The sequence below is a fragment of the uncultured Anaerofustis sp. genome (genome assembly GCF_938029165.1).
Classification (GTDB): domain Bacteria; phylum Bacillota; class Clostridia; order Eubacteriales; family Anaerofustaceae; genus Anaerofustis.
Genome location: NZ_CALHFB010000045.1, coordinates 1 through 55,854 on the forward strand (window position 1 = coordinate 1; position 55,854 = coordinate 55,854).

Genomic DNA, 55,854 nt, shown 5'->3' on the forward strand with positions numbered 1-55,854 from the left:
CCCCAATGTCTCTTTTTCTTCGCTTGGGCTAAATTTTACAAGGCGGCATCCATCTTTACGCACATAAAATTTCTGCCCGAATCACTGCCGGTTTTCGTATTCACAGGTCGCACTTTACCACCACCCAAAAATTGATAAATTTTCCAGCCGTGAAATAGCATATAATCCAGAATCTTTTCACGGTCATTTTCAAAAACACAGATGTCAATATCGCTGTGCCTTCTGATTTCTTTGTTTAAGAATAAATCAAGGGCATATCCACCGCAAAATGTCCACGGTATCTTTATATTTTGAAGCAGTCTATTTGCTTGCTCAAGTAATTGATCCATAGTTTTCCCCTTTGAAAAATTCAAGCAAAGATAAATAAATTTATTTAAAGTTAATAATTAGTTAAATTATAATGTTAATTTAAATTTTTAGAGGGTTTCATGAAAATAAGTCTTATAAAGCTTGTTTTTTTCAAAAGAACACCCAATTTTTATTGACATATCCCGCTTATTTTTTTATAATAATTTATGCTACTTACAAACGTGATAACCCACGGTTAGAGGGGAGGGTTGAAGAATGTCAGAAGTAAGATTAAGAGAAGGCGAATCACTAGAGAGCGCTTTAAAAAGATTTAAGAAAAAAACAGCTATGGCTGGTGTAATGTCTGAAATCAGAAAAAGAGAGCACTATGAAAAGCCAAGCGTTAAAAGAAAGAAAAAAGCTGAAGCAGCCAGAAAGAAAAAAAATAAAAGATAATTAGGAAGTGTTTTGTATGTCACTTAAAGAAACTTTACTTGGCGATTTGAAAAAAGCCATGAAAGAAAAAGACAATATAGCAAAATCTACTGTTACAATGGTCAGAGCTGCGATACTACAAATTGAAAAAGATACCAAGAAAGAATTAGATGATTCACAAATTCTTGATGTCGTAGCAAAACAAGTTAAACAAAGAAGAGACTCTTTAAATGAATTTGTTAAAGCAGGAAGAGATGACCTAGTTGAAGAGACTAAAGCTGAGCTTGATGTTTTGATGAAGTACTTACCTAAACAACTTTCAAAAGAGGAAGTTAAAGAAATAGTCAAAGAAGCTATCGATAAAGTAGGTGCAAAAACAGCCAAAGATATGGGCAAGATTATGAGCGAAGTTATGCCGAAAGTGAAAGGAAAGACAGACGGCAAAGTCGTTAATGAAGTAGCAAGAGAATTATTAAATTAATTATATAAGATAAGGAGTGGTGACACTTCTTATTTTTAATTTAGAGGTAATTATGAATAAAGAAAATATTTTAGTTTCGGCTTGTCTAATTGGAGAAAACTGCAAATACAGCGGAGGGAATAACAAAATCGATGATACGATAATTGATAAGCTAAGAGAAAAATATAATTTGATTTTAGTATGTCCCGAACAGCTTGGAGGACTTATGACTCCGAGAGAACCATGTGAGATAAAAAACGATAAAGTAATTACAAAGAGCGGAAAAGATGTAACTGCAAATTTTAAAGACGGAGCTTTAGAAACTTTAAAAACAGCAAAAGAAAATAACGTTAGATTTGCGATACTTAAAGCAAATTCTCCGTCATGCGGGAATAATGAAATTTATGACGGGAATTTTAACGGTACGTTGGTAAAAGGAAAAGGAATGACCGCAAGTATTTTGATTGAGAATAACATCAAAGTTTTAAATGAAAATGAGCTATAAAAAAACGCCTATTAATGGCGTTTTTTATTTCTTAATCAGTTTTCCTATCAATACATATCTTCCCTCTTCCATTTCGTATGAACACGTTGAAAGGGTTATTATTTTATCATTATCACTTATTGTTTTTCCGCTGTTGAATGTAGTATTTGACTTGGCATGTAAAAGCAAATCATCTTTATTTTCATCCAATACAAATTTATTATCGTCCCATTTATATGCATCTATTACAAATCCGTAAACAACTTCTATCTCATAATTTTGATTTGAAGTGTAAAGGTCTAATGTTTTATGAGAATTATAATACTCGGGATCCTTATATCCCATAAGACTCGCAAACATACTTCCGTTTTTCATGTTATGAGCATAAAGAATAGTATTTTTACTTTTAAAGTTCTTTTTCTTTGTATAATCCATAAATACCGAACCGCTGGAATTTTGAGTGTTGTCAAATAAATGTGATAAATAATAATCATTATCGCTTCCCTGAACTACAGGATAATCTATCGTAGTATCTTTGGAATACAGCCAGCCTATCACATCGGGATTAATACTCTTTAATTTATCAAAATCTATTTCTCTTTCCGATTTCTTTGCCTCGTTTTTTATGCTTTGATATGTATTGGTCCCTTGATTGTATGCAGATGTTATAGTATAAATTTTATACACCGAAAATAAAAGTGTAATGCTGAACACACCGAGAAGTACATATAATAAAATATTCTTTTTTAAACTGTTTTTATCTTTCTTATGCTTTTTGATTACTTTTACTTTATTCTTTTTCATAGTCTACATTATATAACTTAATATAATAATTATCAAGATAACTTAAACAATAAAAAAGAAGAAAGATTATTCTTCCTTCTTATTTATCTACCGCAAACATTATTTCTCCTTTAACGGCAACTTCATCTCCAACGAGAGCCGTAGCATTGGCAAAACCTATGCCCGCTTTCATCTTCGTAAGTTCTACTTTTAAAGTCAAAGTATCTCCGGGAATAACTTGTCTTTTAAAACGTATTTTATTAACTCCGGCAAGAACTGCAATCTTGCCTTTGTTTTCCTCTTTAGATAGCAGTAAGACTGCACCAGTTTGAGCGAGCGCTTCGATCATCAAAACTCCCGGCATTACATGCTTTTCCGGGAAATGCCCCATAAACTGCATTTCATTAGCACTGACGCACTTCTTTCCTATAATGGTAGTGTCATCGATTATTTCTTCGATAGTATCTACAAGTAAAAAAGGATATCTATGGGGTATGATTTTTTGAATATCATTGGAATTATAAATCATTTTATTTACCCGCCTTTTTAAATATTAATGAAGCATTATGTCCGCCGAACCCTAAAGAATTGCTCATAGCATAATTTACTTCTTCGTTCAGTCCCTTGTTTGGAACGATATTTAAATCGCAGTCTTCATCTTCGTTTTTATAATTTATCGTAGGAGGAATAAAACTGTCTTCTATAGCTTTTATTGAAATAATAGCTTCGATTGCCCCGGAAGCACCGAGAAGGTGACCTGTGTTGGACTTTGTAGAAGATATCTTAAGTTCTTTAGCATGATTTCCAAACGCTGATTTGACCGCCATGGTTTCGGTTTTATCGTTTAACGGTGTGCTGGTTCCGTGTGCATTTATGTAATCTATATCGTTTGCTTTGATATCCGCATCTTTTATCGCATTTACCATTGCACCTGCTCCGCCGCTTCCGTCGTCAATAGGAGCCGTTACATGATGTGCATCGCATGTGGCACCGTAGCCTATGATTTCCGCATAGATTTTAGCTCCTCTTTTCTTCGCATGTTCATATTCTTCCAAAAGCAGAACTCCGGCACCTTCTCCCATTACAAAACCGCTTCTGTCCTTATCGAAAGGTATGCTCGCTCTGTTTTTATCATCACCTTCATGAAGTGCTCTCATTGACATAAATCCTGCCATTGCAAGAGGAGTTATGGAAGCTTCACTTCCTCCGGCAAGCATTAAATCTTCATATCCGTCTCTAATTTTATGAAAAGCTTCGCCTATTGCATTACTTGCTGCGGCACAAGCTGTTACGGTGGAAGAACAATGCCCTTTAAGACCAAAATCTATTGCAACATTTCCCGCCGCAAGATTAATAAGACACATAGGAATAAAGTAAGGAGAAACCTTACTGGGACCTCTCTTTTCCATATTCATCTGTGCATTTTCTATAGTTTCGATACCGCCGATACCGCTGGCTATTATTACTCCAAAACGATTTTTATCTACATTTTCAAGGTCTATACTGCTGTCATCCATTGCCTGCATTGCAGCAATACGAGCAAATGTTGTAAACCTGTCGTTGAATTTGATTTCTCTTTTCTTAAGATATTTTTCCATATCCAAGTCTTTGACTTGTGCAGCAAGTTTAACTCTGTATTCACTCGTATCAAAATGAGTGATTTCATCGATACCGCATTTCCCCTCTTTTATAGAGTTCCACATCGTATCAACATCATTACCGATTGGAGAAACAGCTCCAAGTCCACTGATTACTACTCTTCTTTTCATTACGCCTCCTACATCACCATTCCGCCGTCTACATTTATGACCTGACCGGTTATATATCTGCTTTTTTCTCCGGCTAAGAACACCGCCAAATTAGCAACATCTTCGCCTTTTCCTATAGACTTGAGCGGAATACCCTTTAATATTTCATCTTTTGCTTTATCATTTAATTCATTTGTCATATCGCTTTCGATAAATCCGGGAGCTATAGCATTCACTCTTATCCCTCTTGAAGCAAGTTCTCTTGCAACAGACTTTGTAAGTCCGACTACACCGGCTTTACTTGCAGAGTAATTGGCTTGTCCGGCATTTCCCGATATACCTACAACGCTTGACATATTGATTATAGAACCGCTTTTTTGTTTCATCATTTGTCTGGTTGCATGTTTTATGGTATTAAATGTTCCCTTTAAATTCACATCTATTACACTGTCAAAATCTTCTTCTTTCATCCTAAGAAGCAAATTATCCCTAGTGATTCCCGAATTGTTGACAAGTACATCTATACTCCCGAACACTTCGATAGCCTTCTTTATAAGCTCTTCGCTTTCGCTAAAGTCAGATACATTTGCTTTTACGGTAATGGCAGCCACATCATGCTCTCTGCATTCCAAAGCAACTTTTTCTGCTTTTTCTCTGCTTCCGTTATAGTTTATTACTACATTATATCCGTCTTTGGCAAGAGCCACGGCAACAGCTCGTCCGATACCTCTGCCTGCTCCCGTTACAACCGCAGTTTTTCTATCCATTATTATTTCAACGCTCCTAACATTTCTTCAAGTGATTTATTATCCTCTACACTGTATACAGGGATATTTTTGTTTATCTTTCTTACAAATCCTTTAAGTACTTTACCGGGACCTATTTCAACAAAAGCTTCGACACCTTTGTCAATCATGTATTCTACCATCTGCATAAAGTACACACTTGATTTGATTTGTTTAGTCAATATTTCTTTTATATCTCCGTCGTATTCTTTTCCTGTCACATTATATAAAACAGGTATCTTAGGTTTCCTTATATCATATTCGCTTAATACTTTGTTAAGTTCTGCTGACGCATCTTCCAAAAGAGAGGAATGAAAAGCTCCGCTCACATTTAAAGGGATAAGTCTTCGGGCTCCTTTTTCCTTAAGCAGTTCACAAGCTCTATCAACAGCTTTAACTTCACCTGTTATAACTATCTGTGCGGGAGAATTATAATTTGCTATTTCGCAAATACCTTCCGACTTTACTTCCTCACAAGTCTCTTTAATTATATCTTTATCGAAGTTCATTACCGCGACCATTTTAGAAGTTCCTTTAGGAAGAGCATTCGCCATTATCTGTCCACGTTTCCTAACGATATTAGCCGCTTCATTTACACTAAAAGCTCCCGCATAACAAAGAGCAGAATATTCACCTAATGAAAGTCCGCATACAAAATCGGGATTTATTCCCTTGGACTTAACTACGTTTGCTATAGCCATAGACGTGGTAAGTATCGCACTTTGAGAATATGCCGTATCGTCAAGCTTTTCTTTGGGTCCGTTAAAACAAAGTTCTTTAACGTCATAATCAAGCTCAACACTCTCAAATACATCTCTTGCTTCAGCATATGTATCATATAATTCTTTTCCCATGCCGATACTTTGGGTTCCCTGTCCGGCAAATAAAAATCCTAGTTTCATCTATTCATTCTCCTTCAATTCTTCATTTGCACCGTCTACCAATTCTTTGATGAGTTCATGTACCGTAGTCATCTTATCAACTCTTGAAGCATTACTTCCTACGAATATAAGTCCGTTATCCACATTCCCTTTTACGGACTGAATTAGTGCCTGAGAAATGCAGTATGGAGTATCGCTTGGATTACAAAGAGATAAACAGTTATAGCAAGAAGACATACTTATATTGCCTCTGTTTTCTACCTTTTGCATAAATGGGTTCATAATTCCTCTTCCCGGAAATCCGGTAGGACTTTTAACTATAGATATATCTTCTTTTTTTGCATTTATTACCATATCTTTAAATTCCTGTGAAGCATCACATTCTTTGGTAGCAATAAACCTTGTACCCATTTGTACTCCGTCAGCCCCCTTTTTTATAAAGTATGCTATATCGCTTCCGGTATAAATACCCCCGGCAACAAAAACAGGAACAGTTTTTTTATACTCTTCTTCAAAAGGTGCGAGTTCGTTTTTAACATCACCAAAAATTTTATCCAGACTTTCACAAGTCCCATTTTCCAAATCTTCCTTTTTAAATCCGAGATGTCCGCCGGCTTCGCTTCCTTCTATAACAACAAAATCAGGAATTGTACTATGTCTTTTACTCCACCTTTTAAGTATCAGTCTAATAGCTCTGCCGCTTGATACTATAGGTGCAAGCAAAATACTTTTATCTTCCACAAGCTTCGGTAAATCAAGCGGAAGTCCCGCACCTGAGATAATAGCGTCCACCTTAGCTTTTACAGCAGCTTTAACATATTCTGCATAATCTTTGCTTGCTACCATTATGTTAACGCCTAAAAGCCCGTTCCCTGTGCTTATTTCTCTTGCTTTTTTTGCTTCTTCAATTATTGCTTCCATATTGCATTTTAGAGAATTTTTGTTAAAGTCAGGTTTTCTGTATCCGGGATGAGCGGCACTTATCACCCCCATCGCTCCTTCTTTCATAACACTTCCTGCAAGTGAAGATAAAGATACCCCAACTCCCATTCCGCCTTGTATTATCGGAACGCTGAGCACTTTATCTTTAATTCTTACTTCTCTTAACATTCTAACTCCTTATGTTTTTCAATTAATATTTCTAGTTCTCTCTTTGAAGAGTCCATTATATTTTTAAGTATTTCCTTCATAGGTAAAATTTCTTTGCACATTCCCGCAATTTGTCCCATCATTACGGAACCGGTAACCATATCACCTTCAAAGACAGCCTTTCTAAGCCCCCCAAGGGTAAGTTTTTCAAGTTCTTCCCTGTTTGCAAGAGTAGATTCAAGCTTTACATACTCCTTGCTCATTTTGTTTTTAAGGACTCTCACAGGTGCATTCAAACTTTTACCCGTAACTATCGTATCGGTATCCTTCGCTTTTATAACTGCTGATTTATAATTTTCATGTATAGGACATTCCTCCGATACTAACAGACAAGTCCCCACTTGAACACCTATGGCACCGAGGGATAATGCAGCATTAAAACCTCTTCCGTCGGCAATACCTCCCGCAGCTATAACGGGAACGTCGACCGCATCTACGATCTGGGGAACAAGAGCCATTGTCGTTTGTTCGCCTACATGACCGCCCGACTCGCCGCCTTCGACGATTATCCCATCGACACCTGCTCTTGCGAGCCTTTTTGCCAGTGCTACGCTTGGAGAAATGGGAAATACTTTCGCTCCTGATTTTTTCAGAGCTTCGACATATTTACCCGGATTTCCGGCTCCGGTAGTTACAACAGCAACCTTTTCTTCACAGAGCATATTCATTATATCTTCGGTTTCGGGATTCATCATCATTACATTTACCCCAAAAGGTTTATCCGTTAGACTTTTACATTTATTTATTTCTTCTCTTGCCTGAACACACGTCATAGCACCTGTCCCGATAATTCCAAGCCCTCCGGCATTACTCACGCATGCGGCAAATTCCGCAGTCGCTATATTCGCCATAGCACCTTGGATAATCGGATATTTTATACCTAACATTTCATTTAACATTACCATAACTTTTCTACTATATTTCAATATAACCCGAAGCATAAGTAAATCCTGCTCCAAATCCTATTAAAACAATTTTTGCTCCTTCTTTTATTAGTCCTTTTTCCTTTGCTTCAGCCAAGGCTATAGCAACGCTTGCGGCTGAAGTATTTCCGTAATTATTTAGATTTATATATAATTTTCTTTCGTCTATTTTAAGTTTTCTGATAACATGTTTTATAATCCTGTAATTAGCCTGATGAGGAATAAATAAGTCAATATCGTCTATTGTCTTATCAGCCTTCTCAAGAACTTTGATCAAAGCTTCACTCATTGCCCTTACGGCAAAACGAAAAACATCATTCCCCGCCATTTTGATATGACCTATTTCTCTTAGTTCATTCTTTAAAGGCTCTTTTAAGCTTGGTCCTTTTATCCTAAGTTTACCTTCATTATCCCCTTCGCTGTTTGCATAGAAAAACATTTCCTTATTTGTTTCTTTTCTTTTCATTATCACAGCACCTGCACCGTCTCCAAAAAGCACACAAGTATTCCTGTCACTCCAGTCGATTACTTTGCTAAGCGTTTCCGCACCGATTATCAGAGCACATTTATATTCTATGAGCATCATACTCGCAACCTGCATTGCATACAGAAATCCGCTGCATGCGGCGCTTATATCAAAAGCCATCACATGTTTATCATTAAGCCCAAGTTTTTCTTGTATCAGACAAGCCGTAGACGGGGTTAGATTGTCGGGAGTGCAGGTGGCACATATTATTAGGTCGATATCTTCATTTTTGATACCTGCGTCATCTATTGCTTTTAACGCCGCATTATATGAAATAGCACTTGTATTTTCTTCACTGCTTATGTATCTCGTTTCTATTCCCGACCTGCTTTTTATCCACTCATCGCTTGTATCGACTATTTTCTCCAAATCATGGTTGGTAATCATATTTTTAGGAATATAATAACCATATCCCAGAATTTTTCTATTATTCATATTAAATCATTCCTATTTTTCGATATTTTAAAAATCTCTCTCTGGTAAGCAGCCTATCCTTTTTCTGCATAAGCTCTTTAAGTTCCGTTTCAATGTAAACAGAAATTTGTGCCGCTACATATTCAAGTCCGTTTTGAGCACCGCCGGCAGGCTCCTTTACTATATGATCGATAATCCCCTTTTCATATAGATCATAAGATGTAAGTCTCATATACTTACTGGCCTCTTCGGCTCTGCTCTCATCTTTCCATAAGATACTTGCAAAGCCTTCGGGAGAAAGGACAGAATATATTGCATTTTCAAGCATTACTATCCTATCGGCAACGCTCAGTGCAAGTGCACCGCCGCTGCCGCCTTCCGAAATAACTACGCTTATTACCGGAGTTTTAAGATTAGAAAATTCATACAGACATTTTGCAATAGCTTCCGCCTGTCCTCTTTCTTCGGCACCCTTACCCGGATAAGCACCCGCAGTATCTACTATATTTATTATCGGTCTATGAAATTTTTCTGCTTCCTTTGCAAGCCTTAGAGCTTTTCTGTACCCTTCGGGGTTCATCATCCCAAAGTTTCTCGTAAGATTTTCTTCCAAAGTCTTACCTTTCGCCTGAGCAAGTACAGTAACGGGAATACCTTTGAAAGTTCCTATCCCGCCGATCAAAGCATTGTCATCACCGTAACATCTGTCTCCGTGAAGTTCGTAAAAGTTATCGATTATTAAAGATATGTAATCCGAAGCCTTGGGTCTGTCCTGATGTCTTGCAAGATATACTCTGTCCCACGGTTCTAAATTTGAATAAGCTTCTTTCTTAAGCTCTATGATTTCCTTGTTTATCTCATCATATCTTTGACCTTCATCTATGTTTAAAGCAGCTTTTTCTGCTTCCAAAGCTCTGATTTTTATTTCACAATCTTTTATTTTCATAAACTTACTCCTTTATGAAGTATTATAAGTTCATATATTGTCTTTTTCATTTCGGTTCTGTCTACCACCATATCAATAAATCCTTTTTCAAGAAGAAACTCCGCTCTTTGGAATTCCTTCGGAAGAGTTTCATTAATGGTATTTTCTATAACTCTTTTTCCGGCGAAACCGACAAGTGCATTGGGCTCGGAAATTATAATGTCCCCGAGCATTGCGAATGACGCACTTACTCCTCCCGTCGTCGGATGAGTAAGAAGAGAAATATAAAATCCGCCTTCATCACTGAACTTTTTCAGTGCCGCACTGGTCTTAGCCATTTGCATTAATGACATGATGCCTTCCTGCATTCTCGCTCCTCCACTGGTACAACTAATGAGAAGAGGAAGTTTCCTTCTCATGGCATACTCGGTTATCCTAGTAATCTTTTCACCCACAATTTGCCCCATACTTCCCATCATGAAGTTACTGTCCATGACCGCAAGAGCTATTTTTTCTGTGTTTATCCTTCCGACCCCGGTAACTACAGCTTCGTGAAGTCCCGTAGATTTTTTGCTTTTATCCAGCTTATTCGTATATCCTGGGAATTCATCTTCATTACTGCTTTCCAAGTTTCTATCAAGCTCTCTGAATGTAGATTTATCGGTAAGCTGTCTTATCCTTTCCCTTGCACTTATCTTTAAATGATGAGAGCAGTTAGGACAAACGTAAAGATTATTCATCATATCTTCGTACGGAACGTTTTTATGACACACTTCACAGTTTTTTATTAAATTTTCAGGAACTTCTTTTTTATTTAAATCTTTATTGGTTCTTATCCTTCTTGATTTAAAAAGTTCAAGTCTTTCCTGTCTTTTCTTAAATAAGTTCTCCACTTTGTTCTTCCAACTCCTTTATAAACCTATCAAAAAATCCGGTATCATAATTACCTTCAATAAAAGTTTTATTATGAAGCGTCAAATAATGAAATTCTATATTAGTTTTTACTCCGTCTATTATAAGCTCTTCAAGGGCTACTCTCATTTTCTTGATACACTCTAACCTGGTTGGTGCGAATGTAATAAGCTTGAGTATCATCGAATCGTAATAAGGCGGTATTTCATATCCGGTGTACACCGCACTGTCTATCCTTATACCTCTGCCTCCCGGAAGATGTAAAAACTTAATCTTTCCGGGAGAAGGAGCAAAATCTCTTTCCATATCTTCCGCATTTATCCTGCATTCCATTGCATAACCGTTACATTTTATATATTCTTGTCTAAGAGATAATTTTTGTCCGCCTGCAACTTTGATTTGATGTTTAACTATATCCACACCGCTTATCATCTCGGATATTGGATGTTCGACTTGAATTCTTGTATTCATTTCCATGAAGTAATACTTACCGCTTTTATCAAGCAGAAATTCAATAGTACCCACACTGTCATATCCAACATGCCTACAGGCTTTTATAGCATCAGCTATCATTGATTTTCTTATCTTATCATCAAGAACGTGACAAGGAGCTTCTTCTATAAGCTTTTGGTTTCTTCTTTGAAAAGAACAGTCTCTTTCAAACAAATGAATTACATTTCCGTGTTTATCACCTAAGAGCTGAATTTCAATATGTTTAGGATTTTCAATATACTTTTCCAAATACACATCGCTGTCTCCAAAACAAGCCTTAGCCTCGCTGACAGCATTATTGAAGTTATCTTCAAACTCATCTTCGCTTTGAACGATCCTCATTCCTCGTCCCCCTCCGCCATTACTGGCTTTTATGATTACGGGATAAGAAATCTCCTTGGCAAGTTTTATTCCTTCTTCGGCACTCTTTATTATTTCTTTGGAACCGGGTACGACAGGCACTCCGGCTTCAATCATCATTTTCCTTGCTTCGCTTTTATTTCCAAGCTTTTCTATAACATCCGGATTTGGTCCGATAAAGATAAGTCCGCACCCGATAACAAGTCTTGCGAATTTCGGATTTTCACTTAAAAACCCAAAACCGGGATGTACTGCGTCAGCACCAACCGAACACGCAGCTTCTATTATATTACTCATATTCAAATAACTGTCATTAGCTTTAGCCGGTCCTATACAAACCGCTTCATCCGCTATTTGGACATGAAGAGAATCCTTATCTGCAGTCGAATAAACCGCGACGGTTTTAATACCCATTTCTTTACAGGTTCTAATAATCCTTACCGCAATTTCTCCTCTGTTAGCAATCAAAACTTTCTTAATCATTTATTCACCTATCAAAACAAGATCATCGTCAAATTGAACCATTTCTCCATCTGTTTTATTTACTTTTAAAACTGTTCCCGACGAGGGTGCCTTTATTTCATTCATAACTTTCATAGCTTCGATAATACATAGAGTATCGCCTTTTTTAACGCTGTCACCTACGCTTACGTATTCATTTGAATTTTCGTTAGGCTTGGAATAAAAAGTACCGACCAACGGAGATTTGATCCAATTTCCTTTATCCTCTTCTTTTTCTTCTGCATTTACGTTTTCTACTATATCCATACTATTGTTTTGAGCAGCGAATGTACTTTCTTGAACGGCAGCAGAAGGGATTGATGTAACGATATTATGATTTTCTTTTTCAAGCTTAATCTTGATATCTTTATCTTCAACTTCCAATTTATGAACATCGGAATGTTCAAATATATCTATAACTTGTTTAATTATTTTAGTATCCAAAATATCCTCCTTTAATTAAAGCTTATATCTTCAATTAATTATATATAAAGTACTGATTTATTATTTAATAAATCTATACCTGAAATCATCTATAAAACTGATAACCAAATTACTTTGATTATCAAACTATTACATTGTATAAATTCGTATAAAAAATATAAAAGGGCTTAATATAAGCCCGCTTAAAGTTTAAAAATATGTAATCTATGCTTGTTTTTCTTTAATTATATCAATAATATCTTGTACTGTTACTAATTTTTCCAATTCTTCGTCTTCGATTTGAACGTCGAATTCAGTTTCAAGTTCTAATGATAATTCCACTGCTGCAAGTGAGTCGATATCTAAATCTTCTTTTAATCTCGCATCAGGAGTAATAAGATTTTCATCAATATCCAATGCATCTACCAACACTTTTTTAATATCTTCTAACATAAATATAGTCCTCCTAAATTCTTTGATATTCAAAGTATTTACGTATTATATACTTAATTTAATTTAAAGTAAATACTTTTTTATCCAAATCAGTTAAAAAATATTAATAAATCATTAAAAATCACACCTTAATAATACTCAGTATCATTAAGAAAATTCTACAAATTTTATAATAAAAAAATACTGCCATACGACAGCATTTAAATTTTATATTAGAAAAATAAAACTGTTTGAGCCAACATAAGCCCGCAAAGTATTACCGATTGAACCAATGCATTAAATCTGGTCGGAGAGTTAACTGCCTTTAACAGTTTACCTACCGCAAGAACAAATATAATATCAAATCCAAGCCCCACAAAATCAAGTGCCAAAACAAATTGTCCCATAATCAAAAGTACTATGGCAACGATCAAAATAACCAAAAAGTTAAATGATGACATAATAAACCTCTGAAGCTGAGAAGCGATCATTACTTCTTTCTCTCTCTCTTCTATATAAAATATAAAATAAGCAAGTATACTAAATACTATGAGCCAAAGCGTTTTCATTGAAAATACATTAAAGACTATATTATTTCCCGACACGGAAAGTAAGTATAACATTACAAGAACCAATCCCGTAACAGCTAATCCGCCTTTTATATTATCTTTAGGATCCTTATAAAATATTTGACTGCCTATATCATTTGCGATATTAGTCCTATAGTATAAATAAAATATTACTATTCCATAACATGATATCAATGATATTTTAACGAGAACAAAATATGGAACGGCAATGATTGGACTCGCCAAGAAGTATATAGCTACAGGAAGCAGGAACACTAAAATGCATGCAGGTAAAACAGCAATCAATTTAGATATTACAAACTCCTTATTAAAAGGAATGCTTCCTTTTTCCTTATAATAATCTTTGCCTCTAATCTTATAAGCAAGGATTATAATCGCAAGTGCCAATAGGCTCAAAAATACACTCATAAAACTTTTTACTGTTAAAAAAACATTTGGAGTATATTGATATCGGTCTCTTGATGCTATATAACTAACGGTCTCATCGATAACGCTTTTATTTTCAATTTCATTTATTGGAAGAACATTCTTCACAACAGAAAGAGTAACTTCATTCTCGTTGACAGCACCGGTCGAACCTTGTTCAAGCCTTTGTTTAAGAGCTTCATTTTCTGCTACACTGGATTTATTGTTCAAGTTGGAAGTAATCAAATGTATATTTTCTCCCGGATTTGACGCACTTAAATCCTTCATAAACTTGACATTTTCTTCTTTAACAAAGTTGATTACGTCTAAATCAAGCTTATCTAAAATATTTGTTTCAGTAGAAATAAGTGTTAAATCTTTTGGATTAAAAAATCCTTTTGTTGCGGTTTGAAGAGCAGTTCTCGCAGAAACACCGCTCGCTATGATATGTATATTTTCTTCATTTAATTTTGCAAGCTGAGAGAATGCAACAACTCCGGTATAATATTGTTCTGCAAGATATTCACTTTGTTTATATCCAAACTCAACGCTGCCTTTTGTATGTCCCTGACTCGGCAAATCAAAGACGTATACATGATATCCGAGTTTTGCGAATTCTTCTACCATGAACCATGTATCTTTTCCATTTTGATTTAAATCATTTACAATAAATACACCCATGTCTTTGGTTCCGCGGTGATATTTTGCAGATATTTTTAGCTCATCAATATTATAGTAGTTGACTTTATCCATCTTATAAAAGGTATTAGTTGAATATACCTGAGCAAGACAGCCCACTACAAATATTCCTATCAATACTATTAGCAATATATTAAGTTTCGACTTTAATTTCGATTTCATATGTAAACCTCGTACTAGGGATTTTTTCTATTTTCAGCTAATAATTATACCATAAACTATAAATTTTAACAAATAAGAAAGAAAAAAGACTTTTCTTTTAAGCTATCTTTAATTTGATGTTTTAATTTATATATGTATTTTAGTTTTTATTACTAAATAATCCGGATATCTTAAGTTATATTTAGAGGTTCGAGTAACTTAGTAATATAAATAAGGGCGCGGAATCTGCAAAGGCAGGCGCAGTGCCCGCGATATATATTAAATAAATAAAAAAGACAAAATCAAAATTTTGCCTTTTAATATTTATAATATTAATTTTGCTACATTATAGACTATGAATGCCATTACATATGCTATTCCCGTTTGATACATTGCGGTAAATACAGCACCTTTAAAAGAACCTATTTCTCTTTTTGCTGCCGCAAATGCAGCCGCACAAGGCATATATAATAAGGTAAATGTTAAAAACGATATTGCCGCAGGTAAAGTAAGCATTGATGACAATACCGCAGGAAGAGTATTTAGTGTACTTCCCGTTAAAATTGCCAAAGTACTTACGACTACCTCTTTTGCACTGAACCCTGCAATAAGAGCTGTTACGAATTTCCACTCTCCAAAGCCGAGAGGCTTGAATATTACTGCAAGATGTGTTCCTATTGACGCAAGCATACTTGACGCAGGATTTGCGACCATATTGAATCTAAAATCAAAGTTTTCCAAGAACCAAATAAGTACGCTTGCTACAAAAATAATCGTAAATGCTTTAGTAATAAAATCTTTAGCCTTTTCATAACTAAGTCTTGTCAGTGACTTGATTGAAGGCAGCCTGTATGGAGGAAGTTCCATTACAAAAGGCATAGCTTCTCCTTTAAAAATACTATTCTTAAGTAAAAATCCTGACAATATTGCAGTACATATACCAAGCATATAAAAACATATCATAACCAAAGGCAGATTATCATTAAAGAAAGCTGCCGCAAAAACAGTATATATAGGAAGCTTCGCACTGCATGACATAAACGGAGTAAGAAGTACCGTCATCTTTCTGTCCCTGGAGCTGTTGAGGGTCCTCGTTGCCATTATTCCGGGAACGGAACACCCAAAGCCGATAAGCATAGGCACAAAACTCTTTCCGCTAAGTCCTATCCTTCTGAGAGGCTTGTCCATTATAAATGCAATTCTTGCCATATATCCGCTGTCTTCGAGAAGAGATAAAAAGAAGAACAGTGTTACGATTATCGGAAGGAAGGATAAAACTATGGATACCCCGCTGTAAATCCCGTCAGTAACTAAAGAATGAAGTGTCGGGTTTATTTTAAGAGCGGTAAGCCCCATATCCAGTGCTATTTTAAACTGTTCCAATAATAATTCAAAAGCGTCACTTAAAAATGCACCTATAACACCAAATGTCAAATAGAAAATTGCACCCATAATAAGTATAAAAATAGGCAGTGCAAAATATTTATTAGTAAGAACAGTATCTATCTTGACGCTTTGAATATGCTCTTTGGTATGTGCTACTTTATGTACGCTGTCTTTGCATAATGTTTCGATATATTCATATCTCATTTCCGCAATCGCTGCTTCTCTGTCAAGCCCCACGGAATCTTCCATTTCCTCAACTATATGTCCTATTATATCTTTATCAGCCTCACTAAGTTCAAGCTGTTCTTCAAGCAGAGTATCACCCTCTACTATTTTAGAAACACAAAACCTAACGGGAAGATGCTTTTCTTCCGCATTGGCTTCTATTATATGAGATATGGAATGTATCGCCTTATGTATATATCCGCTGCAAAAATCGATCTTACCTCTAAAAGAATTCTCTGTAATCAAATCTTCAGCTACGGCAACCAGTTCTTCCGTACCCTGATTTTTTGCCGCTTGGATGGGTATACAGTCTACATTTAAAGTTTCTGCTATTTTATCAATATCAATACTGTTTCCGCAGGCAATGACCTCGTCCATCATACTGAGTGCGATTACAATGGGAATATTAAGTTCAAGTAATTGTAAAGTTAAATATAGATTTCTTTCTATATTAGTTGCATCGATTATATTTATGATAAGGTCCGGCTTGTCCTTCATTAAAAAGTCTCTGGTTACGACTTCTTCACTTGTATACGGAGAAAGTGAATATATACCCGGAAGGTCTACCAAGTTTATATTTTCATGACCCTTTATAGGTCCTTCTTTCTTATCAACAGTTACTCCGGGGAAATTGCCTACATGTGCATTGCTCCCGGTCAAAGCATTGAATAAAGTTGTCTTACCGCAGTTTTGATTACCTACCAAAGCAAAGGTTTTTTCCATTTTAAATTACCTCAACTTCTATTTTATTTGCATCATCTTTTCTAAGAGTAAGTTCAAAACCTCTTAAATTTATTTCGATCGGATCACCTAGAGGTGCAACCTTTCTTATAAAAACCGTAGTCTTCGGAATTAATCCTATATCCAAAAGTCTTCTTCTTATTGCAGGTTCTCCGCCGGTACTTTTAATAATCGCTTTTTGACCGATTTTCAGTTCATCTAAAGTCATATTATCCCTCACCAATTTCAGTTAGCTTATGCTACCTTTAAATTATACAACTGTACTTATTATTAAGTCAACTAAAATATAGAATATTAATCATTACTGCCCATAGTTGATTTTATATAATAAATAAATTATTATACTATCCGCACAACATTAATGAACATATGTTTGATTTTTGCTATATTTTATGTTATATTTTTTATTATACGAAAGGAATGTTAAAAAAAATGGGGAGAATTATATTTCATATTGATGTTAATTCAGCTTTTTTATCATGGCAGGCTGCTTATAATAAAAAAATGGGAAATAATGAAGTTGACCTAAGAAATATACCAAGTGCGGTAGGAGGAGACGAAGCCAAAAGAAAAGGTGTAGTTCTGACCAAATCTCAAAAAGCTAAAAAATATGGTGTAAAAACCGGAGAAAGTTTATTTGAAGCAAGAAAAAAATGTCCCAATCTTTTAATAGTAAAGCCTAACTTTAAAATATATAGAATGTATTCAAATAAATTATTTGATTTACTCAGTGAATACTCCGATACGATAGAAAGATACTCCATTGACGAGTGCTTTCTTGATTATACTTTCAGCCAAAAATTGTTTGGAGAGCCGATCAAAGCAGCATATAAAATAAAAGAAAGAATAAAAAGAGAGCTTGGTTTTACCGTTAATATAGGAATTTCAAACAATAAACTTCTTGCAAAAATGGCAGGAGATCTAAAGAAACCTGACAAAGTAATCACTCTCTTTCCGGAGGAAATAGAAGAAAAAATGTTTCCCCTTAATATAAATGAACTATTTATGGTAGGCAGAAAAACAAAAGAAAAGTTAAATAGTTTGGGGATTAAAACTATCGGTGATCTAAATAAATGCTCAATGGAATTTTTAATAAACAATTTTAAACAAGCTCAAGGGACGATGTTATATAATTATTCTCATGGAATAGACGAAAGCGAAGTAGAAATTTCAAGACAGACAAAATCAATAGGAAACAGCACCACACTTAAAAACGATACAACAGATATAGCTGAGATAAAAAAAGTATTCCTTGCTTTGAGCGATAGCATAGGAACAAGGCTAAGAAGAAAAAACTTAAAAGGCAATACAATAACAGTAACTATAAAAAATAATCTATTTCATTCTTATTCACATCAACGGACTCTACCTTACTTTACAAACTCCACTAACACGATATATGAACAGTCATTTAAACTATTCAATGAATTTTGGAATAATGATGCAATAAGACTGCTCGGAGTAAGTGTTGGCGGACTTGATAAAGAAAAAATAAATCAGCTTTCTTTAATTGAAGAAAAAATCGAAAATGAAAAAATGAAAAAAGTTGAAGAAGTAATGGACAAATTAAGAGATAACTACGGACAGGATATAATAAAAAGAGGTGAACCCAAAGAAAAAACACATAAGACAATTTCGGACAAACTTGATTATTTCAAATAAAAGCTCCATTTCGGAGCTTTTATTCATCAAAACCGCTTAATACCAATATATCGTCATTTTTGATTTTAGTATTTCCCCTCGGAATAACGGTCTTTTCCCCTCTTTTAATCATTACTATAAGTCTTCTTTTATTTTTAAAAGTTATTTCACTTATACTTTTATTTATCCACTCAGGTCTATCTTCAGCTTTAACTTCTTTTAATTTAATATTATCATCATTATAAAGTTTTGCATTAAAAATTATAATATCCCCTTCTCTAAGCATAGTATTGCCATTTGGGACAATGGAATCCTCTCCTCTTTTTATCATTACTATAAGCATTTTCTTTGGAAGGCTTAAATCACATAATTTTTTATTTAAGAAATCCGTATCCTTAGTAACCTTTATTTGCACCAGTTCCATATCGGTAACTTCGTTATAATCCGTAAAAGTCTTAAATACATCCTCTTCGTTGTCAACAACATCCAGCTTTTTGGCAACGTAAGGAAGAAGTGTACCTTGAAATAAAATTGAAAATATTGCTACCAAAAATACTATATGATAAATATCTATACTTAATTTGGCTCCCGAAGCTATCACAATAATTGCAAAAACTATTGAGGCTGCACCTCTAAGTCCGGAAAAAGAAATAAATAATATTTGTTTTAAATTCACTTTAAACGGTTTTAATATAATAAATACTACTATTGGTCTGGCGATAAAAGTTAAGAATAACATTATAGAAAGTGCAGTTAAAAATATATCAGGGATCTGACTAGGAAAGGATAATAATCCTAAAATAAAGAATATTATCATTTGAGCAAGTCCGGTGATACCGTTAAAGAAATGAACAAGAGATATCTTATTTTTTATATTACTGTTACCCAAAATAAGTCCTGCAATATATACACTTAAATATCCATTTCCTCCTATAGTAACAGGAAGAGCATATGCAGTAAGTGCAAGAGCAAATACAAATATAGTATCAAGTCCGTCTCCCTTTAAGTTTACTTTATTTAAAATATATATTCCGATTAAACCTATCAATACACCGATAATAAGTCCGAAAATAATTTCTTTGAATATAAATGTAACTATCGAGCCATGACTTCCCACACCCATCAATGTTAAGGTAAGCATTGTCATAATAAATGCAAATGGATCATTACTCCCGCTTTCAATTTCCAGGATGGAAGCAAGACCGTTTTTTAAATTGAGCTTGTGAAGCCTCAGTATGGAAAAAACACTGGCAGCATCGGTCGAACCAAGCAGAGAGCCTATTAACAGTCCGGTTAAAAAGTCAAATTTAAGAATATATGTAGAAAATAATGCCACCAAAAAAGCTGTCAATATTACACCTAACGTCGATAAACTCACAGCTTTGTTTATAACAGGTTTAGCTATATTCCAGTTTGTACAAAAACCACCGAAGAACATTATAAAAATGAGGGCTATGCTGCAAATTATCTCCGCTAATTTATAATCATCAAAATAAATTTTGAAAATCCCGTCACTACCAAACAATATACCTATACCAATGAAAATAAGAAGTGCGGGAAGTCCTATTTTATTGGAAAGCTTATTACAAAAAAGACAAAGTATTATCACAAGGGCAGAAATCAATAAATAAAATGTCATCCCAAACCTCCTTTTTATAAAAAAGCCCAACAAAAGTTATTAAACATCTTTGTTAGGCTTAACTAATTTATTAATTATATTATATCAAAAATATTAATATTTGTCTATTCTTAATAAAATAGAAAAATAAATTTACTTAATAAAAAAAGAGGATATATAAATCCTCTTTTTATCTCTGACCTTTTTTTCTGTTTTTCTTCTTTTCTTTTCTGGCTTTTCGCCTAGCTTTTTTCTCTTCCTGTTCTCTCAATATCTCTTCTTCGCTTTTTACTATAGCCTCTACTTCTTTAACGTCATCGACTACATTAACCATTAAATCTTCATCAATGGCTTTGGGCTTTTTGCGTTCCGGCATACGAACCCTATCAGGATTTTTGAGTTTTTGTTTCTCTTTAATCATATACCAAACGGGAACGGCTACACATATGGAAGAAAATACTCCCGATACAAAACCAATCATCATTGGGAATACAAATTCTTTGATAGATGTAGTACCGAATATCAATAACGGAGTTACAGCTAAAAGAGTGGTGAGTGTCGTATTGATAGAACGAGTCATTGTCTGGTTGATACTTACATTTACGAGATTATAATAATCGCCTCTTTTAACCTTTGGACTGTTTTCCCTTACCCTGTCAAAGGTAATTATAGTATCGTTTATTGAATAACCGAGTATAGTAAGCATAGCTGCAATAAATGATGAATTTACTTGTATTTGGAATATTGAAAATACTCCGAGAACCATACACATATCAAATATTAGAGAGAATATGGCACACAGTCCCTGCATAAATTCAAATCTGAATGTTATATAAATGAGCATACATATTACCGCTATAATACATGCCTTCACTGCCATGGATCTAAGTTCATCTCCAACGGTTCCGGACACATTATCTATTGAAAGCAAATCTTTTTCTTGTAAATCATATTTGGTTTTAAAATCATTGAATAAAGATTTTCTTTCACTGTCTGTAAAATCTTTGCTTGTACTGATAACAGCCTGAGTTCCGTTATCCCCTGAAGTCGTTACTTCGGCTTTGCTGTCATACTTACCGGAAATAGCTTTTACATCATCAACATCAAATTTCTGATGAAGCTCCATTGTTATGATAGTCCCGCCTTTAAAGTCTATACCGAAATCTAAACCTCTGAACAGTACAGAACCGAGAGATACAACGATAAGCACCAATGCTATGACAAGGTATTTTTTTGCGTGTTTGGCAAAATCAATTTTAATCTTATTATTCATTGTCATTACCTCCCACGTTCTTTATACCAAATAATTTTAAGTCACTGAATTTATCCGAAGAAGTAACTAAAATCATTAATTTCTTTGTAACAAATACTGCGGTGAACATACTTACAACGACCCCTACCATAAGAGTAAGCGCAAATCCTTTTATAGTCCCCGCACCAAGGAAGAATAATACCAGACCTGCAATAATGGTCGTAATATTAGCATCGATAATAGATGTCAAGGCTCTGGAGAAACCTGCCTCTATTGAACCCATTATTGTCTTACCGCTTCTAAGCTCTTCTTTCATTCTTTCAAATATGATTACATTACTGTCAACAGCCATACCTATGGACAGAATGATACCTGCAATACCGGGAAGGGTCAGTGTAACCCCAAGACCGGACATTAAGAATAAATAAATCACTATATAAATAGCAAGCGAAATATCGGCAACGACTCCCGGAAGAAGATAAAATACTATCATGAATAAGAATACCAAACCTACACCTATAACACCGGCTTTCAAACTCTTATTTAAAGAATCCGCACCGAGAGTTGGTCCGATAGTCCTTATTTCAATCGCTTCAAGTTCTACAGGAAGAGAACCTGCTTTAATCAAAGTCGCAAGCTTCGTGGCTTCTTCTCCGTCTTTCATTCCCGTAATTACACATTTGCCGTCCGTTATCGCACTTTGAACCGTAGGTGTGGAAATCTTCTCTCCGTCAAGTTCAATAGAAATAACTTTGCCTATATTGTTACTTGTTGCGTCGGCAAATGCTTTTGCCCCTTTATCATCAAATGTAAGTGATACTACAGGTTCTTCAACATAGTTATTAGTCTTTTGAATTTCATACTTTGCACTCTTTACACTCGAACCGTCAAGGATTACTTTCCCGTCGGGTCCCACAAATTGCAACTTCGCGGTCTTACCGATCATAGATAAGGCTTCTTCCTGATCTTCAACATCCGGTATAGATACTCTGATTTTATCATTACCTTGTTTTGATATCGTCGGTTCTTTTACACCAAGAGAGTCGATACGAGTTCTTATTGTTTCGACTGCTTTATCTAAAGTATCGTCATTTATTTTATTTCCGTCGCTTTCTTTAGCCTGCAGTACCACATTAACTCCGCCGGTCAAATCAAGTCCGTAATTAATGGTATCTTTTATAGGATCAATATCATAAATACCTATAACCTTACTTACAGGAAGACCGAACATGAAAACATAGTAACAAAAAGCTACGGCGACTAAGATAAATAACATCTTCAGCCCATTTTTCTTTTTCATATATCCTCTACTCCTAAATTTTGTTAATTATAATATTTTAATTTTACTGCGTTTTTATTTTCTAGTCAACAAGTTCTTTTTCTTTGCATTTAATATATATAGCACATTCCATTCTTTTTCTTAGGATATCACATCCTGTTTCATAAATACCATTGATATCCTTGTTAAAATTATAGCTGTTTGCATGACATCCGCCTCCGCAGAAATACTTACAGAAGCAGTCCTCACATTCTTTTTTATCCAAAACACTGTTTGAACTGTAGAATTTATTTCTAAGTTCATCATTGGTTATTCCATCATTTAAATTACCCATTACAAAATCTTTATTTCCAACAAATTGATGACATGGATAAATATCTCCGAATGGAGTTACCGCAATATATTCACATCCCGCACCGCAGCCGGATACTCTCTTATATTCGCATTTACCGCCGTCTAAATCTACATTAAAGTGGAAGAACCTAAATTCTTTATCCGTTCCCAGCCTGTCCAAATAAATGTCAGTAAGTTTATCATAACTATCCATTATTTCAGGCAAATCTTCTTTCGTTATTGCATATTCTTCACTCTCATCTGCAACGACACTTTCAACGGATAACTGTTTTAAACCTATATCAGAAAAATGTTTAACATCTTTATAAAAGTCCAAGTTATGTTTGGTATACGTACCTCTTATGTAATAATCAAGTCCAAGTTTATCTCTGGATTCAGCCACTTTTTTAATATTTTCTATTATCAAATCATAACTGCCCTTACCGTTTGCAGTAGGTCTCGTATAATCGTTTATTTCCTTTCTTCCGTCCAAGGATAATACTACATTATACATTTCCTTATTAAGGTAATCAATGATATCATCATTTAAAAGAACACAATTAGTTGTTAACGTAAATCTAAATATCTTACCATGTTTTTTAGCTTCTTCTTTAGCATATTCAACAGTCTGCTTTACCACATCGAAATTAAGCAGAGGCTCTCCCCCAAAGAAATCTACTTCGAGGTGAACTTTATTTCCTGAATTACTTATAATAAAGTCTATAGCCTTTTTTGCTGTTTCGATATTCATAACTTCTTTTTTCATATTGAAGTTCCCGCCCGATGCAAAACAGTAGCGGCAGGCTAGGTTACAGTCATGTGAAACATGAAGACACATTGCTTTGACTATACCCTTCTCATAAAGTTTTCTGTTTACCTTTTTCTCAGGAGTATAAAGTCTTTTTTCTGCTTCAAGTTCTTTTATTTCAGCTATAACTTCTTTGATTTCTTCTTCGTCATATTTACTTTTAAGAATATTTACTATATTATATTCATTTTCTTTTTTATAATAGTCAAGAACATCATAAGTCATTTCATCTACGTCATAAACAAGCGAAGAATTTATATCCAGTACTATGTATTTATCTTTAAATTTATATTTATATATTCCCATAACTTCCTCTTAACTTAAAAAAAGGCAACCAAAAGGTTGCTTTTTTTATTCTATTATTTTTTATTATTTATTTTCGCAAGGTTGGTTACCAACAGTACAAGAAGTTTTGCATGCTGATTGACAAGATGTAGCACATTCGCCGCAACCTTTATTTTTTCTATCTTCTCTTACTTCGTTCACTTTTTTAATATGTTTCATTTTCATCCTCCGAAAAATAATTTCTTCCCTAGATTATAGCATAAAGAATAATCATTTACAATAGAGTTTAGTCGTTATTCTTCATCTGAACATATTCATCCAAAGCTTTATTTATTACCCCTTCGGCAAGAACCGAACAATGTACTTTGGGAGCGGGAAGACCACCGAGAGAATCCACAACCATTTTATTTGTGATTTTTCTTGCTTCCTCTACAGTCTTGCCTTTTATAAGCTCTGTTGACATACTTGCACTCGCTATTGCCGCTGCACATCCGAAAGTTCGAAACTTAATATCCGTAATAACATCATTATCGTCTATCTTTAGGAAAAACTCCGTTGTATCCCCGCAAGACGGACTGGCTTCTTTTGCTACAACAGTAGCATCTTCTATAACACCAACATTTCTTGGATTTTGAAAATGGTCTAATACAATATCATTATACATAATTAATTCCTCCTTAATAAAATGGACTTAGCTTTCTAAGTCTTTCAACTGTTCTTTTTAAAACTTCCATAGTATAATCAATTTCTTCTTTTGTATTAAATTTGGATAGAGAAAATCTTACGCTTGCTCCAATTTCAAATTTATTACTGTCTCCGAGAGCATCTATTACATGAGATTCGCTTCCCGAGTCGGCAGTACAGGCAGAACCCGTCGAACAAGCAATGCCTTCTAAATCCAAAGCATATAAAAAGGCTTCACCTTCAATACCTTTAAAAGTAAAATTTATATTATTGCATAATCTATGCTCCCTACTCCCATTTAAAATAGTATCAGGAACATTCTTTAAAATATCATCAATAAAATAATCTCTAAGCTCTTTTATATACTCAGTATCTTGATTCATAGTTTTCTTTGTTATCTCAACTGCTTTTCCAAATCCCGCAATGGAAGGAGCGTTATATGTCCCCGCTCTTAAAGCTCTTTCCTGTCCGCCTCCCTGCATAAATACGTCAAGTATCACTTTTTTATTTATATATAAAAAGCCTACACCTTTCGGTCCGTGAATTTTATGAGCAGACATTGAAAGCAAATCGATATTCATTTTCTCAACATCAATATCCATTTTACCCACAGCCTGAACCGCATCCGTATGAAATAATATACCCTTTTTTCTTGCAACCTCACCTATTTCTTTGATCGGCTCGATAGTACCTATTTCATTATTTGCAGCCATAATACTAATAAGTATCGTATCGTCTCTTATAGCATCCTTTAATTCTCTTATACTTATATTTCCATCACTGTCAACGGGAAGATAAGTAACGTCAAAACCTTCTTTTTCAAGCTGGCTACAAGTATGAAGCACGGCATGATGTTCTATAGCCGAAGTTATTATATGTTTACCTTTATTTTTATTATGATAAGCGGCACCTCTTATCGCCCAGTTATCGCTTTCGGTAGCACCTGAAGTAAATATTATTTCTCTGGGAGAAGCATTTATTAAACCTGCTATTTCCTCTCTTGCCCATTCTATCCCTTTTCTGGCTTCCCTGCCAAAAGAATGAAGAGAAGATGCATTGGCATAAAATTTATCATTATATTCATCCACTATTTCCCTTACTTCATCATAAGGTCTCGTAGTAGCGGCATTGTCTAAATATACTCTCATTACCTATTTATCTCCTTTCCTACTAATGTAGTATGAATATAATAAATAAAAAACATGTATAGTTCAAGTCATTAAACAAAATTTTATTATTTTTATAGATATTAGACGGTGTAAATGATTGCAATATTCTGTAAATTAAATAAAAAAGAGATTATATAAATAATCTCTTTAACCTATCCTCTCCCACATATTTATAACCTTATAGGGAGGCATATTATTATGCGCATTGCCACTGCCGAAAGTGAATGAAATACTATGATTATGTACATCATTTGTCATTATTGCTGTACTGGATGTATTTTTACCATTAGTTGTCATTGCGTGTATTGTTGTACCGGATGTTCCGTTAGGTTTTAAATCCGTATATTTTATACCGTGAGCATGAGTATCACTGGAAGTAGAAATACTTCTACTTATTTGAGGCAGCTGACTTTCTGTTAATGTATGTGTAGGACTTCCTCCAGTACTTCCGAGAGAATACGCAGAGGATGAACCTATTAAAAATCTACCCTCTATCTTTTGCCATGTACCGCCTATAACATTATTTGGATCAATACTTTTTGTACTTTGATAGATACTCCCTATAGGATAAAATATATCAAGCAAAGTTCCTATTTTATTTTCTAAATTATTAATATTATCTAAAAATCCATCTACCTTATCATTCAATACTCTGCCTTGATTAGCAGATAAAGGATAATAAGATGACCTTGATGAAAGAGAGTCAATGCTACCTTTACCATCATCTCCATCGTAACCTATTAAAATCACATCTTCATTTCCTTCTTCTGTTTCATTAATATTATTTATATTTAATTCATCATTTTCCATCTCCAAACCTCCGTTAAAAACATTATATCCATATATAAATAATATTTATTAACAGATATTTATTTAATAAATGAAATAAATATAAAAAAAGAAGGTCAAATGACCTTCTTATAAATTATTTTTCCGTAAATTCTTTAGTTGTTAAGTATTTTTGTAAATCGTCATATCCTCCGATGAATTCTTCACCAAAGAATATTTGAGGAACTGTTCTATGATGAGTCCTGCTTACTAAATCCACAAGCTCTTCGCTTCCGAATTCAACCATTCTTTCTTCATAATCAATTCCTTTTTGTTTTAGTAACTCCTTAGCCATTTTACAATATGGACATGTAGAAGTCGTATAAATTGTTACTTCAGCCATGATAGCCTCCTTTAATAACTATATTCTAATATTTTCTCCATTTCACTGTTAGAAAGTTTAACAGGATTATATCTTTGTTTTGCTTCTTCAAGTATTTTCCAAAAATCATCTTCTTCAATACCAAAATCCGAAAGTCTAGGTATGTTCATCTCTTCATTCCAGCTTTTTAAAGTATCTACGACAGCTCTGAAAAATACTTCATGCCTGTCGGGAGAATAGTTAGCATCCATTAAGAATGCTCCGATCTTTGCGTATTTATACGCAGCAGGATTATTAGGTTCAAAATCTTTTATCTTTTGAAGATTAACAACGGTAGCACCATGAAGTAAACTTGCACAAATCGCTCCGTGAGGAATGTTATCGTAAAATCCACCGATAACCCCAGCAAAACCATGAATAGTGGTAAGTCCCGCATTTGCCATACAGATACCTGACAATAATGAAGCATATGCTACATCATTTCTTGAATCAAGGTCTTCTCCATTATTATATGCACCAAGAAGACTTTCACACATTCTTTTTAAACCTTTTTCGGCAAGCATATCGGTGAATGTATTGGAATTGGTACATATATAAGCTTCCAGAAGCTGGCAAAAAGCATCTATCCCGCTTTGCATTGTTACATTCTTAGGACAGTTTAAAGTGAGCACCGGATCTACCAAAGCTACATTAGGCATAAGATTATCATGTCTTATAGACTTTTTAAATCTAACTTCACCGTCCATCCCTTTAATCACCGCATTTTTCGTAGCTTCACTGCCTGTCCCGCTTGTAGTCGGAACTGCAATAAACGGGATTTTCTTTCCGCTTGGTGTTCTAGTACCAACACCTTCAAGAAAATCTTTGATACTTCCGTCTTCCTTAAGCATACTGCTTAGTGCTTTGCCGGTATCGATTACGCTTCCGCCTCCTATACTTACGATCGCATCCACTCTTTTATTTCTATATTCGCTTGCAAGATTATCTATGACCTCTACACTCGGTTCTTCTTTGATAGAATGTATTTCATAACTGATATTATCACTTTCAAAGTTTTCAATTATTTTATCATACATTCCGGACGCCTTTAATGAAGTCTTCCCGCATAAAAAGAGAATATTATCACCATATTCTAAAATATATTTATTTAAAGTATGTATTTTTCCCTCTCCGAATATAATCTTACTTGGGACTACCAAATTAAAGCCGCTCATAACAAACCTCCTGCTTTTATCCATATTTTAACACATAATTATGATTTTTCAACATAGTATTTTTATACCTACAATGTTTTACCATATTTTTACTGAATAAGATGTAAAAAAATGACACAAATCAACGTTAAAAATAAATAACACTTTTTAGTATATCTTTATTATTCATATTAAAAATATATATTTATGCTCATATAATTAAAAAAACTTTAATTAATTTCTATATTTATGAAAGTAAACGTCAAAAAATTAAATTTGATTTATGAAATTTTCTACTATATTTTATATTTACAAACTCTTTTTATATTTAATAACACGTTTTTATAAAAACACTTATAACTTATTGAAATTATTTCATAAACATTACTATATATTAGATTTTTACAGTTTTGGATATGATTTACTTATATTTATATTGATAAGCTTTATTCTGTGCTGTCTAATTTATCCATTTGTTTTATTTATAAACTTTTTTTTAAAGTTTACTCATGTCTCTCCATTTAGGAAATGTCCGCTAATTCTTTATTTGAAAGCTACTTATCATTCGTAAATTTCCTTAGAAATTTACTCATATTAATTTATAGGCTTCTCTTCATTTAATTTCTGATTATTCAATTACTTAAATTCGCAAATCTTCTCCGAAATTTTGCTCATGTTTCTCCATTAAAACAAAGTCCGATGGACTTTGTTTTAATGATGCGTTTTAAATATCTAAAACGCATATGGTTTTGCTAAAGCAAAACCATATAGAAGTCAAAAAAAGAACAGCATCTCGCTGTTCTTAAATATATATGATATATTATCTTTTTGAGAATTGTGGAGCCTTTCTAGCTTTCTTAAGACCATATTTCTTTCTTTCTTTCATTCTTGAATCTCTAGTTAAGAAACCTGCTTTTTTAACTTCTTTTCTAAAATCAGGATTTTCAGCAACTAAAGCTCTAGAAATACCATGTCTGATTGCTCCGGCTTGACCAGATATTCCACCGCCGTAAACATTAACACTAATGTCAAATTTATCAGCACTATTTGTTAGAACCAATGATTGTCTAGCAATTAATTTTAGTGTATCATTTCCACCAAAGTATTCTTCGATGTCTCTACCATTGATAGTTATTTTACCGTTACCTTGTTTTAAAACTACTCTCGCAACAGAATTTTTTCTTCTGCCCGTAGCCATAACTTGCTCTGCCATCTATTCCCTCCTACTTTATATTAAGTACTTCAGGTTTTTGTGCTGTATGTTCATGTTCACTTCCTGCGTATACTTTCAATTTCTTTATTTGTTGTCTTCCAAGTTTATTCTTTGGAAGCATACCTTTTACTGCTTTTTCGATTACAAATTCAGGTTTATTTGCAATCAAATCTTTGTAAGCAACTTCTTTTCTTCCACCAGGATATCCGGTGTGTCTATAATATTTTTTATCTAATAGTTTATTTCCTGTTAGATGAATTTTTTCTGCATTAATTACAATTACATAATCCCCAGTATCAATATTAGGTGTATAGCATGGTTTATTTTTACCTGTTAATACTTTGGCGATTTCACTACATAATCTACCTAGTGTTTTGCCTTCAGCATCTACTACATACCATTTCTTATCAATTTGTTGGGGTTTAGCAATACCAGTTGACTTTGTTAACATTTCGTTAAACCTCCACAATAACTTATAATATTTTAATTTAATTTTGCTGCTTTTATATTTTATAAAGTACGGGGCTAACGACACTTATAAAATATCTAGCCTATTTATTTTAGATTATTTTTCCTTTTATGTCAACATATTTTTCACATTATAAGCGGTTTTTAGTAAAAAACTTTATTTAAATACAGCCCAACAGCAGGTGCTGTCACATTTGCCATACTTCTTTGTTTTGTTTCAAGGATTTCCTTTATCCTGGTTTCATCAAATCTGCCTCTTCCAATATCAATCAAAGACGCAACGATAATCCTCACCATATTATATAAAAAACCACTTCCCGAAATTTTTATCTTAATCAAATCATTATCTTTAGAAATATCTATATCGTAAATTTCCCTTACAGTACTTTTTACACTGCTCCCGCTTCCCATAAACCCGGCAAAATCATGTATACCAATCAAATCTCTACTCGCTCTTTTGATTTTATCCAAATCAAGCTTATAAAACACGTGGCTCGCTCTTCCATCGTATATCGGGTTCATTATACTTCTGTTATAAATAAGATAAATATATTCTTTACCTTTCGCACTATATCTGGCATGAAAGTCTATTTCTTTTTCTTCCGCTTTAATTACTCTTATATCCTCGGGCAGAAATGAATTTATCCCGTAAGGCAATTTATCCACATTTATATTTGAGTTTGTATAAAAACTTGCAGTCTGACCTAAAGCATGAACTCCGCTGTCGGTCCTCCCGCTTCCATATAGTTTTATTTTTTCTTTTGTGAGCTTCTCTATTGCAGTTTTAACTTCTTCCTCTACACTAATACCATTATTCTGCATTTGCCATCCGACATAGTTCTTACCGTCATATTCTATTGTAAGGAGAATATTTCGCATTATAAAATCCCCTTGGTATGAAGAATATTTGTAGCAACTGTAAATATAAACATTAAAGCTCCATACATATATGCGTAACTATCAGCCTTGGAATATTTTAATTCTTTCATTCTTGTTCTGTTTTCCCCGCCTCTGTAGCATCTGGCTTCCATGGCAAGTGCTAAATCTTCGGCTCTTTGGAACGCGGATAAAAAAAGAGGTATAAGGACAGGAATAAAAGCTTTGGCTCTTGAAATTATATTCCCGCTTTCAAAATCCGCACCCCTAGATTTTTGTGCATTTATTATCCTTGTAGTCTCTTCCATAAGTGTAGGTATAAATCTTAAGGCTATACTCATCATCATTGCAAGTTCATGAGCGTAATTTTTTACTAAAGGGACTTTTTTCATAAGTCTTTCCATACCATCGGTAAGAGATATCGGAGAAGTAACCAGTGTCAATAAAGATGTTCCGGTTACGAGCAATATAAGTCTCACTGCCATTAATATCGCATTTCTAAGTCCATTATCGGTTATTTTTAGAAATCCTATTTTATATAAGACGGTCCCCGGTGTCATAAACATATTTAGACAGACGGTAAAAAGAATGATTATTATCAGACCTTTAAGTCCTTTCAATAGATAACTGACGGGAACTTTTGATAATACTATCGGAATAACGAGAAGCAAAAACATGCCTAAAAAACCTATAAATGATTTAACCACAAATAATAAAATCATGTATAGAAATGTTACAAATATTTTAACTCTGGGATCAAGTCTATGAATGATAGACCCTGTCGGATAATATTGACCTATTGTAATATCATTTAACATATTATATTTCCTTAAATTAGTTTATCTATTTCTTTAACTACATCTTCAAATGTAAATAAATCCGTATTTACATCAAGTCCTTTTTCCTTTAACTTTAACATTAACTCTTTTCCTTCGGGAATACTTAAACCTATTTCTTTAAGTAGTTTAACTTCCTTAAATACTTCTTTAGGCTTATCAAAAAGTTTAAGCTCTCCATTTGAATAAACCATTATTTTACCGGCATATTCGCATACATCTGTCATCGAATGAGAGACTAAAAAAGTTGTAAGTTTATTATCTTTATGAAGTTTATAAATATTATCGAGTATTTCTTTCCTTCCAACCGGATCCAGTCCGCTTGCTGGCTCATCTAAAATCAAAATATCGGGATCCATAGCTATAACGCCTGCTATGGCAACTCTCCTTTTTTGCCCTCCGGAAAGTTCAAATGGAGATTTATCTTTATATGTTTCAAAATCAAGACCGACCATAGCCATCGAATTCTTAACAGTACCGTCAATATCTTCCATGCCAATATTCTTTGGTCCAAAAGCTATATCTTTATAAACGGTTTCTTCAAAAAGCTGATACTCCGGATATTGAAAGACAAGCCCGACTTTGGAACAAATATCTTTCATAAGAACGCCTTTTTCGTTTATATTTAGTTCATCCAAATATATTTCACCGCTCGTAGGTGTTAATAACCTGTTGATATGTTGTATCAATGTGGATTTTCCGCTCCCTGTATGTCCTATGATACCTATCAGTTCTCCGCTTTTTACTTCAAAATTTATGTTATTCAAAGCTTTAAATTCAAATATACTGTTTTCGCCGTAAGTATGGCATAAATCTACTACTTTTACTGACATATTTCCTCCACTAATTCATCAAGTGTGAGAATTTTTTCGTTCTTTATTTTCCCTAATTTCTTTAACTCATAAGCAACCTTAGTTGCATAAGGAGGCTCTAACATTAAATCTTTAAGCATATCCCCCTTTGAAAAGACTTCTCTCGGAGTTCCTTCAAAAGCTTTAACTCCTCTGTCCAAGATAAATACTTTATCCGCAGAAACCACTTCCTCCATATAGTGTGTTATTAAAATTATTGTAGTTCCTTTTTCATTAAGTTTCTTTATTGTATTTATAACTTCTTTTCGCCCCTTTGGGTCTAACATTGCAGTAGGCTCATCAAGGATTATACACTCCGGCTGCATTGCAAGAATTCCGGCTATAGCAATACGCTGCTTTTGACCTCCCGAAAGTTCATGAGGTTTCTTATCTCTAAAATCACTCATTCTTACACTCAAAAGAGCTTCTTCAACTCTATTTCGAATTTCTTTAGGCTCTATACCAAGATTTTCGGGACCGAATGCAACATCCTCTTCAACAATAGTCGCTACCATTTGATTATCGGGATTTTGAAATATCATCCCCGCGGACTGCCTAATATCCCAGATTTTATCCTCATGTTTGGTATTCATACCATTTATTAATATATCGCCTTCATGAGGTATCAATATACCATTGAGAAGCTTAGCTAAAGTAGATTTACCCGAACCGTTACGCCCAATGATACCTACAAATTCACCTTTATTAATAGAAAGAGAAACATCTTTTAAGGCTTCAATATTAGCTTCTCCCTCTGCCCCTTTATATGAATAACTTACATTTTTTATTTCAATCATTTTTTCCATTTTATAACCCTGCTTATAAGTATTATAAAAGTATATATTTAATTTATCCACATTTTATACACATTTATAATTCCTATATTATAGTGCTAAAGGAACAGTGATTTAAACTGTCCCTTTGTACTATTTTTTATTTGATTATTCACTTACTAACTCTAAAATTGCTGTTTCGGCACCGTCACCACGTCTGGCGCCAAGCTTATAAATTCTTGTATATCCACCGTCTCTATTTTCATATTTAGGTGCAATTTCGTTAAATAATTTGTCTACAACACGTTTGTCATAAATGTACGAAAGAGCTTGTCTTCTTGCATGTAAGTCGCCGCGTTTTCCCAGCGTAATCATTTTGTCAACTATTTTTCTTGCTTCTTTTGCACGAAATAGAGTAGTGTTTATTCTTTCATATCTAAGTGTGTCAGTTACTAAACCTCTAAGCATAGCTTTTCTTTTATCGCTAGCTTTACCAAGTTTTCTATATCCTGCCATCATAAACCTCCTTTATTAGTGTGTTTATTATTCATCACCTTGTCTAAAAGATAATCCGATTTCAGCAAGCTTTTTCTTTATTTCATTTAAAGATTTCTTACCGAGATTTCTTACTTTAGACATGTCTTCTTCACTTCTTGAAATTAATTCTTCAACAGTATTAATGCTTGTTCTCTTCAAGCAGTTGCTGGAACGAACAGAAAGTTCTAATTCGTCAATTGACATTTCTAAAACTTTTTCTTTTTCGTTTTCTTCTCTCTCAACCATTAAACTTGCGTTTGGTAAATTAGCATTCATATCAATAAATAATTGAAGATGATCGTTAATTACTTTAGCTGCAAGAGAAACCGCTTCTTCAGGAGAAATTGTTCCGTCAGTCCAAACTTCAATAGTAAGTTTGTCATAGTCTGTTACATTTCCCACTCTAGTATTTTCAACTGCAAAATTAGCTTTCTTTACAGGTGTAAAAATACTGTCTACAGGAAGTGTACCTATAGGCATATCTTCTTTTTTGTTCTTTTCACTTGGAACATATCCTGTTCCGCTATCAATAGTGATAGTCATATCAAGAACAGCATCAGCCATTAGAGATGCGATATGCAAATCAGGATTTACAATTTCAACATCACTGTCACAGATAATATCACCTGCGGTTACTTCTCCTTCACCCTCTGAATGTATGTGTACATCCACGGGTCCGTCAGCATGTAACTTTACAGATAAATCTTTTAAATTCAATATAATTTGTAATACATCTTCCGCAACACCGTCAATGGTAGCAAATTCATGTAATACATTTTCAATCTTAACGTTAGTTACAGCAGCGCCAGGAAGAGATGATAACATAATTCTTCTAAGAGAATTACCGATAGTAGTCCCATATCCTCTTTCAAGGGGTTCTACAACAAATTTTCCATAAGTTCTATCTGCACTAATCTCTGCAATCTCAATATTAGGTTTTTGAAATTCTAACATATAATAAAACCTCCCAATTCCATAAATCTAACCAATAATGTATAAAACATATATTCTTATTTAGAATATAATTCGACAATTAGATGGTCTTCAATAGGAATTTCGATATCTGCTTTTGTAGGAGCGGCAATCATCTTACCTTCCATTTTTTCCATATCGACTTGTGTATATGCTGCTGGAACTTTTGTTTCATTCATTTCTGCGATTTCTTTAAATTTGCTTGATTTTCTAGAATCATCTTTTACTTTAATCACTTGACCTTCTTTTACACTGAAAGATGGAATATTAACTTTTTTACCATCTACTAAAAAGTGGTTATGTCTAACTAATTGTCTAGCTTCTTTTCTAGATGAAGCAAATCCCATTCTGTAAACAACGTTATCTAAACGAGATTCTAATAGTGAAATTAAGTTTTCACCAGCTGCACCAGGTTTTCTTTCTGCTTTATCAAAATATAATCTAAATTGTTTTTCTAAAACACCATAAATTCTTTTTACTTTTTGTTTTTCTCTTAATTGAACACCGTATTCACTCATTTTTGAGCCTTTGCTTCCATGTTGTCCTGGAGCAGTCGGTCTTCTATTAAAAGCACATTTATCTGAGTAACATCTAGATCCTTTTAAGAAAAGTTTTTCATTTTCTCTTCTACAAAGTCTACATGACGCTTCAGTATATCTTGCCATTAATTTTTTACCTCCAATTAAATATTATCTTAATTGTTTATATTAATTTATATTTTTAAATTAAACTCTTCTGCGTTTTGGTGGTCTACAACCATTGTGTGGTATAGGAGTAACGTCTTTTATTGAAATAACGTTAAGTCCGGCAGCCTGAAGTGCTCTGATAGCAGCTTCTCTTCCTGAACCTGGTCCTTTTACGAATACATCAATTGTTTTCAAACCGTGTTCCATAGCTCTTTTAGCAGCTTCTGTTGCAGCTGATTGTGCAGCGTATGGAGTACTTTTTCTTGAACCTTTGAAGCCTAATTCTCCGGCACTTGACCATGCCAAAGCATTACCTGCAACGTCAGTTAAAGTAACTATTGTATTGTTAAAAGTAGAGCGGATATGCGCTTGTCCTTTTTCAATATTCTTCTTAACTTTTTTCTTTCCTCTTCTAACTACTTTCTTTGCAGCCAATTCTAAATCCTCCTTAGTTTGTGAGAATAATATCTATCTATTATTTGCTTTTTCTACTTACAGTTTTCTTAGGGCCTTTTCTTGTTCTGGCATTTGTTTTGCTCTTTTGACCTCTAACTGGCAATCCTCTACGATGTCTTAACCCTCTGTAAGTACCAATTTCCATCAGTCTTTTTATATTAAGTGAAACTTCTCTTCTTAAGTCACCTTCAACGGTAACTTTTTCATCTATTAATGAACGAAGTTTGTTTACTTCTTCTTCGCTTAAATCTTTTACTCTTGTATCCGGATTAATTCCAGCTTCAGCTAAAAGCTTATTTGAAGTAGCTTGACCAATTCCGTAGATATAAGTTAAACCTATTTCTACTCTTTTATCTTTAGGTAAATCCACGCCGGCTATTCTCGCCATCAATTGCACCTCCGTATGATTTTTTTTAGTTTTTAATATTACTATTTATTTACTATTATATATATATAAGATCTTGTCAGATAAATCCAGCCGCGACAAAATACTTTATATCAAATTAATTAACCTTGTTTTTGTTTGTGTTTAGGATTTTCACAAATTACCATTACTTTACCTTTACGTTTAATGACTTTGCATTTTTCGCAAATAGGTTTTACGCTAGGTCTTACTTTCATAATTCTATCCTCCTACTTTAGTAATTTTATCTGCCTTTTTCTCTCCAAATAATTCTTCCTTTTGTCAAATCATAAGGGGAAATTTCTAAAATTACTTTATCTCCCGGTAATATTTTAATGTAGTTCATTCTTAATTTTCCAGATATATGTGCTGTAATTTCATGTCCATTGTCTAACTTTACTTTAAAAGTTGTATTAGGCATTGCTTCAAGAACAATTCCTTCAGCTTCCACATAATCACTCTTACTCACTAAAACACATCCTCCTAAATTTCTTCTTTAATTCTCTCAATCTCTTTTCTTATAAGCGCATTGGGAATTTTCTCATTACATTTTATTTTATCACAAATTAATGTACTTTTAGCATTTATTTTAGTAATATGCTTAATTTTTTTCTTTTTTGGATTTTCTGTTTTTCTTAGCCTACCATCCGCTAATAAAAGTTTATCATCGTCCAAAAAACCAATAACGACCAGAAAAGAACCTTTGTCTCTACCAGCTTTCGATATAACAATATCACCAACATTATAGTCCATAATCAAATCCTCATTATAATAATGTAAGAATTATCGGATCCCCGTCCGTTACGGCTACTGAATGTTCATAATGTGCAGAAAGTTTTCCGTCATCAGTGACTACCGTCCAACCGTTATCAAGAACGTGAACATCGTATGTTCCTTCATTTACCATAGGTTCTATTGCAATTGTCATTCCTTTTTGAAGTCTCGGACCTTTTCTTGCACCAACGTAATTTGGAACAGCGGGATCTTCATGCATTTCCTGTCCTACGCCATGCCCTGTATAGTCTCTTACTAAACTAAAGCCATGACTCTCGGCATAATTTTGAATTTCCCTGGAAATATCACTTATACGATATCCTTCTTTAACACATTTGAGACCTTCAAAGAAACTTTGTCTTGTAACTTCAACAAGTTTCTTAGCTGTTTCACTTACATTTCCTACCATGTAAGTTTTAGCCTGATCTCCTACATATCCGTCATAGAAAGCACCGATATCGACGCTTACTATATCGCCGTCATTTATTATGGTTTTCTTATCCGGTATCCCATGTACAACTTCGTCATTGATTGAAGAACAAATACTTTTAGGAAATCCCATATAACCTTTAAAAGCCGGTGTAGCATTATTGGTCAAGATAACATCTTCAACCAATTTATCTAAATCAAGTGTACTCATTCCGGGTTTGATATATCTCTTTACAGCATCGTGTGCCTTTGCAGTTATACTACCCGCTTTTTTCATTAGGTCAATTTCATGATCAGATTTAAGTACAATCATTATTTACACTCATCAAGAATCTTTGAAATATCTTCAAATACTTCATCAACTGTTCTTGATCCATTCACAGTTTTTAAAATATTTTGTTTCTCGTAATAGTCTACAAGAGGTTGTGTTTTTTCTTCATATTCTTTTAATCTTTTAACTACAGTATCTTCTTTATCGTCATCTCTTTGATATAACTCGCCGCCGCATTTATCACAAATGCCTTCTACTTTCGGCGGATGAAATTTTACGTGATAAGTTTCACCACATTTACACATTCTTCTTCCAGTAATTCTCTTAGTAAGTAGTGAATAATCTGCTTCTATACAAAGGGCTAAGTCTAACTTGTCACCAGCTTTATCAAGAATTTTATCTAAAGATTCAGCCTGTGAAATAGTTCTTGGAAAACCATCTAACATATAGCCATCAGTAATATCCGGCCAAGATAATCTGTCTTCAACCATTTCAACAGTTACGTCATCGGGAACCAGCAGTCCTTGATCCATATATTCTTTAGCCTTTTTACCAAGAGGTGTATTTTCGCTTAGATTTTTTCTGAATATATCTCCTGTAGAGATATGAACCACATTATATTTATCAACTATTCTACTGGCTTGTGTACCCTTACCTGCTCCAGGAGGGCCTAAAAGTACTAATTTCATTTTATATCACCTACTATTTCAAGAAACCTTTATAATTTCTCATAATCATTTGTTGTTCTAATTGATTTACAGTTTCAAGAGCAACACCTACAACGATAAGTAAACTTGTACCACCGAATTGTAAACTAAGATCCATTACATTACCCACGATTATCGGAAGTACCGCTATTACAACAAGGAATATACTTCCCGCAACCATAAGTCTGTTTAATGTTCTTTTTAAATAAACAATTGTAGAATGTCCCGGTCTTATTCCGGGAATAAATCCACCATATTGTTTCAAGTTCTTTGCAACATCATCAGGATTGAATGTAACAATAGTATAAAAATAAGTAAAGAATACTATTAGAATTACATAAAGTATAGTAGACGCTGCGCCACCCCATGCAAGAGCTTTACTTAGCCATGCCGCAAATCCCCAGTTAGGGAAGAATGACGCCAATGTTGCAGGGAACATTGTAATCGTACTCGCAAAGATTATAGGCATAACACCTGATTGGTTTATCTTAAGCGGGATGTGAGTATTTTGTCCGCCGTACATTTTTCTGCCTACAACTCTTTTTGCATACTGAACAGGTATCTTTCTGACACCTTCATTGATTTCAACAACTCCGGCTATAACTAAAATTACAAATACTAGGAATATTACTAAAAGTACTCCTGTAATTGAGCCTGAAGTTACTTGTTCATATAAGTAACCTAGAGCTGATGGAATGTTTGCTATAATACCGGCAAAAATAAGTATTGATATACCGTTACCGATACCATGTTCCGTAATATTTTCACCAAGCCACATCAGGAAGGACGTACCTGCCGTAATGGTAAGTGCCACCACTGCTACGGTAAATGCACTGTCAGTCGTTAATATTTGTTTAAAACTGAATGCAATACCTAACGCTTGTATTAATGCTAAAACAACAGTCAAATATCTAGTGTAAGAAGAAATTTTCTTTCTTCCTTCTTCCCCTTCATGGGAAAGTCTTTCTAACGCCGGAATAGCTATTGTCAATAACTGCAAAATAATAGATGCATTGATATATGGTGTTATCGACATAGCGAATATTGAGAATGTTCTAAAGTTATTACCCGATATTATGTTAAGTAATCCAAACATTGAATTATTATTTACCATAGTATCTACAGCAGCAGTATCTATGAATGGCACGGCTATAAAGCCACCAAGTCTGAATATACATAACATAGCAAGAGTAAATAAAATTCTTTTCCTTAGTTCAGGAATATTCCAAGCATTCTTGATAGTTGTAAGCATTTTATAATACCTCTACCTTCCCGCCTGCTGCTTCAATCTTTTCTTTAGCCGATTTACTTACTTTATTTACTTTAACGGTCAAAGGAACTTTTATTTCTCCTTCGCCTAAAACTTTAACAAATTCATATTTATTTTTAACCATACCTAGTTCTTTTAAAAGATCATTAGTTACTACAGTATCTTTTTCAAGATCGTTTAATCTATCAAGATTTACGATAGCAAATTCTTTTTTGAAAGGATAGTTAGAGAAGCCTCTTTTAGGAACTCTTCTTGTAAGTGGCATTTGACCACCTTCAAAACCCGGTCTAACACCACCGCCTGAACGTGATTTTTGTCCGTCTTGACCTCTACCGGCAGTTTTTCCTCTGCCTGTAGCTGTACCTCTACCTTTTCTAATTGTCTTTCTTGTTGAACCTTCAGCAGGTTTTAGCTCGTGTAATCTCATACTAACACCTCCTATTATATTTCTTCAACGTCTAACATGAAGTCCATTTTTTGACAAATACCTCTGATTTGAGCATTATCTTGTTTTAAAACAGTTTGACCGATTTTTCTAAGTCCCAATGCTTCAATACTTTTTCTTTGTCTTTCGTTTCTACCTATTAAGCTCTTCTTAAGCGTAATCTTTAATTGTTTTTCTTTAGCCAATTCTCTCACGCTCCTTATCCTAAGATTTCTTCTACAGTCTTACCTCTTTTTTTAGCAACCTCTTCAACTGTTACTAATTCAGATAATCCTGCTAATGTGGCTTTTACCATGTTGCTGGCATTGTTTGAACCTAGAGATTTTGTTCTAATATCTTTGATACCGGCAAGTTCGATTACTGCACGGGCAGGACCACCAGCGATAACTCCTGTACCTTTAGCTGCCGGTTTCATAAGTACTCTTCCGGCACCAAATCTTCCGATTGTTTCATGAGGGATTGTTGTACCAACCAAAGAAACTTCTACCATGTTCTTTTTAGCATCTTCAATACCTTTTCTGATAGCTTCAGGAATTTCTATAGCTTTACCGAGGCCTACACCAACGTGGCCGTTTTCATCGCCTACTACTACAAGAGTACTAAAACGGAAATTTCTACCACCTTTAACAACTTTTGTTACTCTGTTAATCGCAACAACTTTTTCTTTTATATCTAATTCTTCAGGATTAAAATTTCTATTCATTATTTCCTTTAGCCTCCTTAAAATTCAAGTCCAGCTTCTCTTGCACCGTCAGCTAGAGCTTTAACTCTACCTTCATATACATAGCCGCCTCTATCGAAAACGCATGCGCTAATATCTTTAGCTTTAGCATTTTTTGCGATTTCTTTGCCAACTAATGTTGCAGCTTCAAGTTTTTTAGCCTTAGCGCATTCATCTTTGATCGTAGCGTCTAAGCTTGAAGCAGCCGCAAGAGTTACTCCGTTTACATCATCAATAAGCTGAGCATAAATTTGCTTATTGCTTCTAAAAACATTTAGTCTTGGTCTTTCAGGAGTGCCGCTAATCTTATTTCTTACTCTAAGATGTCTTTTCTTTCTGATTTCATTTTTGTTAACTTTTGATATCATCTATACACCCCTCCTATTTACCTGATTTACCTTCTTTAATTCTTACAAATTCATCAGCGTATCTAACGCCTTTGCCCTTGTAAGGTTCAGGGCTTCTTTTTTCCCTGATGTTAGCAGCATGAGCGCCAACTAATTGTTTATCAATACCTTTAACTAAAATTGTTGTCTGTCCGTCAACAACTGTTTCGATACCCTCAGGATCTTCCATTTCTACAGGATGAGAATATCCAAGGCTAAGTACTAAAGTTTTACCTTGTTTTTGTGCTCTGTAACCAACACCGACAATTTCAAGTTTCTTTTCAAAACCATCAGTAACACCTGTTACCATGTTTTGAATTAAAGCTCTTGATAAACCATGAAGTGAACGATATTTTTTATCGTCATTAGGTCTTTTTACTTCTAAAACATTATCGTTGATTTCAATGATAATATCTTTATCTATTTCTTGTGTTAATTCACCTTTTGGTCCTTTTACTGTAACTACGTTATCGTTAATTTTTACATCAACTCCAGCTGGTAAATTAACAGGTGCGTTTCCTACTCTAGACATAATCTATTTCTTCCTCCTATTTTCTATTACCATACGTAGCATAAAACTTCGCCGCCAACGTTATCTTTTCTGGCTTTTTTATCAGTCATAACGCCTTTTGAAGTTGATATAATTGCTACTCCTAAACCATTTAGAACTTTAGGCAATTCTTCGTTTGAAGCATAAATTCTAAGTCCCGGTTTAGAAATTCTTTTAAGGCCTGCAATTACTTTTTCGCCGTCTTTACCGTACTTCAAAGTAACTTTAATCATGCCTTGTTTATTATCTTCTATAAAATCTACTTTCTTTATATAACCTTCTTCTAATAAAATGTTGGCGATAGCTTTTTTAATATTAGAAGCAGGGATCATCACATCTTTGTGTCCTGCGTTATTTGCATTTCTAACTCTAGTTAGCATATCCGCAATTGGATCTGTCATAGACATATTAGAAAACCTCCTTAATTACTTTTCTTATATTATTTCTACCAACTTGCTTTCTTTACGCCAGGGATTTCACCTTTGTAAGCAAGTTCTCTAAAACATATTCTACAAATACCATATTTTCTTAGGTAAGCATGAGGTCTTCCGCATATTTTACATCTTGTATATGCTCTTGTTGAATACTTTGGTGTTCTTTTTTGCTTTTCTACCATTGCTTTTTTAGCCATAAAACTTATCCTCCTATGCTTCTTTGAAAGGCATACCCATTAATTTAAGTAATTCATAGCCTTCTTCATCTGTATTTGCTGAAGAAACGAATGCGATATCCATTCCTCTTAATTTTTCAATCTTATCATAATCAATTTCAGGGAAGATAAGTTGTTCTTTAAGACCTAAAGAATAGTTGCCTCTTCCATCGAAACTCTTAGGATTAACTCCTCTGAAGTCTCTGATTCTTGGGATTGCAACATTTAGAAGTCTGTCAGCAAATTCATACATTCTTTCACCTCTAAGTGTTACTTTAGCACCAATCGTCATACCTTCTCTTAATTTGAAGTTAGAAACTGATTTTTTAGCTTTTACCATAATAGGTCTTTGACCTGTTATCAAAGCAAGTTCGTTTGCTGCTGCTTCCATTTGTTTTGAGTTATCTTTACAATCCCCAAATCTCATGTTAACAACTATTTTATCAAGTTTTGGTACTTGCATTACATTCTTATATCCGAACTTTTCAGTAAGTGCATTTATAACTTCAGCTTTGTATTTTTCTTTTAATCTACTCATTAATTACTGCCCCCTACTATTTAAAAGTTGCATTACATTTTTTGCAGTATCTTTCTTTTTTGCCGTCATTAACTTTTACGCCAGCTCTAACACCTTTTTTACATGTGTCACAGTATAATAAAACGTTTGAAGCATCTATCGGACATGCTTCTTCGACAATACCTGCTTGTTGCATTTGATTTGTTGCTTTTAAATGTTTTTTTCTAACATTTACATTTTCAACAATTACTCTGTTTTCTTTTGGAAAGCCTTTTATAACTTTGCCAATACTTCCTTTATCTTTACCAGAAATAACAATTACTTTATCATCTTTCTTTACATGCATTATAAAAGCCTCCTTATAACACTTCCGGAGCTAGTGAAACGATTTTCATGAACTTCTTTTCTCTAAGTTCTCTAGCAACCGGACCGAAGATACGAGTTCCTCTTGGTTGGTTATCTTCTTTTAATATAACAGCAGCGTTTTGATCGAATTTGATATAAGTTCCATCAGCTCTTCTAACACCGCTTACAGTTCTAACAACAACAGCTTTTACAACGTCACCTTTTTTTACCATTCCGCCCGGAGCAGCACTTTTAACACTTGCTACAATAACGTCTCCGATATTGGCAGTCTTCTTTTTGCTTCCTCCAAGTACTCTGATACATAATAGTTCTTTTGCACCGCTGTTATCAGCTACTTTTAGTCTACTTTCTTGTTGTATCATTCTCTAAACCTCCTTAAAACGCCAAAAGGCTATTTAACCTTTTCTACGATTTCAACTAATCTATGACGTTTAGATTTGCTAAGTGGTCTTGTTTCCATGATTTTAACAATATCACCAACATCACACATGTTTTGTTCATCATGAGCCATGAACTTAGTTGTTTTCTTTACACGCTTTTTATATAATGGATGGTTTACCATTGTTTCGATAGCAACAACGATACTCTTGTCACCTTTATTTGAAACAACTTTACCAATTCTTACTTTTCTGTTTCCTCTTTCCATTTATCCTACCTAAAATTACTAAGCGTTAGCTTGTAATTCCCTTTCTCGAAGTACAGTTTTCACCCTAGCATAGTCTCTTTTAACTTCCCTTATCTTCAAAGGATTGTCAAGCTGTCCTGTTGCATGTTGAAAACGTAGATTGAATAATTCTTCTTTTAAAGACGAAAGCCTATTATTTAATTCTTGTTCACTCATATTTCTAATATCTTGCGCTTTCATTATGCTTCACCACCTACTAAATTTTCTTGTTCTGCTTTAGTGATAAATTTTGTCTTGATTGGTAGTTTATGTTGAGCAAGTCTCATAGCTTCTCTTGCAGTTTCTTCATCTACTCCTGCAAGCTCAAACATAACTCTACCCGGTTTTACAACCGCTACCCAGTATTCTGGAGCACCTTTACCTTTACCCATACGAGTTTCGGCAGGTTTCTTTGTTACAGACTTATCCGGGAAAATTTTAATCCAAACTTGTCCGCCTCTTTTAATATATCTTGTCATAGCGATACGGGCTGCTTCTATTTGATTAGAAGTGATCCAAGCAGGTTCTAATGCTTGAATACCGTAATCGCCGTAAGTTACTTTATTTCCTCTCGTAGCTTTTCCTGTCATTCTGCCACGATGTACTTTTCTGTGTTTTACTCTTTTAGGCATTAACATAACTGTTATTTATCCTCCTTATTGAAATACTAATTATTCACCTTTAGTTGGAAGAACTTCGCCTTTATTTATCCAAACTTTTACACCGATTTTTCCATATGTTGTATCTGCTTCCGCAAAACCATAATCAATATCAGCTCTTAATGTTTGAAGTGGCACGTTTCCATCACTATATTGTTCTGTTCTAGCCATTTCAGCTCCGTTTACTCTTCCTGAAACGCTTGTTTTGATACCTTCAGCACCACCTCTTAGGGCTCTGCCGATAGCTTGTTTCATTGCTCTTCTGAAAGAAATTCTTCTTTCAAGCTGCTGAGCGATGTTTTCTGCTACTAATTGTGCGTCACAGTCAACATTTTTTACTTCAATAATGTTGATATAAACATTTTTACCAGTCATCTTTTGAAGTTGTTTTCTTACTGCTTCAATACCAGAACCGGCTTTACCGATGATCTTTCCAGGCTTTCCTGTGTAAATAAAGATTTTGATCTTTTCACCGAATCTTTCGATTTCAATTCTGGAAATTCCGGTATTATATTGTGTTGTTTTAATATATTTCCTGATGTTGTAATCTTCTACTAAAGTGTCTCCGAAGTCTTTGTCTTTTGCATACCATCTTGAAGACCAATCTTTGATTACGCCAACTCTCAAACCATGTGGATTTACTTTTTGACCCATTTAGATATTCATCCTCCTTATGCTCTTTCTTTAAGAACTACACTGATGTGTGAGCTTCTTTTTAATATCATAGACGCTCTACCTTGAGAACCAGCTCTAAATCTTTTTAATGTAGGTCCTTGATTAGCACTAATTTCAGAGATGTATAGCTTTGTAACGTCCATATCATGATTGTTTTCAGCATTTGCTGCTGCTGATTTTACTACTTTTTCTATTTCTTTTGCAGGTTTGTTTCCTGTAAGTTTTAAAATATTAATAGCTTCGCCTAGGTTTTTACCTCTTACTAAAGAAGCAACTCTTTTTACCTTAATAGGTGAAACTCTTAAATATTTTGCAGTTGCTTTTGCTTCCATTTATTTTCCTCCTATTAAGCCTATTTAACGCCAGTCTTCTTTTCGCCTGCGTGGCCTCTAAATGTTCTAGTTGGTGCAAATTCACCAAATTTATGTCCAACCATATCTTCAACAACAAAGATCGGAACATGTTTTCTGCCGTCATGAACTGCAACAGTGTGTCCTACCATTTGAGGGAAGATTGTGCAGTCTCTTGACCAAGTTTTAACTACTTGTTTTTCGCCGCTTTCATTCATTGCTTCTATTTTCTTAAGAAGTCTCTCATCCACGTAAGGGCCTTTTTTAGTTGATCTACTCATCCTCTACCTCCTATTTACCGCTTCTTCTTCTTACAATATATTTGTCAGAATGTTTATTTTTCTTACGAGTCTTATAACCAAGCGTTGGTTTACCCCAAGGAGTAACAGGACCGCTTCTACCGATTGGCGCCTTACCTTCACCACCACCGTGTGGATGGTCGTTAGGGTTCATAACAGAACCTCTGACTGTTGGTCTAATACCCATATGTCTTTTTCTACCGGCTTTACCGATAGTGATTATTTCATGTTCAAGATTTCCTACCTGACCGATTGTAGCTCTGCATTCTTTTCTTACAAGTCTCATTTCACCTGAAGGAAGTCTTAAAGTTACGTAGTTACCTTCTTTAGCCATCAATTGAACGTAGGTTCCGGCGCTTCTTGCCATTTGAGCACCTTTACCTGCTTTAAGTTCAATATTATGAATGATTGTACCTACAGGAATATCTTCAAGATTCAATGCATTACCTACTTTGATATCAGAATCCTTACCGGACATAACCGTATCACCAACTTTTAAGTTGTTAGGTGCGATGATATATCTCTTTTCACCGTCAGCATAGAATAATAATGCAATATTTGCACTTCTGTTTGGATCGTATTCGATAGCACTTACTTTTGCAGGAATACCATCTTTATTTCTTTTAAAATCAATGATTCTGTATTTTTGTTTAGCACCGCCACCATGATGTCTTACAGTAATTCTACCGTTATTGTTTCTTCCGGCAGTCTTAGTCTTTTTAGAAGTAAGTCTCTTTTCAGGAGATGTTTTTGTAACTTCTTCAAAAGTAGAAACTGTCATACCTCTAAGACCCGGTGAGGTTGGTTTATATTTTTTAATACCCATCAGTAATCGCCTCCTTAGATATTTTCAAAGAACTTAATTTCTTTACTAGCTTCTGTTAATGTAACAATAGCCTTTTTCCAGTTAGCTCTTCTACCTTGTGTTCTACCCATTCTTTTAAGTTTTCCGTTCATATTCATAACGTTGACTTGTTTTACGGTTACATCGAAAATTTCTTCAACAGCATCTTTGATTTGATACTTGTTTGCTTTTTTCATAACCTTGAATGTGTATTTTTTATTTTCTGCATCGAACATACTTTGTTCTGTTACGATTGGTTTAATAATAATATCATGAGGATTCATTATTTATATACCTCCTCTATTTTTGTTAATGCATCTTTAGTTAAAATCAAATTATTGTATTTTAACATTTCGTATACGTTAAGTGTTCCTACCGTAGCACACTTAGCATCTTTAATGTTTCTTACAGAGTTAACGACATTCTTGTCGTTTTCCGCGATAACAACCAAAGTTTTATTTATTTTTAAGTTATTAAATACTTCAACCATAGCTTTAGTCTTTGGAGCATCAAATTTAAGTTCGTCTAAGATAAATAATTCTTTATCATTTACTTTAGCAGAGAACACTGACTTCATAGCAAGTCTTTTCATTTTCTTATTGATGCTTTGAGAATAATCTCTTGGTTTTGGAGCAAATGCTACACCACCACCGGTCCAAACCGGATTTCTTGATGAACCAACTCTTGCTCTACCTGTACCTTTTTGTCTCCATGGCTTTTTACCGCCCCCACGCACTTCTGCTCTTGTTTTAGCACTTTGAGTTCCTTGTCTTTGATTAGCAAGGTATGCCTTAACATATTGATGAACAACCGGCATATTAGGTTCGATTTTGAAAATATCATTGTTTAAGCTTACACTTTCAACAACTTCGCCTTTTACGTTTAATACATCTGCTTTCATATCTATCCTCCTTACCTAATACTTTATTTAGAAGCCTTGATACTATCAGTAATTGTTACGATAGAACCGTTAGACCCCGGAACAGCACCTTTAACAAGGAGCATGTTATTTTCATTATCAGCTTTAACAACTGTCAAGTTTTGAACTGTAACTTTTTCACTGCCCATGTGTCCTGGCATGTTTTTACCTTTCATTACTCTTCCCGGATAAGAAGCACCGCTCATAGCACCTACTACTCTGTGAGATTTACTACCGTGTCCCATAGGTCCTCTTGATTGACCATGTCTCTTAATAGCACCTTGGAATCCCTTACCTTTGCTTACTCCGGTAATATCAATCTTATCTCCGGCTTCAAATACATCAGCTTTGATTTCATTTCCTGTTTCATAACCTGAACAATCATCAAATCTGAATTCTTTGATTTTTCTTACAGGTTTAACGCCTGCTTTTTCAAAATGTCCTTTTAAAGGTTTGTTAACATTCTTTTCGTTAATTTCACCATAACCAAGTTGAACAGCTTCATAACCGTCTTTTTCAACCGTCTTAACTTGTAATACATAGCAAGGACCAGCTTGCAATACAGTTACCGGGATAACTTCACCAGTTTCACTAAAAACCTGAGTCATGCCCACTTTTTTAGCCATAATAGCTTTCTTCATTCTTTCTACCTCCATTAGCGGACTACTTAGTAGTCATAATTTTATAATTTGATTTCAATATCAACACCAGCTGGTAAGTCTAATTTCATTAGAGCTTCAACTGTTTTTGGCGTTGGGTTAAGGATATCTATCATTCTCTTATGAGTTCTCATTTCGAACTGTTCTCTAGAATCCTTATACTTATGAACCGCTCTGATAATTGTTACAACTTCCTTTTGTGTTGGAAGTGGAATAGGTCCGGAAACTTCCGCTCCTGTTCTTTTTGCAGTATCAACAATCTTTGTTGCTGATTTATCGATTACTGCGTGATCATAAGCCTTTAACTTAATTCTGATTTTTTGATTTGCCATACTTTCTTCCTCCTGAAATCTTGATTCGCCAGTACGACCATACTTGATACACTGCTCCGTGTGTTTCACCTGTAGTAAAGTCACACAAAAACATCAAGCATGCCGCCCCATTCTAGATGGTGACATACTCCACGGAAAAACCCGTTCTCACGGCAACCTCCCGCTTCAACGCATTCCTTTTTGTCATAGCTTACTAATAGTACACTATAAAAGCCTATAATGCAAGGCTTTTCTTACATTTTTTTTACTTTTTTTAATCAATATTTTTTTACTAAATATTTGTGTATATATTATACATTTTTACCAAAATTTTAAAATTATATCAATATTTTTATTATTAAATTATAAAATAAAACATTATTTATATTATCAAATATATTTTTCTGCTATAATAAATAAAAAAACAGTAGGAGGTATGATTTTGAAATATTTATTTTTAGAATATCCTAAATGCACAACATGCAAAAAAGCAAAAAAATGGCTTAATGACAATAATATTGAATTTGAAGACAGACATATAGTAGAAAACAATCCTACAAAGGAAGAACTAAAAACTTGGTTTGAAATAAGCGGACTGCCAATTAAAAGATTTTTTAATACAAGCGGAATGAAATACAGAGAACTCGGTCTTAAAGATAAAATACCGAACATGAGCGAAGATGAAATGTTTGAAATACTTTCAACAGACGGTATGCTTGTAAAAAGACCCATAATAGTTGCAGAAGATTTTATTCTCACAGGATTTAAAGAAAAAGAATGGGAAGAAAAATTAAAAAAATAAAAGGATAAAATCCTTTTATTTTTTTATTATCTAATCTTTATAAACTTCGGCAGTCATTTTAACTCCAAGCTTATATCCCGTTATAAAGTATTCTCTGAGTTCCAAAGGATATGCTTTTATCCACCTCTCCATAATATTATAAAACTCATTTTGCATATCTCTGTCAAGCTTACTTAAAAACTCATCTTCACTTTTTGTTTTTTCTCTAAGTTCTGTCTCATACTCTTTCGTGAATGGTACGATCTCCATTGAAGGATTAATATTGCCCTCATATAAATCTTTTAAAATATCACACATATTTACCTCCTTAAATATATAAATGAAATTTCATTTTTAACATTTTACTATTTACTGCATAATATATAAAACAAACATTTAAATGTAATAATTTATATTTTTATTATATCAGCAGGTCAATTTTTGCTCAATAAAATAGCATAAACAAGTCACTTTTTAGTCATCAAAGTTACATATGTAAACAAATAAAGAAAAAGTAAACTTTTAGTATGGATTTTCTTATGGATATTTTGTTATACTATATAAATAGATTTACATTTAAAGGAGAGCTAAAATGAACAAGTTTTTTGGACATTTATGTACAATAAACAGACACAAAATGTATGTACTGAAAACCTGCTTTAAAGCCGGATTATATAAACAAGGACTGCTCCATGATATGTCCAAATATGCTCCTATCGAGTTTTTCTCGGGAGTCAAATATTACCAGGGCGGAAACAGAAGCCCAATAAGCAAAGAAAAAGAAGTAAAAGGGTATGCACCTGGCTGGCTTCACCATAAGGGAAAAAACAAACATCATTTTGAGTACTGGATAGATTTTGCAAAAAATCCACACGATGGATTAATTGGCATAAAAATGCCCAAAAGATATGTCGCTGAAATGGTTATAGACAGAATAAGTGCTTCAAAAAACTACTTGGGTGATAAATACACAGTTGTTGAACCTTTAAAATATTGGCTTAACGGAAAAGATTTTTATGTAATAGATAAAGACAGTGAATTCTTAACAGACTATTTACTGACAATGTTAAGCGAAGAAGGAGAAGAAAAACTTTTACATTTCATAAAACATACTTTAATGAAAAATAAAGACGGAGATTATCACGAAGAAAACGGAAAGCTTATTTTAGATTAGTAATGAGAAATAAAATAACGGGGCGCGGAATCTGACGAAGTTAGGCGTAAAAAAAGAGCATACTCACATGCTCTTTTTATTTATATATCACTCTTTTACATTAAACAAATTCTTATTTAATATCAAATAATTTACACCGGATACTACGGTAAGTATTAGTGCAGCATACATAAGAACGATTGACACAGTGTATATCGTTTCGTTCAATCCGGAAAAATGCATAAGAACCAATGCTATCATTTGGGTCGTGGTCTTAAGTTTACCTATTTTATCCGCAGCAATAACAACACCGTTTGAAGCCGCAAGAGTCCTAAGTCCGGTAACAATAAATTCTCTTGCAAGTATAGTTATTACGATCCATGCAGGAATAAAATTGATTTCCACAAAACAGAGCATAGCAGCCATAACGAGAAGTTTATCCGCAAGAGGATCCACAAATTTCCCAAAGTCCGTTACCATATTGCACTTTCTTGCTATTTGTCCATCCACAAAATCCGATATAGACGCAATGATAAATATTATACCCGCAATCAAATAATTGTTGGGAATATTCGTCATTATCATCATAACAACATAAATAGGTATCATTATAACTCTGAAAAGAGTTATTTTATTTGCTAAGTTCATTATTTAGTCCTTCCAATTAAATCATATTCCATTGAATCTTCTATAACTATATCATAAAAATTTCCTATTTCAAGGTCTCTATCTGCATAAACATACACTTCACCGTCAATTTCAGGACAGTCCATATAACTTCTGCCTATATAAACATTATCTTCATCTTCAACTTTTTCTTCGATAAGGACTTCCAATGTTTTGTCCAAACAACTCTCCATCAATTCTTCGGAAACATCTTCCTGAACAGACATAAGTTCCATATATCTTTCATCTTTTATCTCTTCATTTACTTGATTATCCATATCATAAGCAGGAGTTCCTTCTTCTCTTGAATATTTGAAAAAACCAACCCTGTCAAGCTGATACAATTTAATAAACTCTAAAAGTTCTTTATGCTCTGTTTCAGTTTCTCCGGGGAATCCGGTTATAAAGGTAGAACGTATTTTTATGCCTTTCACTTTACTCCTTAGTTTCCTAATAAGTGTAAGTATATCTTCCTTAGAAGTCTTTCTTCCCATTTTTTTTAGTATATTATCATTTATATGCTGAAGAGGCATGTCGATATACTTAAGTACCTTATCCAAATTGACGAATTTATCAATAAGCTTATCGGAAACAGTTTCCGGATATATATAAAGTACTCTTATCCAATGAATATTTTCTATCTTGTTTAATTCTTCCAATAAATCCGGAAGTTTTCTCTCTCCATATAAATCGGTACCATATTCGCCTACATCCTGAGCAATCAAAATTAGTTCCTTAACTCCCCTATCTGCCAGCCTCTTTGCTTCATCTATAATATCTTCTATTTTTCTGCTTCTTTGTTTACCTCTGATACTTGGGATAACGCAGTAAGTACAGTGTTTGTCACAGCCTTCGGATACTTTTAAATAAGCAAAGTGAGACGGAGTCGTCAAAGTCCTGTCTGTTTCAAAAATAGGACAATCAATATTATCCACTTTTACTATTACTTCATCACTATCTTCAGTCTCCATGCTTCTTATGATTTTATCCATATTATAAAATTCACCGGTACCCACAAACGCATCTACTTCCGGTATTTCTTCTTTTAAATCTTTTGAATACCTCTGTGCAAGACATCCCGTTACGATTATTTTTACTTCACTTCTGTCTTTTTTAACCAAAGTTGCCTCTAATATTGAATTGATACTTTCTTCCATAGCATCATGGATAAAAGTACAAGTGTTTATTATTATGTAATCACTTACAGCAGCATCATCCACTATTTTATACCCCTGATTACTTAATAAATACATTATATTTTCACTGTCGACGGTATTCTTGGGACAGCCTAAAGTTAAAACAAAAACTTTTTTCATATTATTCTCCAATTAATATATTTCCTCTTCTATATCCAAAGTCCCCTCCGGATACACTTCATCACTCTCAACCACACTGTTTGAGAAAAAATCTTCTCTTTTCTTTAGTACTTTTCTTGGTTTACTTCCTTCAGGCGCAGATACTATCCCTTTTTGTTCAAGTTCATCTACGATCCTTCCTGCTCTCGCATAACCTATCCTAAGCCTTCTTTGAAGCATTGATGTAGATATTTCTCCCAGCTCAAAAGCTATATTAAGCGCATCATTAAATTTATCATCTATAAAGTCTTCTCTGTTTACATCCTTTTCGCTTCCAGGCATATTTTCTTCTACCGCTACGGTATCAATACCTTTTATAGCATCTTCATCATAATTAGGAACTTGAGTTTTCTTGATGAACTTAACGACTTCCTCTACTTCTTCGTCGCTTATATAAGCACACTGTGCCCTCATCGGAGCATTACTTCCGACAGGTGCATATAGCATATCCCCTCTGCCGAGAAGCTTTTCTGCTCCCGCCATATCGAGTATCGTTCTTGAATCTATTTGAGATGATACTGCAAAAGATATACGAGAAGGTATATTTGCCTTTATCAGTCCTGTGATAACATCGACACTCGGTCTTTGAGTAGCAAGTACCAAATGAATTCCCGCCGCTCTGGCAAGCTGAGCTAATCTGCAAATCGCAGATTCTACCTGAGAGGCACATGTCATCATCAAATCAGCTAACTCGTCTATTATAATGACCCATTGAGCCATCTTTTCACCGCCGGTCTCTTCCATTTTCTTGTTATATCCTTTAATATCTCTTACTCTATTTTGAGCAAATAAGTCATATCTTATCTTCATTTGCTTTTCTGCCCATTTAAGTGCACCTGCAGCATGATTAGGGTCGGTTTCAACGGGAACCAATAAATGAGGAATACCCTCATATACATTAAGTTCTACCATTTTAGGGTCAATGAGTATCAGTCTGACTTCTTCGGGACTTGCGTGGAATAAAATAGAACTTATTATCGCATTGATACAAACACTTTTTCCGGAACCCGTAGCACCTGCAATAAGTAAATGTGGAAGTTTTGCTATATCCATTACTACCATATCCCCGGTAACATTCTTCCCAAGGGCTATAGAAAGTTTAGACTTACTGTCCTTAAATTTCTTATCTTCTACAATTTCTCTAAAACCGACAACAGAAACTTCTTTATTTGGCACCTCTATACCTATAGCGCTTTTGCCGGGAATAGGAGCCTCCATTCTTATCCCGTTCGCCGCAAGTGCCATTGCAAGGTTATCCTGAAGCCCTACGACCCTGCTTACTTTTATGCCCGGCTCAAGTTCAAGTTCATATCTAGTAACTGTCGGTCCGATACTTACTTCTGTAACTCTTGCACCTATTTTAAAATTAGCAAGTGTTTCTTCCAATACTTTTGTGTTCTCAAGGACTCTGTCTCTTTCTCCCTTATTATTTCGTCTGTCTGCTCTTTTGAGTAGACTTACCTTAGGAAATACATAAGGGATCTTTTCTTTCTCCTCCACAAGAGAAGTATCTGAAGTTGTACTCCTACCTTCCATAGCAGCTTTAATATTGTTTAACTGCTCCGCTTGTTCTTTATTGGCTCTGTCTATATCGCTCAAGTCTATTTTTTCAATATGTTCTATAGGCTTATCATTTATAAAATCTTCATCATTTATGCTTTTAGGACTTACAAAATTCTTTGTTCTCTCTATTTCTTTATTTGCCTTATTCTGACTCTCTTCTGTTTCTTTTATTATATCGTCAAGTCCCTGTTCTTTTCTGACTCTGTTTTTTATTTCTTCTTTATTGGGTTTTTCTTCCGTAACGATATTTTCTTTTTTATTACTCTTCTTCTCTTCTTCATCAAAATCTATAAAGCTTCCCTGCTCACCTCTGTAATAAGTTTTTATTATTGGTTCTTCTCTTTTTTCTGCTTTCTTTTTAAATGGATTTTTACTTTCCTTATATTCTTTTTCCCATTTATCCAAAACTTCTTCTTTATCTTTATCCGTAGTTATAGATTTTGCATCATATGGATTTTTAGGAAGTTTACTTCTAAAGGCAGGGAAAAATCCGGGTTTACTTTTTCCCTCCAAAGCCTGTTTTCTGATTTCTTCTTCTCTTTTTAGAAGCTTTTCATTAAGCCTTTCTTCTCTTATTTCCATTTTGACTTCTTTTTCTTTAAGTCTAAGTGCTTTCCTGTCTTCTTTATATAATGCAATATTATCTTTGAATATTAATATCAAACATACGATTATAGATGTAGCTATGAATATATATCCTCCTATTTCAGAAAGAAGAGTAGTATATATTCCCCCAAGCCAAATACCGATTATCCCGCCTTTGGTAACTACATTTAGTACCGATACAAATAATTGATTACTGAAGGCTCCGTACTTTAAAAGTTCTCCTCCGATATTGAACGCAGCCATTATATTAAAAATAATAACGGTCACGCAAATTAAGGTAATGAGTTCTTTAAAAGGTTTAAGCCTTGATATGACATAAAAGCCCAATATCAAGAATGCCGCGCCAATAAGTGACGTTCCGACATTACCAAATAAAAACATTGATATATTATGCAGGTTATTACCAAATACACCGCTGTCCTTTGATAAAAGAGAATAGAGCATAAATATACCAAAAAATAAAATAACCACTCCGATTACTTCATTTTGAACGATCTTCTTTTTATACAATTCCTGTTCCAGCTGCTTCTTGCTTGTTCGTGTTGTCTTAGTGCTTCTGCTATTTTTCTTTTTTGCAGTAGTCTTTTTATTTGCCAAAATGACACCTCATTATATATTAAAGTTATTATTTTTTAACTATAAAAGTCGTGTATTATATTTTATCATATTTTTAT

Annotated in this window: 75 protein-coding genes; 6 read left to right on the forward strand and 69 right to left on the reverse strand. The window is 34.1% G+C overall.

Features of this window, described 5'->3' with window-relative positions:
* Positions 1-35 precede the first annotated feature (35 nt).
* Positions 36-329 (reverse strand): hypothetical protein, encoded by a 294-nt coding sequence (locus tag Q0516_RS07950; RefSeq protein ID WP_195975937.1) that lies wholly within the window; start codon positions 327-329, stop codon positions 36-38.
* 235 nt (positions 330-564) lie between these two features.
* Here Q0516_RS07950 and rpsU point away from each other — a divergent pair, with 235 nt between their 5' ends.
* The 3 genes from rpsU to Q0516_RS07965 are packed head-to-tail and all read left to right on the forward strand — an operon-like array spanning position 565 to position 1,688.
* Positions 565-744 carry a 30S ribosomal protein S21 gene (gene rpsU, locus Q0516_RS07955; protein ID WP_007050870.1) on the forward strand — a complete coding sequence of 60 codons (180 nt, stop codon included), beginning with the start codon at positions 565-567 and terminating at the stop codon, positions 742-744.
* A 16-nt stretch (positions 745-760) separates the two neighbouring features.
* Positions 761-1,204: a GatB/YqeY domain-containing protein gene (locus Q0516_RS07960; protein ID WP_294466784.1), complete on the forward strand. Its 444-nt coding sequence runs from the start codon at positions 761-763 to the stop codon at positions 1,202-1,204.
* Positions 1,205-1,256: 52 nt separating this feature from the next.
* Complete coding sequence (locus Q0516_RS07965) at positions 1,257-1,688, forward strand: DUF523 domain-containing protein (protein WP_294466786.1); 432 nt, start codon at positions 1,257-1,259, stop codon at positions 1,686-1,688.
* A 24-nt stretch (positions 1,689-1,712) separates the two neighbouring features.
* Here Q0516_RS07965 and srtB read toward each other — a convergent pair whose 3' ends face one another.
* The 16 genes from srtB to Q0516_RS08045 form a co-directional block, all read right to left on the reverse strand.
* Entirely contained in the window at positions 1,713-2,471 is a 759-nt protein-coding gene (srtB, locus tag Q0516_RS07970) for a class B sortase (protein WP_294466788.1), read from the reverse strand.
* 79 nt (positions 2,472-2,550) lie between these two features.
* On the reverse strand, positions 2,551-2,979 hold the full coding sequence (fabZ, locus tag Q0516_RS07975) for a 3-hydroxyacyl-ACP dehydratase FabZ (protein ID WP_365945535.1): 429 nt from the start codon (positions 2,977-2,979) through the stop codon (positions 2,551-2,553).
* A 1-nt stretch (position 2,980) separates the two neighbouring features.
* On the reverse strand, positions 2,981-4,219 hold the full coding sequence (gene fabF / locus Q0516_RS07980; RefSeq protein ID WP_294466790.1) for a beta-ketoacyl-ACP synthase II: 1,239 nt from the start codon (positions 4,217-4,219) through the stop codon (positions 2,981-2,983).
* Positions 4,220-4,227: 8 nt separating this feature from the next.
* Positions 4,228-4,968, reverse strand: coding sequence for a 3-oxoacyl-[acyl-carrier-protein] reductase (gene fabG / locus Q0516_RS07985; RefSeq protein ID WP_365945563.1), 741 nt, complete (start codon positions 4,966-4,968; stop codon positions 4,228-4,230).
* Positions 4,968-5,885: an ACP S-malonyltransferase gene (gene fabD, locus Q0516_RS07990; RefSeq protein ID WP_294466793.1), complete on the reverse strand. Its 918-nt coding sequence runs from the start codon at positions 5,883-5,885 to the stop codon at positions 4,968-4,970. The genes fabG and fabD overlap by 1 nt, the downstream gene beginning before the upstream one ends.
* Complete coding sequence (locus Q0516_RS07995; RefSeq protein ID WP_294466795.1) at positions 5,886-6,974, reverse strand: nitronate monooxygenase family protein; 1,089 nt, start codon at positions 6,972-6,974, stop codon at positions 5,886-5,888.
* Entirely contained in the window at positions 6,968-7,918 is a 951-nt protein-coding gene (locus Q0516_RS08000; protein WP_294466797.1) for a DUF561 domain-containing protein, read from the reverse strand. The genes Q0516_RS07995 and Q0516_RS08000 overlap by 7 nt, the downstream gene beginning before the upstream one ends.
* Positions 7,919-7,928: 10 nt before the next feature.
* Complete coding sequence (locus Q0516_RS08005; RefSeq protein WP_257480730.1) at positions 7,929-8,897, reverse strand: beta-ketoacyl-ACP synthase III; 969 nt, start codon at positions 8,895-8,897, stop codon at positions 7,929-7,931.
* A gap of 1 nt (position 8,898) precedes the next feature.
* Positions 8,899-9,822, reverse strand: a complete 924-nt coding sequence (locus Q0516_RS08010) for an acetyl-CoA carboxylase carboxyltransferase subunit alpha (protein WP_294466800.1) — start codon at positions 9,820-9,822, stop codon at positions 8,899-8,901.
* The gene (gene accD / locus Q0516_RS08015; protein ID WP_294466802.1) at positions 9,819-10,694 is read right to left on the reverse strand and encodes an acetyl-CoA carboxylase, carboxyltransferase subunit beta; all 876 of its coding nucleotides are present in this window, start codon (positions 10,692-10,694) and stop codon (positions 9,819-9,821) included. The genes Q0516_RS08010 and accD overlap by 4 nt, the downstream gene beginning before the upstream one ends.
* Positions 10,678-12,048: an acetyl-CoA carboxylase biotin carboxylase subunit gene (accC, locus tag Q0516_RS08020; RefSeq protein WP_294466804.1), complete on the reverse strand. Its 1,371-nt coding sequence runs from the start codon at positions 12,046-12,048 to the stop codon at positions 10,678-10,680. The genes accD and accC overlap by 17 nt, the downstream gene beginning before the upstream one ends.
* Positions 12,049-12,510 (reverse strand): acetyl-CoA carboxylase biotin carboxyl carrier protein, encoded by a 462-nt coding sequence (gene accB, locus Q0516_RS08025; RefSeq protein ID WP_294466806.1) that lies wholly within the window; start codon positions 12,508-12,510, stop codon positions 12,049-12,051.
* 204 nt (positions 12,511-12,714) lie between these two features.
* Complete coding sequence (locus tag Q0516_RS08030; RefSeq protein ID WP_007050855.1) at positions 12,715-12,942, reverse strand: acyl carrier protein; 228 nt, start codon at positions 12,940-12,942, stop codon at positions 12,715-12,717.
* A gap of 212 nt (positions 12,943-13,154) precedes the next feature.
* Positions 13,155-14,777, reverse strand: a complete 1,623-nt coding sequence (locus Q0516_RS08035) for a hypothetical protein (protein WP_294466808.1) — start codon at positions 14,775-14,777, stop codon at positions 13,155-13,157.
* A gap of 303 nt (positions 14,778-15,080) precedes the next feature.
* Positions 15,081-17,090, reverse strand: a complete 2,010-nt coding sequence (gene feoB / locus Q0516_RS08040) for a ferrous iron transport protein B (RefSeq protein ID WP_294466810.1) — start codon at positions 17,088-17,090, stop codon at positions 15,081-15,083.
* A gap of 1 nt (position 17,091) precedes the next feature.
* Positions 17,092-17,316, reverse strand: coding sequence for a ferrous iron transport protein A (locus Q0516_RS08045; RefSeq protein WP_257480723.1), 225 nt, complete (start codon positions 17,314-17,316; stop codon positions 17,092-17,094).
* A 212-nt stretch (positions 17,317-17,528) separates the two neighbouring features.
* On the opposite strand from Q0516_RS08045, the gene Q0516_RS08050 reads away from it, so the two are divergent.
* Positions 17,529-18,770, forward strand: a complete 1,242-nt coding sequence (locus Q0516_RS08050) for a DNA polymerase IV (protein ID WP_299237544.1) — start codon at positions 17,529-17,531, stop codon at positions 18,768-18,770.
* 19 nt (positions 18,771-18,789) lie between these two features.
* Here the strand turns inward: Q0516_RS08050 and Q0516_RS08055 are convergent, their stop codons facing one another.
* The 48 genes from Q0516_RS08055 to rpsJ all read right to left on the reverse strand — a co-directional run bounded on the left by Q0516_RS08055 (position 18,790) and on the right by rpsJ (position 49,077).
* Positions 18,790-20,388, reverse strand: coding sequence for a potassium/proton antiporter (locus Q0516_RS08055; protein WP_294466816.1), 1,599 nt, complete (start codon positions 20,386-20,388; stop codon positions 18,790-18,792).
* A 169-nt stretch (positions 20,389-20,557) separates the two neighbouring features.
* Entirely contained in the window at positions 20,558-21,640 is a 1,083-nt protein-coding gene (gene secF / locus Q0516_RS08060; RefSeq protein ID WP_257480720.1) for a protein translocase subunit SecF, read from the reverse strand.
* A complete protein-coding gene (secD, locus tag Q0516_RS08065; protein ID WP_257480719.1) occupies positions 21,633-22,919 on the reverse strand; it encodes a protein translocase subunit SecD in 1,287 nt (428 codons plus the stop codon). The genes secF and secD overlap by 8 nt, the downstream gene beginning before the upstream one ends.
* Before the next feature lie 61 nt (positions 22,920-22,980).
* Positions 22,981-24,345: a thioether cross-link-forming SCIFF peptide maturase gene (gene scfB / locus Q0516_RS08070; protein WP_294466820.1), complete on the reverse strand. Its 1,365-nt coding sequence runs from the start codon at positions 24,343-24,345 to the stop codon at positions 22,981-22,983.
* Positions 24,346-24,408: 63 nt separating this feature from the next.
* On the reverse strand, positions 24,409-24,543 hold the full coding sequence (scfA, locus tag Q0516_RS08075; protein WP_083781768.1) for a six-cysteine ranthipeptide SCIFF: 135 nt from the start codon (positions 24,541-24,543) through the stop codon (positions 24,409-24,411).
* Positions 24,544-24,610: 67 nt separating this feature from the next.
* Positions 24,611-24,988 carry an iron-sulfur cluster assembly scaffold protein gene (locus Q0516_RS08080; RefSeq protein WP_257480717.1) on the reverse strand — a complete coding sequence of 126 codons (378 nt, stop codon included), beginning with the start codon at positions 24,986-24,988 and terminating at the stop codon, positions 24,611-24,613.
* Positions 24,989-25,001: 13 nt separating this feature from the next.
* Positions 25,002-26,156, reverse strand: coding sequence for a cysteine desulfurase family protein (locus Q0516_RS08085; RefSeq protein ID WP_294466822.1), 1,155 nt, complete (start codon positions 26,154-26,156; stop codon positions 25,002-25,004).
* 168 nt (positions 26,157-26,324) lie between these two features.
* The gene (locus Q0516_RS08090) at positions 26,325-26,987 is read right to left on the reverse strand and encodes a hypothetical protein (RefSeq protein ID WP_294466824.1); all 663 of its coding nucleotides are present in this window, start codon (positions 26,985-26,987) and stop codon (positions 26,325-26,327) included.
* Positions 26,988-27,102: 115 nt separating this feature from the next.
* Positions 27,103-27,348 carry a glutaredoxin domain-containing protein gene (locus Q0516_RS08095; RefSeq protein WP_007050841.1) on the reverse strand — a complete coding sequence of 82 codons (246 nt, stop codon included), beginning with the start codon at positions 27,346-27,348 and terminating at the stop codon, positions 27,103-27,105.
* A gap of 11 nt (positions 27,349-27,359) precedes the next feature.
* Positions 27,360-28,541: an iron-containing alcohol dehydrogenase gene (locus Q0516_RS08100; protein WP_294466827.1), complete on the reverse strand. Its 1,182-nt coding sequence runs from the start codon at positions 28,539-28,541 to the stop codon at positions 27,360-27,362.
* A gap of 799 nt (positions 28,542-29,340) precedes the next feature.
* Complete coding sequence (gene rpsI, locus Q0516_RS08105) at positions 29,341-29,733, reverse strand: 30S ribosomal protein S9 (protein ID WP_294466829.1); 393 nt, start codon at positions 29,731-29,733, stop codon at positions 29,341-29,343.
* A 10-nt stretch (positions 29,734-29,743) separates the two neighbouring features.
* Positions 29,744-30,184, reverse strand: coding sequence for a 50S ribosomal protein L13 (gene rplM / locus Q0516_RS08110; protein WP_294466830.1), 441 nt, complete (start codon positions 30,182-30,184; stop codon positions 29,744-29,746).
* Between the two features lie 161 nt (positions 30,185-30,345).
* Entirely contained in the window at positions 30,346-31,080 is a 735-nt protein-coding gene (gene truA, locus Q0516_RS08115) for a tRNA pseudouridine(38-40) synthase TruA (protein WP_294466833.1), read from the reverse strand.
* Positions 31,080-31,895 (reverse strand): energy-coupling factor transporter transmembrane protein EcfT, encoded by an 816-nt coding sequence (locus Q0516_RS08120; protein ID WP_294466835.1) that lies wholly within the window; start codon positions 31,893-31,895, stop codon positions 31,080-31,082. The genes truA and Q0516_RS08120 overlap by 1 nt, the downstream gene beginning before the upstream one ends.
* 11 nt (positions 31,896-31,906) lie before the next feature.
* Positions 31,907-32,746, reverse strand: coding sequence for an energy-coupling factor transporter ATPase (locus tag Q0516_RS08125; RefSeq protein ID WP_294466837.1), 840 nt, complete (start codon positions 32,744-32,746; stop codon positions 31,907-31,909).
* Positions 32,737-33,570: an energy-coupling factor transporter ATPase gene (locus Q0516_RS08130; RefSeq protein WP_294466838.1), complete on the reverse strand. Its 834-nt coding sequence runs from the start codon at positions 33,568-33,570 to the stop codon at positions 32,737-32,739. The genes Q0516_RS08125 and Q0516_RS08130 overlap by 10 nt, the downstream gene beginning before the upstream one ends.
* A gap of 135 nt (positions 33,571-33,705) precedes the next feature.
* The gene (gene rplQ / locus Q0516_RS08135; protein ID WP_039945550.1) at positions 33,706-34,053 is read right to left on the reverse strand and encodes a 50S ribosomal protein L17; all 348 of its coding nucleotides are present in this window, start codon (positions 34,051-34,053) and stop codon (positions 33,706-33,708) included.
* A 27-nt stretch (positions 34,054-34,080) separates the two neighbouring features.
* Positions 34,081-35,028: a DNA-directed RNA polymerase subunit alpha gene (locus Q0516_RS08140; protein ID WP_257480708.1), complete on the reverse strand. Its 948-nt coding sequence runs from the start codon at positions 35,026-35,028 to the stop codon at positions 34,081-34,083.
* Positions 35,029-35,084: 56 nt separating this feature from the next.
* Complete coding sequence (gene rpsD, locus Q0516_RS08145; protein ID WP_007050830.1) at positions 35,085-35,711, reverse strand: 30S ribosomal protein S4; 627 nt, start codon at positions 35,709-35,711, stop codon at positions 35,085-35,087.
* Between the two features lie 60 nt (positions 35,712-35,771).
* Positions 35,772-36,167 carry a 30S ribosomal protein S11 gene (gene rpsK, locus Q0516_RS08150; protein WP_007050829.1) on the reverse strand — a complete coding sequence of 132 codons (396 nt, stop codon included), beginning with the start codon at positions 36,165-36,167 and terminating at the stop codon, positions 35,772-35,774.
* 40 nt (positions 36,168-36,207) lie between these two features.
* Positions 36,208-36,576 (reverse strand): 30S ribosomal protein S13, encoded by a 369-nt coding sequence (rpsM, locus tag Q0516_RS08155; protein WP_257480706.1) that lies wholly within the window; start codon positions 36,574-36,576, stop codon positions 36,208-36,210.
* A gap of 119 nt (positions 36,577-36,695) precedes the next feature.
* The gene (gene rpmJ, locus Q0516_RS08160; protein WP_002509257.1) at positions 36,696-36,809 is read right to left on the reverse strand and encodes a 50S ribosomal protein L36; all 114 of its coding nucleotides are present in this window, start codon (positions 36,807-36,809) and stop codon (positions 36,696-36,698) included.
* Positions 36,810-36,835: 26 nt separating this feature from the next.
* Positions 36,836-37,060 carry a translation initiation factor IF-1 gene (gene infA / locus Q0516_RS08165; RefSeq protein ID WP_007050827.1) on the reverse strand — a complete coding sequence of 75 codons (225 nt, stop codon included), beginning with the start codon at positions 37,058-37,060 and terminating at the stop codon, positions 36,836-36,838.
* Between the two features lie 14 nt (positions 37,061-37,074).
* Entirely contained in the window at positions 37,075-37,344 is a 270-nt protein-coding gene (locus tag Q0516_RS08170; protein WP_007050826.1) for a hypothetical protein, read from the reverse strand.
* A 13-nt stretch (positions 37,345-37,357) separates the two neighbouring features.
* Positions 37,358-38,107: a type I methionyl aminopeptidase gene (gene map, locus Q0516_RS08175; protein ID WP_257480705.1), complete on the reverse strand. Its 750-nt coding sequence runs from the start codon at positions 38,105-38,107 to the stop codon at positions 37,358-37,360.
* Positions 38,107-38,754 (reverse strand): adenylate kinase, encoded by a 648-nt coding sequence (locus Q0516_RS08180; protein WP_294466853.1) that lies wholly within the window; start codon positions 38,752-38,754, stop codon positions 38,107-38,109. Before Q0516_RS08180 ends, map begins: the two co-directional genes overlap by 1 nt.
* Positions 38,755-38,767: 13 nt before the next feature.
* On the reverse strand, positions 38,768-40,024 hold the full coding sequence (gene secY, locus Q0516_RS08185) for a preprotein translocase subunit SecY (RefSeq protein ID WP_257480704.1): 1,257 nt from the start codon (positions 40,022-40,024) through the stop codon (positions 38,768-38,770).
* A gap of 1 nt (position 40,025) precedes the next feature.
* Positions 40,026-40,469 carry a 50S ribosomal protein L15 gene (gene rplO, locus Q0516_RS08190; RefSeq protein WP_007050822.1) on the reverse strand — a complete coding sequence of 148 codons (444 nt, stop codon included), beginning with the start codon at positions 40,467-40,469 and terminating at the stop codon, positions 40,026-40,028.
* A 14-nt stretch (positions 40,470-40,483) separates the two neighbouring features.
* The gene (gene rpmD / locus Q0516_RS08195; protein ID WP_039945815.1) at positions 40,484-40,672 is read right to left on the reverse strand and encodes a 50S ribosomal protein L30; all 189 of its coding nucleotides are present in this window, start codon (positions 40,670-40,672) and stop codon (positions 40,484-40,486) included.
* Positions 40,673-40,686: 14 nt separating this feature from the next.
* Entirely contained in the window at positions 40,687-41,190 is a 504-nt protein-coding gene (gene rpsE, locus Q0516_RS08200; RefSeq protein ID WP_007050820.1) for a 30S ribosomal protein S5, read from the reverse strand.
* A 17-nt stretch (positions 41,191-41,207) separates the two neighbouring features.
* The gene (gene rplR / locus Q0516_RS08205; protein WP_257480702.1) at positions 41,208-41,576 is read right to left on the reverse strand and encodes a 50S ribosomal protein L18; all 369 of its coding nucleotides are present in this window, start codon (positions 41,574-41,576) and stop codon (positions 41,208-41,210) included.
* A 13-nt stretch (positions 41,577-41,589) separates the two neighbouring features.
* The gene (rplF, locus tag Q0516_RS08210; protein WP_257480701.1) at positions 41,590-42,126 is read right to left on the reverse strand and encodes a 50S ribosomal protein L6; all 537 of its coding nucleotides are present in this window, start codon (positions 42,124-42,126) and stop codon (positions 41,590-41,592) included.
* A gap of 26 nt (positions 42,127-42,152) precedes the next feature.
* Complete coding sequence (gene rpsH, locus Q0516_RS08215) at positions 42,153-42,551, reverse strand: 30S ribosomal protein S8 (protein WP_007050817.1); 399 nt, start codon at positions 42,549-42,551, stop codon at positions 42,153-42,155.
* Positions 42,552-42,589: 38 nt separating this feature from the next.
* On the reverse strand, positions 42,590-42,775 hold the full coding sequence (locus Q0516_RS08220) for a type Z 30S ribosomal protein S14 (RefSeq protein WP_007050816.1): 186 nt from the start codon (positions 42,773-42,775) through the stop codon (positions 42,590-42,592).
* A gap of 13 nt (positions 42,776-42,788) precedes the next feature.
* Positions 42,789-43,331: a 50S ribosomal protein L5 gene (gene rplE / locus Q0516_RS08225; protein WP_007050815.1), complete on the reverse strand. Its 543-nt coding sequence runs from the start codon at positions 43,329-43,331 to the stop codon at positions 42,789-42,791.
* A 16-nt stretch (positions 43,332-43,347) separates the two neighbouring features.
* Complete coding sequence (gene rplX / locus Q0516_RS08230; protein ID WP_007050814.1) at positions 43,348-43,656, reverse strand: 50S ribosomal protein L24; 309 nt, start codon at positions 43,654-43,656, stop codon at positions 43,348-43,350.
* A 13-nt stretch (positions 43,657-43,669) separates the two neighbouring features.
* Positions 43,670-44,038 (reverse strand): 50S ribosomal protein L14, encoded by a 369-nt coding sequence (gene rplN, locus Q0516_RS08235; RefSeq protein WP_007050813.1) that lies wholly within the window; start codon positions 44,036-44,038, stop codon positions 43,670-43,672.
* Positions 44,039-44,067: 29 nt separating this feature from the next.
* Entirely contained in the window at positions 44,068-44,322 is a 255-nt protein-coding gene (gene rpsQ / locus Q0516_RS08240) for a 30S ribosomal protein S17 (protein WP_007050812.1), read from the reverse strand.
* Positions 44,323-44,340: 18 nt separating this feature from the next.
* On the reverse strand, positions 44,341-44,541 hold the full coding sequence (rpmC, locus tag Q0516_RS08245; RefSeq protein ID WP_257480700.1) for a 50S ribosomal protein L29: 201 nt from the start codon (positions 44,539-44,541) through the stop codon (positions 44,341-44,343).
* Positions 44,541-44,978, reverse strand: a complete 438-nt coding sequence (gene rplP, locus Q0516_RS08250) for a 50S ribosomal protein L16 (protein ID WP_039945541.1) — start codon at positions 44,976-44,978, stop codon at positions 44,541-44,543. The genes rpmC and rplP overlap by 1 nt, the downstream gene beginning before the upstream one ends.
* 33 nt (positions 44,979-45,011) lie before the next feature.
* The gene (gene rpsC / locus Q0516_RS08255) at positions 45,012-45,653 is read right to left on the reverse strand and encodes a 30S ribosomal protein S3 (RefSeq protein WP_007050809.1); all 642 of its coding nucleotides are present in this window, start codon (positions 45,651-45,653) and stop codon (positions 45,012-45,014) included.
* Positions 45,654-45,670: 17 nt separating this feature from the next.
* The gene (gene rplV, locus Q0516_RS08260; RefSeq protein ID WP_257480699.1) at positions 45,671-46,006 is read right to left on the reverse strand and encodes a 50S ribosomal protein L22; all 336 of its coding nucleotides are present in this window, start codon (positions 46,004-46,006) and stop codon (positions 45,671-45,673) included.
* A 20-nt stretch (positions 46,007-46,026) separates the two neighbouring features.
* The gene (rpsS, locus tag Q0516_RS08265) at positions 46,027-46,305 is read right to left on the reverse strand and encodes a 30S ribosomal protein S19 (protein WP_007050807.1); all 279 of its coding nucleotides are present in this window, start codon (positions 46,303-46,305) and stop codon (positions 46,027-46,029) included.
* Positions 46,306-46,315: 10 nt separating this feature from the next.
* Entirely contained in the window at positions 46,316-47,149 is an 834-nt protein-coding gene (gene rplB, locus Q0516_RS08270; protein WP_257480698.1) for a 50S ribosomal protein L2, read from the reverse strand.
* A gap of 14 nt (positions 47,150-47,163) precedes the next feature.
* Positions 47,164-47,454 carry a 50S ribosomal protein L23 gene (gene rplW, locus Q0516_RS08275; RefSeq protein WP_257480770.1) on the reverse strand — a complete coding sequence of 97 codons (291 nt, stop codon included), beginning with the start codon at positions 47,452-47,454 and terminating at the stop codon, positions 47,164-47,166.
* Positions 47,451-48,068 (reverse strand): 50S ribosomal protein L4, encoded by a 618-nt coding sequence (gene rplD, locus Q0516_RS08280; RefSeq protein ID WP_257480697.1) that lies wholly within the window; start codon positions 48,066-48,068, stop codon positions 47,451-47,453. Before rplD ends, rplW begins: the two co-directional genes overlap by 4 nt.
* A gap of 23 nt (positions 48,069-48,091) precedes the next feature.
* Positions 48,092-48,727 (reverse strand): 50S ribosomal protein L3, encoded by a 636-nt coding sequence (gene rplC / locus Q0516_RS08285; RefSeq protein WP_039945536.1) that lies wholly within the window; start codon positions 48,725-48,727, stop codon positions 48,092-48,094.
* A gap of 41 nt (positions 48,728-48,768) precedes the next feature.
* Positions 48,769-49,077: a 30S ribosomal protein S10 gene (gene rpsJ, locus Q0516_RS08290; RefSeq protein WP_039945534.1), complete on the reverse strand. Its 309-nt coding sequence runs from the start codon at positions 49,075-49,077 to the stop codon at positions 48,769-48,771.
* A 421-nt stretch (positions 49,078-49,498) separates the two neighbouring features.
* Between rpsJ and Q0516_RS08295 the strand changes: the two genes are divergently transcribed.
* On the forward strand, positions 49,499-49,858 hold the full coding sequence (locus Q0516_RS08295) for a Spx/MgsR family RNA polymerase-binding regulatory protein (RefSeq protein ID WP_257480692.1): 360 nt from the start codon (positions 49,499-49,501) through the stop codon (positions 49,856-49,858).
* 30 nt (positions 49,859-49,888) lie between these two features.
* On the opposite strand, the gene Q0516_RS08300 is transcribed toward Q0516_RS08295, so the two are convergent.
* Complete coding sequence (locus tag Q0516_RS08300) at positions 49,889-50,155, reverse strand: DUF6809 family protein (protein WP_294466882.1); 267 nt, start codon at positions 50,153-50,155, stop codon at positions 49,889-49,891.
* A 274-nt stretch (positions 50,156-50,429) separates the two neighbouring features.
* On the opposite strand from Q0516_RS08300, the gene Q0516_RS08305 reads away from it, so the two are divergent.
* On the forward strand, positions 50,430-51,011 hold the full coding sequence (locus Q0516_RS08305) for a DUF5662 family protein (RefSeq protein WP_294466883.1): 582 nt from the start codon (positions 50,430-50,432) through the stop codon (positions 51,009-51,011).
* 87 nt (positions 51,012-51,098) lie between these two features.
* Here the strand turns inward: Q0516_RS08305 and pgsA are convergent, their stop codons facing one another.
* From pgsA to Q0516_RS08320, 3 genes are read right to left on the reverse strand one after another with little or no spacing between them, the layout of a single operon-like run.
* Positions 51,099-51,638, reverse strand: coding sequence for a CDP-diacylglycerol--glycerol-3-phosphate 3-phosphatidyltransferase (pgsA, locus tag Q0516_RS08310; RefSeq protein ID WP_294466885.1), 540 nt, complete (start codon positions 51,636-51,638; stop codon positions 51,099-51,101).
* Complete coding sequence (gene rimO / locus Q0516_RS08315) at positions 51,638-52,972, reverse strand: 30S ribosomal protein S12 methylthiotransferase RimO (RefSeq protein WP_294466887.1); 1,335 nt, start codon at positions 52,970-52,972, stop codon at positions 51,638-51,640. The genes pgsA and rimO overlap by 1 nt, the downstream gene beginning before the upstream one ends.
* 12 nt (positions 52,973-52,984) lie before the next feature.
* Positions 52,985-55,777: a DNA translocase FtsK gene (locus Q0516_RS08320; protein WP_294466889.1), complete on the reverse strand. Its 2,793-nt coding sequence runs from the start codon at positions 55,775-55,777 to the stop codon at positions 52,985-52,987.
* Positions 55,778-55,854 lie beyond the last annotated feature (77 nt).

Coding starts and splice junctions, on each gene's coding strand:
- Q0516_RS07950 (WP_195975937.1), bottom strand. CDS start 329: ATGGATCAATTACTTGAGCAAGCAAATAGACTGCTTCAAAATATAAAG.
- rpsU (WP_007050870.1), top strand. CDS start 565: ATGTCAGAAGTAAGATTAAGAGAAGGCGAATCACTAGAGAGCGCTTTA.
- Q0516_RS07960 (WP_294466784.1), top strand. CDS start 761: ATGTCACTTAAAGAAACTTTACTTGGCGATTTGAAAAAAGCCATGAAA.
- Q0516_RS07965 (WP_294466786.1), top strand. CDS start 1,257: ATGAATAAAGAAAATATTTTAGTTTCGGCTTGTCTAATTGGAGAAAAC.
- srtB (WP_294466788.1), bottom strand. CDS start 2,471: ATGAAAAAGAATAAAGTAAAAGTAATCAAAAAGCATAAGAAAGATAAA.
- fabZ (WP_365945535.1), bottom strand. CDS start 2,979: ATGATTTATAATTCCAATGATATTCAAAAAATCATACCCCATAGATAT.
- fabF (WP_294466790.1), bottom strand. CDS start 4,219: ATGAAAAGAAGAGTAGTAATCAGTGGACTTGGAGCTGTTTCTCCAATC.
- fabD (WP_294466793.1), bottom strand. CDS start 5,885: ATGAAACTAGGATTTTTATTTGCCGGACAGGGAACCCAAAGTATCGGC.
- Q0516_RS07995 (WP_294466795.1), bottom strand. CDS start 6,974: ATGTTAAGAGAAGTAAGAATTAAAGATAAAGTGCTCAGCGTTCCGATA.
- Q0516_RS08000 (WP_294466797.1), bottom strand. CDS start 7,918: ATGGTAATGTTAAATGAAATGTTAGGTATAAAATATCCGATTATCCAA.
- Q0516_RS08005 (WP_257480730.1), bottom strand. CDS start 8,897: ATGAATAATAGAAAAATTCTGGGATATGGTTATTATATTCCTAAAAAT.
- Q0516_RS08010 (WP_294466800.1), bottom strand. CDS start 9,822: ATGAAAATAAAAGATTGTGAAATAAAAATCAGAGCTTTGGAAGCAGAA.
- accC (WP_294466804.1), bottom strand. CDS start 12,048: ATGATTAAGAAAGTTTTGATTGCTAACAGAGGAGAAATTGCGGTAAGG.
- Q0516_RS08030 (WP_007050855.1), bottom strand. CDS start 12,942: ATGTTAGAAGATATTAAAAAAGTGTTGGTAGATGCATTGGATATTGAT.
- Q0516_RS08035 (WP_294466808.1), bottom strand. CDS start 14,777: ATGAAATCGAAATTAAAGTCGAAACTTAATATATTGCTAATAGTATTG.
- feoB (WP_294466810.1), bottom strand. CDS start 17,090: ATGGAAAAAACCTTTGCTTTGGTAGGTAATCAAAACTGCGGTAAGACA.
- Q0516_RS08045 (WP_257480723.1), bottom strand. CDS start 17,316: ATGACTTTAGATGAACTGAAAATCGGTCAAAAAGCGATTATTAAAAGT.
- Q0516_RS08050 (WP_299237544.1), top strand. CDS start 17,529: ATGTTAAAAAAAATGGGGAGAATTATATTTCATATTGATGTTAATTCA.
- Q0516_RS08055 (WP_294466816.1), bottom strand. CDS start 20,388: ATGACATTTTATTTATTGATTTCTGCCCTTGTGATAATACTTTGTCTT.
- secF (WP_257480720.1), bottom strand. CDS start 21,640: ATGAATAATAAGATTAAAATTGATTTTGCCAAACACGCAAAAAAATAC.
- secD (WP_257480719.1), bottom strand. CDS start 22,919: ATGAAAAAGAAAAATGGGCTGAAGATGTTATTTATCTTAGTCGCCGTA.
- scfB (WP_294466820.1), bottom strand. CDS start 24,345: ATGGGAATATATAAATATAAATTTAAAGATAAATACATAGTACTGGAT.
- scfA (WP_083781768.1), bottom strand. CDS start 24,543: ATGAAACATATTAAAAAAGTGAACGAAGTAAGAGAAGATAGAAAAAAT.
- Q0516_RS08080 (WP_257480717.1), bottom strand. CDS start 24,988: ATGTATAATGATATTGTATTAGACCATTTTCAAAATCCAAGAAATGTT.
- Q0516_RS08085 (WP_294466822.1), bottom strand. CDS start 26,156: ATGAGAGTATATTTAGACAATGCCGCTACTACGAGACCTTATGATGAA.
- Q0516_RS08090 (WP_294466824.1), bottom strand. CDS start 26,987: ATGGAAAATGATGAATTAAATATAAATAATATTAATGAAACAGAAGAA.
- Q0516_RS08095 (WP_007050841.1), bottom strand. CDS start 27,348: ATGGCTGAAGTAACAATTTATACGACTTCTACATGTCCATATTGTAAA.
- Q0516_RS08100 (WP_294466827.1), bottom strand. CDS start 28,541: ATGAGCGGCTTTAATTTGGTAGTCCCAAGTAAGATTATATTCGGAGAG.
- rpsI (WP_294466829.1), bottom strand. CDS start 29,733: ATGGCAGAGCAAGTTATGGCTACGGGCAGAAGAAAAAATTCTGTTGCG.
- rplM (WP_294466830.1), bottom strand. CDS start 30,184: ATGTTAACAAAGTCAACTGGTATTGCTAAACCCCAACAAATTGATAAG.
- truA (WP_294466833.1), bottom strand. CDS start 31,080: ATGCGAAATATTCTCCTTACAATAGAATATGACGGTAAGAACTATGTC.
- Q0516_RS08120 (WP_294466835.1), bottom strand. CDS start 31,895: ATGTTAAATGATATTACAATAGGTCAATATTATCCGACAGGGTCTATC.
- Q0516_RS08125 (WP_294466837.1), bottom strand. CDS start 32,746: ATGTCAGTAAAAGTAGTAGATTTATGCCATACTTACGGCGAAAACAGT.
- Q0516_RS08130 (WP_294466838.1), bottom strand. CDS start 33,570: ATGGAAAAAATGATTGAAATAAAAAATGTAAGTTATTCATATAAAGGG.
- rplQ (WP_039945550.1), bottom strand. CDS start 34,053: ATGGCAGGATATAGAAAACTTGGTAAAGCTAGCGATAAAAGAAAAGCT.
- Q0516_RS08140 (WP_257480708.1), bottom strand. CDS start 35,028: ATGTTAGAATTTCAAAAACCTAATATTGAGATTGCAGAGATTAGTGCA.
- rpsD (WP_007050830.1), bottom strand. CDS start 35,711: ATGGCAAGATATACTGAAGCGTCATGTAGACTTTGTAGAAGAGAAAAT.
- rpsM (WP_257480706.1), bottom strand. CDS start 36,576: ATGGCGAGAATAGCCGGCGTGGATTTACCTAAAGATAAAAGAGTAGAA.
- rpmJ (WP_002509257.1), bottom strand. CDS start 36,809: ATGAAAGTAAGACCTAGCGTAAAACCTATTTGCGAAAAATGCAAAGTC.
- Q0516_RS08170 (WP_007050826.1), bottom strand. CDS start 37,344: ATGGACTATAATGTTGGTGATATTGTTATATCGAAAGCTGGTAGAGAC.
- map (WP_257480705.1), bottom strand. CDS start 38,107: ATGATTGTACTTAAATCTGATCATGAAATTGACCTAATGAAAAAAGCG.
- Q0516_RS08180 (WP_294466853.1), bottom strand. CDS start 38,754: ATGAAATTAGTACTTTTAGGCCCTCCTGGAGCAGGTAAGGGTACACAA.
- secY (WP_257480704.1), bottom strand. CDS start 40,024: ATGCTTACAACTATCAAGAATGCTTGGAATATTCCTGAACTAAGGAAA.
- rplO (WP_007050822.1), bottom strand. CDS start 40,469: ATGAGATTACACGAGCTAAAACCTGCTGAAGGTTCAACAAGAAAGACA.
- rpsE (WP_007050820.1), bottom strand. CDS start 41,190: ATGAATAGAAATTTTAATCCTGAAGAATTAGATATAAAAGAAAAAGTT.
- rplR (WP_257480702.1), bottom strand. CDS start 41,576: ATGATATCAAAAGTTAACAAAAATGAAATCAGAAAGAAAAGACATCTT.
- rplF (WP_257480701.1), bottom strand. CDS start 42,126: ATGTCTAGAGTAGGAAACGCACCTGTTAATTTACCAGCTGGAGTTGAT.
- rpsH (WP_007050817.1), bottom strand. CDS start 42,551: ATGTCTATGACAGATCCAATTGCGGATATGCTAACTAGAGTTAGAAAT.
- Q0516_RS08220 (WP_007050816.1), bottom strand. CDS start 42,775: ATGGCTAAAAAAGCAATGGTAGAAAAGCAAAAAAGAACACCAAAGTAT.
- rplE (WP_007050815.1), bottom strand. CDS start 43,331: ATGAGTAGATTAAAAGAAAAATACAAAGCTGAAGTTATAAATGCACTT.
- rplX (WP_007050814.1), bottom strand. CDS start 43,656: ATGCATGTAAAGAAAGATGATAAAGTAATTGTTATTTCTGGTAAAGAT.
- rplN (WP_007050813.1), bottom strand. CDS start 44,038: ATGATACAACAAGAAAGTAGACTAAAAGTAGCTGATAACAGCGGTGCA.
- rpsQ (WP_007050812.1), bottom strand. CDS start 44,322: ATGGAAAGAGGAAACAGAAAAGTAAGAATTGGTAAAGTTGTTTCAAAT.
- rpmC (WP_257480700.1), bottom strand. CDS start 44,541: ATGAAAGCGCAAGATATTAGAAATATGAGTGAACAAGAATTAAATAAT.
- rplP (WP_039945541.1), bottom strand. CDS start 44,978: ATGTTAATGCCTAAAAGAGTAAAACACAGAAAAGTACATCGTGGCAGA.
- rpsC (WP_007050809.1), bottom strand. CDS start 45,653: ATGGGTCAAAAAGTAAATCCACATGGTTTGAGAGTTGGCGTAATCAAA.
- rplV (WP_257480699.1), bottom strand. CDS start 46,006: ATGGAAGCAAAAGCAACTGCAAAATATTTAAGAGTTTCACCTATTAAG.
- rpsS (WP_007050807.1), bottom strand. CDS start 46,305: ATGAGTAGATCAACTAAAAAAGGCCCTTACGTGGATGAGAGACTTCTT.
- rplB (WP_257480698.1), bottom strand. CDS start 47,149: ATGGGTATTAAAAAATATAAACCAACCTCACCGGGTCTTAGAGGTATG.
- rplD (WP_257480697.1), bottom strand. CDS start 48,068: ATGAAAGCAGATGTATTAAACGTAAAAGGCGAAGTTGTTGAAAGTGTA.
- rplC (WP_039945536.1), bottom strand. CDS start 48,727: ATGAAGAAAGCTATTATGGCTAAAAAAGTGGGCATGACTCAGGTTTTT.
- rpsJ (WP_039945534.1), bottom strand. CDS start 49,077: ATGGCAAATCAAAAAATCAGAATTAAGTTAAAGGCTTATGATCACGCA.
- Q0516_RS08300 (WP_294466882.1), bottom strand. CDS start 50,155: ATGTGTGATATTTTAAAAGATTTATATGAGGGCAATATTAATCCTTCA.
- Q0516_RS08305 (WP_294466883.1), top strand. CDS start 50,430: ATGAACAAGTTTTTTGGACATTTATGTACAATAAACAGACACAAAATG.
- pgsA (WP_294466885.1), bottom strand. CDS start 51,638: ATGAACTTAGCAAATAAAATAACTCTTTTCAGAGTTATAATGATACCT.
- rimO (WP_294466887.1), bottom strand. CDS start 52,972: ATGAAAAAAGTTTTTGTTTTAACTTTAGGCTGTCCCAAGAATACCGTC.